52 protein-coding genes and 1 tRNA gene (2 of these 53 cut by a window edge) are annotated in these 56,665 nt (G+C 72.9%); 28 read left to right on the plus strand and 25 right to left on the minus strand.

Annotated elements, in window-relative coordinates; translation table 11 throughout:
- The 4 genes from OG753_RS39850 to OG753_RS39865 form a co-directional block, all read right to left on the minus strand.
- A protein-coding gene (locus tag OG753_RS39850; protein WP_405786646.1) for a polyprenyl synthetase family protein crosses the window boundary here: on the minus strand, positions 1–331 show its beginning. The gene continues 818 nt to the left of window position 1, outside the view; only the first 331 of its 1,149 coding nucleotides appear in the window; its start codon is at positions 329–331; its stop codon lies beyond the left edge, outside the window.
- A gap of 191 nt (positions 332–522) precedes the next feature.
- A complete protein-coding gene (locus OG753_RS39855; RefSeq protein ID WP_327260136.1) occupies positions 523–1,158 on the minus strand; it encodes a DUF6875 domain-containing protein in 636 nt (211 codons plus the stop codon).
- Positions 1,155–1,745: a hypothetical protein gene (locus OG753_RS39860; protein WP_401282520.1), complete on the minus strand. Its 591-nt coding sequence runs from the start codon at positions 1,743–1,745 to the stop codon at positions 1,155–1,157. Before OG753_RS39860 ends, OG753_RS39855 begins: the two co-directional genes overlap by 4 nt.
- A 93-nt stretch (positions 1,746–1,838) precedes the next feature.
- A complete protein-coding gene (locus tag OG753_RS39865) occupies positions 1,839–3,233 on the minus strand; it encodes a pyridoxal phosphate-dependent decarboxylase family protein (RefSeq protein ID WP_405786644.1) in 1,395 nt (464 codons plus the stop codon).
- A gap of 266 nt (positions 3,234–3,499) precedes the next feature.
- Here OG753_RS39865 and OG753_RS39870 point away from each other — a divergent pair, with 266 nt between their 5' ends.
- From OG753_RS39870 to OG753_RS39905, 8 genes are all read left to right on the plus strand, one after another.
- Positions 3,500–4,963 (plus strand): multicopper oxidase family protein, encoded by a 1,464-nt coding sequence (locus OG753_RS39870; RefSeq protein ID WP_405786643.1) that lies wholly within the window; start codon positions 3,500–3,502, stop codon positions 4,961–4,963.
- Between the two features lie 147 nt (positions 4,964–5,110).
- The gene (locus OG753_RS39875) at positions 5,111–7,306 is read left to right on the plus strand and encodes a condensation domain-containing protein (protein WP_405786642.1); all 2,196 of its coding nucleotides are present in this window, start codon (positions 5,111–5,113) and stop codon (positions 7,304–7,306) included.
- Between the two features lie 47 nt (positions 7,307–7,353).
- On the plus strand, positions 7,354–8,562 hold the full coding sequence (gene metK / locus OG753_RS39880) for a methionine adenosyltransferase (protein WP_327260132.1): 1,209 nt from the start codon (positions 7,354–7,356) through the stop codon (positions 8,560–8,562).
- A gap of 128 nt (positions 8,563–8,690) precedes the next feature.
- Entirely contained in the window at positions 8,691–9,671 is a 981-nt protein-coding gene (locus OG753_RS39885; protein WP_405786640.1) for a carbohydrate kinase family protein, read from the plus strand.
- Positions 9,668–13,162: a methionine synthase gene (gene metH, locus OG753_RS39890; RefSeq protein WP_405786638.1), complete on the plus strand. Its 3,495-nt coding sequence runs from the start codon at positions 9,668–9,670 to the stop codon at positions 13,160–13,162. Before OG753_RS39885 ends, metH begins: the two co-directional genes overlap by 4 nt.
- A 28-nt stretch (positions 13,163–13,190) precedes the next feature.
- Complete coding sequence (gene metF, locus OG753_RS39895; protein WP_327260129.1) at positions 13,191–14,153, plus strand: methylenetetrahydrofolate reductase [NAD(P)H]; 963 nt, start codon at positions 13,191–13,193, stop codon at positions 14,151–14,153.
- Between the two features lie 5 nt (positions 14,154–14,158).
- Positions 14,159–15,577 (plus strand): adenosylhomocysteinase, encoded by a 1,419-nt coding sequence (ahcY, locus tag OG753_RS39900; protein WP_405786636.1) that lies wholly within the window; start codon positions 14,159–14,161, stop codon positions 15,575–15,577.
- Positions 15,578–15,718: 141 nt separating this feature from the next.
- Positions 15,719–16,336, plus strand: a complete 618-nt coding sequence (locus OG753_RS39905) for a DUF1772 domain-containing protein (RefSeq protein WP_405786635.1) — start codon at positions 15,719–15,721, stop codon at positions 16,334–16,336.
- A gap of 58 nt (positions 16,337–16,394) precedes the next feature.
- Here the strand turns inward: OG753_RS39905 and OG753_RS39910 are convergent, their stop codons facing one another.
- The 9 genes from OG753_RS39910 to OG753_RS39950 form a co-directional block, all read right to left on the minus strand.
- A complete protein-coding gene (locus OG753_RS39910) occupies positions 16,395–16,892 on the minus strand; it encodes a DUF1772 domain-containing protein (RefSeq protein WP_327260126.1) in 498 nt (165 codons plus the stop codon).
- A gap of 169 nt (positions 16,893–17,061) precedes the next feature.
- Positions 17,062–17,673 carry an ABC transporter permease gene (locus OG753_RS39915; RefSeq protein WP_327260125.1) on the minus strand — a complete coding sequence of 204 codons (612 nt, stop codon included), beginning with the start codon at positions 17,671–17,673 and terminating at the stop codon, positions 17,062–17,064.
- Between the two features lie 84 nt (positions 17,674–17,757).
- Positions 17,758–19,122 carry a carotenoid oxygenase family protein gene (locus OG753_RS39920; protein ID WP_327260124.1) on the minus strand — a complete coding sequence of 455 codons (1,365 nt, stop codon included), beginning with the start codon at positions 19,120–19,122 and terminating at the stop codon, positions 17,758–17,760.
- Between the two features lie 33 nt (positions 19,123–19,155).
- Positions 19,156–19,596 carry an SRPBCC family protein gene (locus OG753_RS39925; RefSeq protein WP_327260123.1) on the minus strand — a complete coding sequence of 147 codons (441 nt, stop codon included), beginning with the start codon at positions 19,594–19,596 and terminating at the stop codon, positions 19,156–19,158.
- A gap of 85 nt (positions 19,597–19,681) precedes the next feature.
- Complete coding sequence (locus OG753_RS39930; RefSeq protein WP_405786633.1) at positions 19,682–21,205, minus strand: MFS transporter; 1,524 nt, start codon at positions 21,203–21,205, stop codon at positions 19,682–19,684.
- Positions 21,206–21,327: 122 nt separating this feature from the next.
- The gene (locus OG753_RS39935; protein ID WP_405786632.1) at positions 21,328–23,325 is read right to left on the minus strand and encodes an ATP-binding protein; all 1,998 of its coding nucleotides are present in this window, start codon (positions 23,323–23,325) and stop codon (positions 21,328–21,330) included.
- 41 nt (positions 23,326–23,366) lie between these two features.
- Positions 23,367–23,759, minus strand: coding sequence for a nuclear transport factor 2 family protein (locus tag OG753_RS39940; protein ID WP_327260120.1), 393 nt, complete (start codon positions 23,757–23,759; stop codon positions 23,367–23,369).
- Between the two features lie 123 nt (positions 23,760–23,882).
- Positions 23,883–25,103 carry a cytochrome P450, cyclodipeptide synthase-associated gene (locus OG753_RS39945; protein WP_405786631.1) on the minus strand — a complete coding sequence of 407 codons (1,221 nt, stop codon included), beginning with the start codon at positions 25,101–25,103 and terminating at the stop codon, positions 23,883–23,885.
- A gap of 313 nt (positions 25,104–25,416) precedes the next feature.
- Complete coding sequence (locus OG753_RS39950) at positions 25,417–26,001, minus strand: hypothetical protein (RefSeq protein ID WP_405786630.1); 585 nt, start codon at positions 25,999–26,001, stop codon at positions 25,417–25,419.
- A gap of 241 nt (positions 26,002–26,242) precedes the next feature.
- Here OG753_RS39950 and OG753_RS39955 point away from each other — a divergent pair, with 241 nt between their 5' ends.
- Both OG753_RS39955 and OG753_RS39960 read left to right on the plus strand, forming a co-directional pair.
- Positions 26,243–27,658, plus strand: coding sequence for an MFS transporter (locus tag OG753_RS39955; protein ID WP_327260117.1), 1,416 nt, complete (start codon positions 26,243–26,245; stop codon positions 27,656–27,658).
- A gap of 289 nt (positions 27,659–27,947) precedes the next feature.
- Entirely contained in the window at positions 27,948–28,493 is a 546-nt protein-coding gene (locus OG753_RS39960) for a hypothetical protein (RefSeq protein WP_405786629.1), read from the plus strand.
- Positions 28,494–28,544: 51 nt separating this feature from the next.
- Here OG753_RS39960 and OG753_RS39965 read toward each other — a convergent pair whose 3' ends face one another.
- Positions 28,545–28,949 carry a hypothetical protein gene (locus tag OG753_RS39965; RefSeq protein WP_405786628.1) on the minus strand — a complete coding sequence of 135 codons (405 nt, stop codon included), beginning with the start codon at positions 28,947–28,949 and terminating at the stop codon, positions 28,545–28,547.
- A 135-nt stretch (positions 28,950–29,084) separates the two neighbouring features.
- On the opposite strand from OG753_RS39965, the gene OG753_RS39970 reads away from it, so the two are divergent.
- Positions 29,085–29,687 carry a TIGR03086 family metal-binding protein gene (locus OG753_RS39970; protein WP_405786627.1) on the plus strand — a complete coding sequence of 201 codons (603 nt, stop codon included), beginning with the start codon at positions 29,085–29,087 and terminating at the stop codon, positions 29,685–29,687.
- Positions 29,688–29,739: 52 nt separating this feature from the next.
- On the opposite strand, the gene OG753_RS39975 is transcribed toward OG753_RS39970, so the two are convergent.
- On the minus strand, positions 29,740–30,186 hold the full coding sequence (locus OG753_RS39975; RefSeq protein WP_327260113.1) for a hypothetical protein: 447 nt from the start codon (positions 30,184–30,186) through the stop codon (positions 29,740–29,742).
- A gap of 549 nt (positions 30,187–30,735) precedes the next feature.
- Here OG753_RS39975 and OG753_RS39980 point away from each other — a divergent pair.
- The 3 genes from OG753_RS39980 to OG753_RS39990 all read left to right on the plus strand — a co-directional run bounded on the left by OG753_RS39980 (position 30,736) and on the right by OG753_RS39990 (position 33,165).
- On the plus strand, positions 30,736–31,191 hold the full coding sequence (locus OG753_RS39980; RefSeq protein ID WP_327260112.1) for a transglycosylase SLT domain-containing protein: 456 nt from the start codon (positions 30,736–30,738) through the stop codon (positions 31,189–31,191).
- Between the two features lie 576 nt (positions 31,192–31,767).
- Positions 31,768–32,316 (plus strand): nuclear transport factor 2 family protein, encoded by a 549-nt coding sequence (locus OG753_RS39985; RefSeq protein ID WP_405786626.1) that lies wholly within the window; start codon positions 31,768–31,770, stop codon positions 32,314–32,316.
- A 465-nt stretch (positions 32,317–32,781) separates the two neighbouring features.
- Positions 32,782–33,165: a toxin Doc gene (locus OG753_RS39990; protein ID WP_327260110.1), complete on the plus strand. Its 384-nt coding sequence runs from the start codon at positions 32,782–32,784 to the stop codon at positions 33,163–33,165.
- Here the strand turns inward: OG753_RS39990 and OG753_RS39995 are convergent.
- Positions 33,162–33,701 (minus strand): hypothetical protein, encoded by a 540-nt coding sequence (locus OG753_RS39995; protein WP_405786624.1) that lies wholly within the window; start codon positions 33,699–33,701, stop codon positions 33,162–33,164. The two genes, OG753_RS39990 and OG753_RS39995, sit on opposite strands and share 4 nt — an antisense overlap.
- A gap of 192 nt (positions 33,702–33,893) precedes the next feature.
- Between OG753_RS39995 and OG753_RS40000 the strand changes: the two genes are divergently transcribed.
- The 4 genes from OG753_RS40000 (at position 33,894) to OG753_RS40015 (ending at position 36,820) form a co-directional block, all read left to right on the plus strand.
- Entirely contained in the window at positions 33,894–34,823 is a 930-nt protein-coding gene (locus OG753_RS40000; protein WP_327260108.1) for a class I SAM-dependent methyltransferase, read from the plus strand.
- A complete protein-coding gene (locus OG753_RS40005) occupies positions 34,820–35,356 on the plus strand; it encodes a hypothetical protein (RefSeq protein WP_327260107.1) in 537 nt (178 codons plus the stop codon). Before OG753_RS40000 ends, OG753_RS40005 begins: the two co-directional genes overlap by 4 nt.
- A 142-nt stretch (positions 35,357–35,498) precedes the next feature.
- Entirely contained in the window at positions 35,499–36,293 is a 795-nt protein-coding gene (locus OG753_RS40010) for a HisA/HisF-related TIM barrel protein (protein ID WP_327260106.1), read from the plus strand.
- Positions 36,294–36,502: 209 nt separating this feature from the next.
- Entirely contained in the window at positions 36,503–36,820 is a 318-nt protein-coding gene (locus tag OG753_RS40015; protein ID WP_327260105.1) for a hypothetical protein, read from the plus strand.
- 139 nt (positions 36,821–36,959) lie between these two features.
- On the opposite strand, the gene OG753_RS40020 is transcribed toward OG753_RS40015, so the two are convergent.
- The 4 genes from OG753_RS40020 to OG753_RS40035 form a co-directional block, all read right to left on the minus strand.
- A complete protein-coding gene (locus tag OG753_RS40020) occupies positions 36,960–37,292 on the minus strand; it encodes a GYD domain-containing protein (RefSeq protein ID WP_327260104.1) in 333 nt (110 codons plus the stop codon).
- Between the two features lie 118 nt (positions 37,293–37,410).
- The gene (locus OG753_RS40025) at positions 37,411–37,776 is read right to left on the minus strand and encodes a hypothetical protein (RefSeq protein WP_327260102.1); all 366 of its coding nucleotides are present in this window, start codon (positions 37,774–37,776) and stop codon (positions 37,411–37,413) included.
- Positions 37,777–37,905: 129 nt separating this feature from the next.
- Entirely contained in the window at positions 37,906–38,391 is a 486-nt protein-coding gene (locus OG753_RS40030) for a hypothetical protein (protein ID WP_327260101.1), read from the minus strand.
- A 55-nt stretch (positions 38,392–38,446) separates the two neighbouring features.
- Entirely contained in the window at positions 38,447–39,436 is a 990-nt protein-coding gene (locus OG753_RS40035) for a GlxA family transcriptional regulator (protein ID WP_405786623.1), read from the minus strand.
- 72 nt (positions 39,437–39,508) lie between these two features.
- Between OG753_RS40035 and OG753_RS40040 the strand changes: the two genes are divergently transcribed.
- Positions 39,509–40,819, plus strand: a complete 1,311-nt coding sequence (locus tag OG753_RS40040) for an MFS transporter (protein ID WP_405786622.1) — start codon at positions 39,509–39,511, stop codon at positions 40,817–40,819.
- A 91-nt stretch (positions 40,820–40,910) separates the two neighbouring features.
- Positions 40,911–41,663 carry a DUF4328 domain-containing protein gene (locus tag OG753_RS40045; protein WP_405786621.1) on the plus strand — a complete coding sequence of 251 codons (753 nt, stop codon included), beginning with the start codon at positions 40,911–40,913 and terminating at the stop codon, positions 41,661–41,663.
- A 51-nt stretch (positions 41,664–41,714) separates the two neighbouring features.
- On the opposite strand, the gene OG753_RS40050 is transcribed toward OG753_RS40045, so the two are convergent.
- Positions 41,715–41,789, minus strand: a tRNA-Trp gene (locus OG753_RS40050).
- 225 nt (positions 41,790–42,014) lie between these two features.
- On the opposite strand from OG753_RS40050, the gene OG753_RS40055 reads away from it, so the two are divergent.
- The 4 genes from OG753_RS40055 to OG753_RS40070 all read left to right on the plus strand — a co-directional run bounded on the left by OG753_RS40055 (position 42,015) and on the right by OG753_RS40070 (position 47,307).
- Positions 42,015–43,418 carry an SWIM zinc finger family protein gene (locus tag OG753_RS40055; RefSeq protein ID WP_405786620.1) on the plus strand — a complete coding sequence of 468 codons (1,404 nt, stop codon included), beginning with the start codon at positions 42,015–42,017 and terminating at the stop codon, positions 43,416–43,418.
- On the plus strand, positions 43,415–46,081 hold the full coding sequence (locus tag OG753_RS40060; RefSeq protein WP_405786619.1) for a DUF6493 family protein: 2,667 nt from the start codon (positions 43,415–43,417) through the stop codon (positions 46,079–46,081). Before OG753_RS40055 ends, OG753_RS40060 begins: the two co-directional genes overlap by 4 nt.
- Before the next feature lie 59 nt (positions 46,082–46,140).
- Positions 46,141–46,767 (plus strand): maleylpyruvate isomerase family mycothiol-dependent enzyme, encoded by a 627-nt coding sequence (locus OG753_RS40065; RefSeq protein ID WP_327260095.1) that lies wholly within the window; start codon positions 46,141–46,143, stop codon positions 46,765–46,767.
- Between the two features lie 162 nt (positions 46,768–46,929).
- Positions 46,930–47,307, plus strand: a complete 378-nt coding sequence (locus OG753_RS40070) for a hypothetical protein (RefSeq protein WP_405786618.1) — start codon at positions 46,930–46,932, stop codon at positions 47,305–47,307.
- Between the two features lie 102 nt (positions 47,308–47,409).
- Here OG753_RS40070 and OG753_RS40075 read toward each other — a convergent pair whose 3' ends face one another.
- A complete protein-coding gene (locus OG753_RS40075; protein ID WP_327260093.1) occupies positions 47,410–48,378 on the minus strand; it encodes a transcriptional regulator in 969 nt (322 codons plus the stop codon).
- A gap of 63 nt (positions 48,379–48,441) precedes the next feature.
- Between OG753_RS40075 and OG753_RS40080 the strand changes: the two genes are divergently transcribed.
- Positions 48,442–49,587, plus strand: a complete 1,146-nt coding sequence (locus tag OG753_RS40080) for an epoxide hydrolase family protein (RefSeq protein WP_327260092.1) — start codon at positions 48,442–48,444, stop codon at positions 49,585–49,587.
- A 98-nt stretch (positions 49,588–49,685) separates the two neighbouring features.
- Here the strand turns inward: OG753_RS40080 and OG753_RS40085 are convergent, their stop codons facing one another.
- A complete protein-coding gene (locus OG753_RS40085; protein WP_405786617.1) occupies positions 49,686–50,657 on the minus strand; it encodes a phospholipase in 972 nt (323 codons plus the stop codon).
- Positions 50,658–51,031: 374 nt separating this feature from the next.
- Here OG753_RS40085 and OG753_RS40090 point away from each other — a divergent pair, with 374 nt between their 5' ends.
- On the plus strand, positions 51,032–52,765 hold the full coding sequence (locus tag OG753_RS40090) for a PKD domain-containing protein (RefSeq protein WP_327260090.1): 1,734 nt from the start codon (positions 51,032–51,034) through the stop codon (positions 52,763–52,765).
- Between the two features lie 75 nt (positions 52,766–52,840).
- Complete coding sequence (locus OG753_RS40095) at positions 52,841–53,167, plus strand: hypothetical protein (protein WP_327260089.1); 327 nt, start codon at positions 52,841–52,843, stop codon at positions 53,165–53,167.
- A gap of 25 nt (positions 53,168–53,192) precedes the next feature.
- Here the strand turns inward: OG753_RS40095 and OG753_RS40100 are convergent, their stop codons facing one another.
- Positions 53,193–54,230 carry a PP2C family protein-serine/threonine phosphatase gene (locus tag OG753_RS40100; RefSeq protein WP_327260088.1) on the minus strand — a complete coding sequence of 346 codons (1,038 nt, stop codon included), beginning with the start codon at positions 54,228–54,230 and terminating at the stop codon, positions 53,193–53,195.
- A gap of 1,156 nt (positions 54,231–55,386) precedes the next feature.
- Positions 55,387–55,728: a HopJ type III effector protein gene (locus OG753_RS40105; protein ID WP_405786616.1), complete on the minus strand. Its 342-nt coding sequence runs from the start codon at positions 55,726–55,728 to the stop codon at positions 55,387–55,389.
- Positions 55,729–56,212: 484 nt separating this feature from the next.
- Here OG753_RS40105 and OG753_RS40110 point away from each other — a divergent pair, with 484 nt between their 5' ends.
- Positions 56,213–56,665 carry the 5' portion of a hypothetical protein gene (locus OG753_RS40110; protein ID WP_327260086.1) on the plus strand. Its footprint extends 3 nt past the window's final position, so only the first 453 of its 456 coding nucleotides appear in the window; its start codon is at positions 56,213–56,215; its stop codon lies off the right edge, out of view.

Here is a 56,665-nt window from a genome sequence, read left to right on the forward strand (position 1 = left end):
ACGCCTCGTGGCCCGCCTCGTCGGGGAAGCCCCGGTAGTTGCGGTAGGCCCAGAACACCATCGAAGGGCGCAGCGGACCCCCGCCGCCCCCCGCCGGCCCGGCCGCCGGCGCCAGCGCCTCCTGCCCCACCCTGGACCCGACGGCGTCCGCGACCGGCCCGTACAGCGAACGCCGCAGCGCCGCCTCGTACACCGACACGGCCGCCCCCGGGCGCACCGGCGCCACCACCTTGGCCAGCGAGCCCAGGAACCCGTCCAGATCCCGCTCCAGCAGGGCCGCGTCACCCCGCACCACCGCCTCGACCCCCGGCGCGTCCACCGTCTGCGTCACATGCCCTCCGAACCTCAACCCACACCGAACCCGGGCCCGGCAGCTGCCGGCCCGGCAGGGGAAGCGTGATCGTTACCGGTGGGTGCGACAAGCCTCCATCCGGATACCGGGCAGCCCGGCAGCAGCTTTCGGACACGACGACGGCGGGCCGGGGGCACACAAGCCCCCGGCCCGCCGTCCACGTGCACACGTCAGGCGGCCACCACCCGGCTCACCAGCTGGTCGCGGATACGGGACGGCAGCGCCGGCGCGAAACGCTGGAGGTAGTGGTCCATGTGCGCGTCGTCGCTCACCAGGAACGGCAGATCGAAGACCAGCAGCTTGCGGACCGCCAGCAGGGGCAGCGGGGCACGCAGCGGGCGGAAGGCCTCGTTGTAGAGGCCCGGCTCCTCGCACACCGGGTGGAACTGGCCGATCATCAGCCCCTCCGCCACGAACTCGTCCTTCGCCTTGCGCTGCAGTTCGTCCAGCTCCACCGAGTCCGTCGGGTCGAACCCCGGCAGGACCAGGAGGATGGTCAGCAGCTCGCGGTCCTCCGGCGCCAGCGGCTGCGAGAGGACCGCGTGGCGGGTGCGCAGCGAGTCCACCGCCGACGCCAGGTCCTCGCAGCCGGCGGACGGCACCGCCAGGTGGAACAGCTCCTTGCGCAGCGAGGGCTGGGTGTACGGGCACACCGGGCCGGTACGGCCCAGTTCGGGGTGGCTGGAGACCAGGAACTCCCGGCTCCACGCGAGGACCCGCAGCAGCGGGCCGAGGTGCTCCGCCGGAGCCTCACCGCGGGCTATCTGGCCGGCGGTCCACGACTGGATCAGATCGTCGCCCCTCATCGGGGGTCCCTCCACATGGGTCGCAGTACGGGTCCGCCGTCGGGCAGGGCGATGTCGGCGCCCAGACGCTCGAAGCCGGCGCGCCGGCTCGTGGCCTCACCGCCCGGGGAGCTGGCCTCCACGTAGCAGGCGACGCCCTCGGCGTCCGCGCGGGCCACCACCCGGCCCAGCAGCCCGGACATCAGGCCGCCCTGCTGCCGGCCGGGCCGGACCGCCCCGAAGGAGACGTAGTAGTGCGGCGGGCCGTGCGGATGCCGTTCCTCCTGCAGGCCCGCGATGGTGCGCATCGCGTCCGCGTGCTCGCCCAGGGCGGCGGACAGCGCCGCCTCCAGGGCCTTCTCGTCCGGCTCCGCGCCGGGCGGCAGGAACAGCAGCACCGCGTCGCCGTCCGGGCCGGTGAGCACCCCGTCATGGGCGGCGGACAGTTCCACGAACACCCGGAAGAACCCGGGCAGCAGCTCGGCGCGCAGCCGCTCGCCGGGGATCATCCAGCGGGTCAGCGCGTCCTCCTGGAAGGAGGCGGCGAGGAGGGCGGAGAGGTCGGTGACGGTCGATGGGTTCAGCCGGTTCACAGGCAGGGCGGACAAGACAGGGCCTTCCGGTCGGTTGACAGAACACAGAACGCAGAACGGACAGGGACAAGAAACGGGGAACGGCGAACGGGGAACGACGGGAAGAGGTCAGGGCGTTGACCGGGCAGCCCCCGCGAGCTGCGCCACACGGGCGTGCAGGGCCGGCAGGTAGTGCTCGAACTCCGGCTTGATCAGGACACTGCGGATCACCCGCGCCGCCTCCGCGTCCCGCACCACGCGCGGGTGGCGCCGTACGAACGCGTCCGCGTCCGCACGCAGCACACTCAGGAACACCGGGTCCGACTCCGCCGTCATGCCCTCGCGCAACAGCCGCTCCGACGCCGCGTCGATCGAGGACAGCGAGCCCCCGGCGGCCGCCGGGAAGTACGTCACGATGTCGAGGTCCGGCCGCTGGTACAGCTCCAGCTCCCCGGACGCGGCCAGCAGGTCCGCCCACCGCAGCGCGGCCCGCCGGTTCGCGGCGAGGATCCGCCCGAAGCCGTCCGGGGTCAGCGGCAGCAACTGCAGCGTCAGCCACAGCGCGGCCGCCGCGGCCCCCGCCCGCGAGCACTCCAGACTGATCTCACCCAGGTGCAGGTCGGCGTCGGTGAAATAGGTGTACGGAGAGTCGTGCGCGAAGTGCCGCCCGGCCCGCGGATCGGGGAAGAGCACCGCCCCGCACCCGTACGGCTGCAACCCCTGCTTGTGCGGGTCCACCACCACCGAGTCGCACCCGGCGATCGCCCGCCAGGGCGCCGGGTCGACGCCACCCGTGCCCGCCCTGCCCAGGATCGCGTAGAACCCGCCGTACGCCGCGTCGACGTGCACCCGCGCCCCGTACCGGCGGGCCAGCGCCAGCACCTCGTGCACCGGGTCGACCGCCCCCAGCCCGGTCGTACCGGTGGTGACGACGACGGTGCCGATCCGCCCGCCGCGCAGCGCGCCCTCCAGCGCGCCGAGGTCGATCCGGCCGTGCGCATCGGCAGGGATGCGGTGGCCCTCCATCCCCAGCACGTGGCACATCCGCTCGTGCGTGTAATGGCACTCGGAGCTGTAGGCGACCCCCCGGTCCGGATGCAGCTGCCGGGCGACGTACAGCGCCTCCAGGTTGGCCATCGTGCCGCTGGTGGTGAGATGCCCGACGTGCGCGTCGAACCCGAACATGCCGGCCAGGTCGGCGACCGCCTCGCGTTCCATCTCGGTGGTCGCCGGCCCGCCCTCGGCGGCATGGTTGTTGGGGTTGAACAGCATGGCGGTGAGATAGCCGGTGACGGCCGCCGGATGCGGCGGCTTGACCATTTGTCCGGCGTAACGCGGGTGGAAGAACGGATAGTTGTGATCCATCCGCTTGGCGAGGCGGTCGAAGGCCTCGGTGAACGCCTCCGGGCCCACCCGGTGCGCGCCGTGGCTCTCGTACGGGCCGAACTGCCCGCCCCACCGCTCCGCCACCCCCAGCGCGCGCGGCAGCCAGTCGCGTAAGTCGTGCAGGTCGTGACGGTCCACGGGTGCCTCCCCCAGCGGCCGCCCCGATCGGCGGCACGGTCACGCGTACGCGGTCGTACGTACGCACGAGGAGCCTTGCCCAGGCCCCGCAAGGCCCGCGCAACGCCGGACCCCGCACACCATCCGCGCTCGAGCGGTGCGCAAGCCGGGTCTGGTGCACTCGCGGCGCGCCACCTGCGCCAGCAGCACCGCGCGCCGGCCGCCCGCAGCGCGAACGGCCCCCGCCCCGGCGGCCCGCGCACCCACCCTTCCCAGGAGGACAACCCATGGTCACCAGACGCAGCCTGCTCGGCGGAGCCGTAGCCGCGACCGGCGCCGGCCTGCTCACCGCCGGCGGGCTGACACCGCTCCTCGGCGCCGGGTCCGCGCAGGCCACCGCCACCCCCGGGACCAAGCCGGTCACCGTCCCGCCGCCCTTCACGGTGCGGATGCCGGCCCTGCCCGTGCTCTCACCGATATCCACGTCCGGCGGCCAGGACACCTACGCCGTCACCATCAAGGAAGCGGCCCGGGAGATCATCCCCGGGGTCCGGACCAAAGTCCTCACCTACGACGGCCACTTCCCCGGCCCCGTGCTGCGCGCCCGCAGCGGACGCAAAGTGGTGATCCGCCACCGCAACACCCTCACCATGCCGGTCGCGGTGCACCTGCACGGCGGCAACGTCTCCCCGGAGAACGACGGCGGCCCGATGGACACCTTCGGCCCGGGCACCTCCCGCACGTACACCTACCCCAACCAGCAGCCGGGCGCCGGCCTCTGGTTCCACGACCACGCCCACCACATGGAGTCGGAGCACGTCTTCCGCGGCCTGTCCGCCACCTACCTGCTCTCCGACGAGACCGAGCGCTCGCTGCCCCTGCCCGCCGGCCAGTACGAGGTCCCGATCGCCCTGCGCGACGCCCGCTTCGACGAGGCCGGACAGCTCGTCTACGTCATGGACGACGTCTTCGGCCGCACCACGATCCTCGCCAACGGCCGCCCCACCCCCTACTTCGAGGTCGCCGCCCGCAAATACCGCTTCCGGCTCCTCAACTCCTCCAACATGCGCTTCTTCCAGCTGCGCCTGTCCGACGGCGGCCAGATGATCCAGATCGGCAGCGACGGCGGACTGCTGGAACGCCCCTTCACCACCGACACCATCGGCCTGTCCCCGGCCGAACGGGCGGACGTGGTCATCGACTTCTCCCGCTACCCCATTGGAACGAAGATCGTCCTGGAGAACACCCTCGGCCCGGGCACCCCCGACCAGGTCGGCAAGGTACTGCGCTTCGACGTCGTACGGACGGCCCCCGACCCCAGCCGCGTACCGGACGTCCTGCGCACACTCGCACCCCTGCCGGCGGCGACCGTGCAGCGCACCGTCGTCCTCAGCATGGACGAGGACGGCCGGCAGGAGCCGCGGGCGTTCATGGACGGCCAGGTCTGGGACCACGACCGCATCGACCAGACCATCACGCACGGCACCTCGGAGATCTGGACCGTCACCAACGCCAACAAGCTCGTCCCGCACAACTTCCACATGCACCTGGTCCAGTTCCGGCTGCTGGAGCGCAACGGCGCCCCGGTCGGACCGGCCGAGGCCGGACTCAAGGACACGGTCCGCCTCTTCCCCGGCGAGACGGTCAAACTCCACGCCACCTTCGACACCTACAGGGGCACGTACGTCTACCACTGCCACCTGCTGGACCACTCGGCGATGGGCATGATGGCCAACTTCCGCATCCGGTAAGGACCCGGCAGGGGGACCCGCGCTCGATGCGCGCTCAAGGACGGGCCGAGGACCGGGCGGAAGAATCCTCGACAACAGACCATGTCCGGCCGTGTCCCCCACGAGTCCTCATGTGTCCGAAGCCGAAAGGGAAGAGGAGGGAAGCCGATGGCCGCCACCGTGGCCATGACCGTGGTCCTCAGACCCGGCCCTCCGACCTCCCTCGACCTCCACGGCAGGCTCACCCCTGCCGCGCTCACCGCCGCCCTCGCGTCGCTGCCGCCGTGCACACCGACACTGCACCGGCACACCGACCACCACCACACGCTCACCCTGCCCCCGCCACCGTTCCCCGCCGGACGGCTGTCCGACCTGCTGACCGGGGCCGCGGCGGGGGAGGGGCGGCCCGGCGCCGCCCGCGGACACCACGCCGCCGCACACCCCGCAGACGCCGGATGCGCCACAGACGCCGGTTGTGCCACGCATCCCACGGACGCCGGATGCGCCGCACACACCGGATGCGCCGCACACACCGGATGCGGCGCACACACCGGATGCGGCGACCAGGAACCGGAACGGCTGCCGCCCACCACACCCCTCCAACACGACGTACTGCTCGACGCGATGACCCACCCCGGCGCCGGCCTGCACGTGGAGCAGCTCCACTGGCGCTGGTACGGGCCGCTGGACACCCCGCGGTTCGCCGCCGCCTGGCAGACGCTGTACGACACCGAAGCGGTCCTGCGCACCGCACTGGCCAGGCCCGCCGCGCCCGGCGCCACCCCGCTCCTGGCCGTCCACCCGCACGCCGCCCCGCAACTGGAACGCCATCCCCGCGGCAGCGCCGACTGGCACGCCCTGCTCCTCAGCGAACGGATGCGCGAGTTCGACCTGTACCGGCCCGGCACAGCCCTGCGCATCGCACTGCTGGAGGAACCCGGCCCGGTGTTCCGGGTACTCCTGACCTACCACCAGGCCCTCCTCGACGGCTGGAGCGCACGCCTGCTCCAGCGCACCCTCTACCGGGCCTACCTCGCCGACGGACGGCCGGTCGGCAGCGAACGGCGCCCCGACATCCGTGACCACATGCGCTGGCTGGCCCGGCAGGACCCGGCACCGGCCCGCGCGTTCTGGGCCCGCACCGGCGCCCCGCCCGGCGCCGCCGGCCTGCCCGGGCACCGCACGGCCGGCCGCCCGCGGCTGCGCGGCCACGGACGGACCCGCCAACGCCTCACCCCGCACGAGGCACGGCACCTGCGGAACTGGGCGGCGGCCCACGGCGCGACGGAGAGCACCGCCCTGCACACCGCCTGGGCCCTCCAGCTCCACCGCGCCACCCCGCACGCGCCCGCGGTCACCTTCGCGGCGGCCGTCTCCGGCCGGGGCATCCCGCTCCCCGGCGCCGAACGCCTCCCCGGCCCACTGCGCGGCGCCCTCCCGCTGCACGTGCGCATCGACCCCGCCACCCCCCTGACCCGCCTGCTGAGCGCACTGGCCGGCCAGGCCCTGGAGGCCGCCTCCTACGAATGGGTCTCCCCGGGCCAGGCCGCCCAGTGGTCCCCGCCCACCCCCCACCGGCCCGACGCCGGCGCCCGCCGGATCCCCGACTCCCTCATCGCCTTCGAAGCACACGCGCCCACCGGCCCCGCCGACGACGACCCCGTCCACACCGAACTCGCCACCGAGGGCGTACGCGTCGGCGCCGCCGAGGCCATCGGCGCACACACCGCGCACCCCCTCACCCTCACCGCACACCACGACACCGACGGCGGGCTCGTCCTCACCTGCGTCTACGACCGGACCCGCATCACCGACTCCGACGCCGCCGAAACACTCGCCCAGACCACCCTGCTGCTGCGCGAACTGCCCGCCACCACCGGCGGGACCACCACCGTCGCCGAGGCCCTGACCCTGCTCGACGCCGGCCCCGTACCCCGCATCGCCCGCCCCGCCCCCGCCGCCCGCACCCTGCGGATCCTGCGCGCGGCCGCCCGTACCGGCGCCGGCACGATCTGCCTGGTCCCACCGCCCGACGCACCACCGGGCTGCTACGACGCGCTCGCCGCGGCCTACCCCGGCCCGCAGACGCTGACCACCGTGGCGCCGCCCGCCGACGCACGGACCGTCCTGGCCGCACTCCGCCCCGCCCTCGCCCGCGGCGAGCCGCTGCTGCTGGGCGGATTCTCCGGCGCCGGCTCCCTCGCCTGCGAAGTGGCCGAACGCATCGCCTCCCACGGCTGGCACCCGCCCCTCGTGGCGATCGGCGGCGCCCTGACCACCCAAGGCGACCCCGACCCGGTCCGCGCCCTCGCCAGGACCCTGGAGACGGCCGCAGCCGCAGCCACCACCACCGCCCGGCCCTGACCCTCCCCGCCCGACCCGACACCCCGTCCCACACCACCAGGAGTGACATGTCCCGTCGTCTGTTCACCTCGGAGTCCGTGACCGAGGGACACCCCGACAAGATCGCCGACCAGATCAGCGACACCATCCTCGACGCACTGCTCGCCCAGGACCCCGCCTCCCGCGTCGCCGTCGAGACACTGATCACCACCGGTCTTGTGCACATCGCGGGCGAGGTGACGACCCAGGCCTACGCGCCGATAGCGCAGCTCGTACGCGAGAAGATCCTCGAAATCGGCTACGACTCCTCCGTCAAGGGCTTCGACGGCGCCTCCTGCGGCGTGTCCGTCTCGATCGGCGCACAGTCCCCGGACATCGCCCAGGGCGTCGACACCGCCTACGAGAACCGGGTCGAGGGCGACGAGGACGAACTCGACAAGCAGGGCGCCGGCGACCAGGGCCTGATGTTCGGCTACGCCTGCGACGAGACCCCCGAGCTCATGCCACTGCCCATCCACCTCGCCCACCGGCTCTCCCGCCGCCTGTCCGAGGTCCGCAAGAACGGCACCCTCCCGTACCTGCGCCCCGACGGCAAGACCCAGGTCACCATCGAGTACGACGGCGACAAGGCCGTCCGCCTCGACACCGTCGTCGTCTCCTCCCAGCACGCCTCCGACATCGACCTCGAAGCACTGCTCGCCCCCGACATCAAGGCACACGTGGTCGAGCACGTCCTCGCACAGCTCGCGGACGACGGCATCAAACTGGAGACCGCCGGCTACCGCCTCCTGGTCAACCCCACCGGCCGCTTCGAGATCGGCGGCCCCATGGGCGACGCCGGCCTCACCGGCCGCAAGATCATCATCGACACCTACGGCGGCATGGCCCGCCACGGCGGCGGCGCCTTCTCCGGCAAGGACCCCTCCAAGGTCGACCGCTCCGCCGCGTACGCCATGCGCTGGGTCGCCAAGAACGTCGTCGCCGCCGGCCTCGCCTCACGCTGCGAGGTCCAGGTCGCCTACGCCATCGGCAAGGCCGAGCCCGTCGGCCTCTTCGTCGAAACCTTCGGCACCGAGAAGACCGACATCACCAGGATCGAGGACGCCATCGCCGAGGTCTTCGACCTCCGCCCGGCCGCCATCATCCGCGACCTCGACCTGCTGCGCCCCATCTACGCCCAGACCGCCGCCTACGGCCACTTCGGCCGCGAACTCCCCGACTTCACCTGGGAGCGCACCGACCGCGCCGAACTGCTGAAGGCCGCCGCCGGCGCCTGAGCACGCCCCGGACCCGTCCGGACCGGCGGCCGTCGCCCACCGACGGCCCCCGCCCCGGCCCGCCCGCCCCTGCCGTCCCGACCCACCACCCCGCCCCGCCGACAACAGACCAGCTCACAGGAGTCCACGTGCGTATCGCGGTGACCGGATCCATCGCCACAGATCACCTCATGGCCTTCCCGGGCCGGTTCGTCGACCAGCTGCTCCCCGACCAGCTGCACCACATCTCCCTGTCCTTCCTCGTCGACACCCTCGAGGTACGGCGCGGGGGAGTGGCCGCCAACATCGCCTACGGACTCGGCGGCCTGCGCATGACCCCCCTCCTCGCGGGCGCCGTGGGACCCGACTTCGCCGAGTACGAGGTCTGGCTCAAGGAACACGGAGTCGACACCGGCGCCGTGCACGTCTCCGCCGAGCACCAGACCGCCCGCTTCATGTGCATGACCGACCAGGACTCCAACCAGATCGCCTCCTTCTACGCCGGCGCGATGGCCGAGTCCGCCCGCATCGACCTGCACACCCTGCACGCCCACACCCCCCTCGACCTGATCCTCGTCTCGCCCAACGACCCCGGCGCGATGGTCCGCCACACCGAACAGGCCCGGGAGCTCGGCATCGCCTTCGCCGCCGACCCCTCCCAGCAACTCGCCCGCCTCACCGGCGACGAGGTGCGCAGCCTCGTCACCGGAGCACGCTGGCTCTTCACCAACGCGTACGAATCCGCGCTGCTGCGCGAACGCACCGGATGGACCCACGAGGACGTCCTCGACCGCGTCGGCACCTGGATCACCACCCTCGGCGCCCAGGGCGTCCGCATCGACACCAAGAACGCACCCACCCTCACCGTCCCCGCCGTCCCCGACGTCCACGCCGCGGACCCGACCGGCGTCGGAGACGCCTTCCGCTCCGGCTTCCTGGCCGCCGTCGGCTGGGGACTCCCGCAGGAGACCGCCGCCCAGCTCGGCTGCGCCATGTCCGCGCTGGTCCTGGCGGCCGTGGGCTCGCAGTCGTACGAGATCCAGCCCGACCGGCTCCTCGCCACCGTCCGCACGGTGTACGGGGAGCACGCGGCCGGGCTGCTGGAGCCGAAGCTGGGGCAGCTGATATGACGACGAACACGACGAACACGACGAACACGACGGATACCCAGACCCGGGCCGATGCCCTCAGAGAGGCGCTCGCGACCCGTGTGGTCGTCGCCGACGGGGCCATGGGGACGATGCTGCAGGCGCAGGACCCGACCATGGAGGACTTCCAGCAGCTGGAGGGCTGCAACGAGGTCCTGAACGTCACCCGCCCGGACATCGTGCGTTCGGTCCATGAGGCCTACTTCTCGGTGGGTGTGGACTGTGTGGAGACGAACACCTTCGGCACGAACTACGCGGCGCTCGCGGAGTACGACATCGCCGAACGCAACTTCGAGCTGTCCGAGGCCGGTGCCCGGATCGCCCGCGAGGTCGCGGACGAGTTCACGGCTTCCACCGGTCAGCAGCGCTGGGTGCTGGGTTCGATGGGCCCGGGCACCAAGCTCCCGACGCTGGGCCACATCACCTACGGGCAGATCCGTGACGCCTACCAGATCAACGCGGAGGGTCTGATCTCCGGCGGCGCGGACGCGCTGCTGGTGGAGACCACCCAGGACCTCCTGCAGACCAAGTCCTCGATCATCGGCGCGCACCGCGCCATGGCGGCCCTGGGCATCACCGTCCCGCTGATCTGCTCCGTCACCGTCGAGACCACCGGCACGATGCTGCTGGGTTCGGAGATCGGCGCGGCCCTGACCGCGCTGGAGCCGCTCGGCATCGACATGATCGGTCTGAACTGTGCGACCGGCCCCGCCGAGATGAGCGAGCACCTGCGCTACCTGGCGCGCAACGCGCGCATCCCGCTGTCCTGCATGCCGAACGCCGGCCTCCCCGTCCTCACCAAGGACGGCGCCCACTACCCGCTGTCCGCCCCCGAACTCGCCGACGCCCAGGAGACCTTCGTCCGCGACTACGGCCTCTCCCTGGTCGGCGGCTGCTGCGGCACCACCCCCGAACACCTGCGCCAGGTCGTCGAGCGGGTCCGCGGACTCACCCCGACCACCCGCGATCCCCAGCCGGAGCCGGGTGCGGCGTCGCTGTATCAGACGGTGCCGTTCCGGCAGGACACGTCGTACATGGCGATCGGTGAGCGGACGAACGCGAACGGGTCGAAGAAGTTCCGTGAGGCGATGCTGGAGGCCCGCTGGGACGACTGTGTGGAGATGGCCCGGGACCAGATCCGTGAGGGCGCCCACATGCTCGATCTGTGTGTGGATTATGTGGGCCGTGACGGTGTCGCGGACATGGCGGAGCTCGCCGGCCGTTTCGCGACCGCTTCGACCCTGCCGATCGTGCTGGACTCCACCGAGGTCCCGGTCATCCGGGCGGGTCTGGAGAAGCTCGGCGGCCGGGCGGTGATCAACTCGGTGAACTACGAGGACGGCGACGGTCCGGAGTCGCGGTTCGCGCTGGTCACCCGCCTCGCCCAGGAGCACGGGGCCGCTCTGATCGCGCTGACCATCGACGAGGAGGGCCAGGCCCGGACCGTCGAGCACAAGGTCGCCATCGCCGAGCGGCTCATCGAGGACCTGACCGCCAACTGGGGGATCCGCGAGTCGGACATCCTCATCGACACCCTGACCTTCACCATCTGCACCGGCCAGGAGGAGTCCCGCAAGGACGGCATCGCGACGATCGACGCGATCCGTGAGCTCAAGCGGCTTCACCCGGACGTCCAGACCACCCTCGGCCTCTCCAACATCTCCTTCGGCCTGAACCCGGCGGCGCGCGTGCTGCTGAACTCCGTGTTCCTCGACGAGTGCGTGAAGGCCGGTCTGGATTCGGCGATCGTCCACGCGAGCAAGATCCTGCCGATCGCCCGGTTCGACGAGGAGCAGGTCACCACCGCCCTCGACCTGATCTACGACCGGCGTGAGGGCGACTACGACCCGCTGCAGAAGCTGATGGCCCTCTTCGAGGGCGTCAACACCAAGTCGATGAAGGCCGGCCGCGCCGAGGAACTCCTCGCGCTGCCGCTGGACGAGCGCCTCCAGCGGCGGATCATCGACGGTGAGAAGAACGGCCTGGAGGCCGACCTCGACGAGGCCCTGCAGACCCGCCCCGCCCTCGACATCGTCAACGACACCCTCCTGGAGGGCATGAAGGTCGTCGGTGAGCTGTTCGGCTCCGGCCAGATGCAGCTTCCGTTCGTCCTGCAGTCGGCCGAGGTCATGAAGACGGCCGTGGCCTTTCTCGAGCCGCACATGGAGAAGACGGACGACGAGGGCAAGGGCACGATCGTGCTGGCGACCGTCCGCGGTGACGTCCACGACATCGGCAAGAACCTCGTCGACATCATCCTCACCAACAACGGCTACAACGTCGTCAACATCGGCATCAAGCAGCCGGTCTCCGCGATCCTCGAAGCCGCGCAGGAGCACAAGGCCGACGTCATCGGCATGTCGGGTCTCCTCGTGAAATCGACCGTGATCATGAAGGAGAACCTGGAGGAGCTCAACCAGCGCAAGCTGGCCGCCGACTACCCCGTCATCCTCGGCGGCGCCGCCCTCACCCGCGCCTACGTCGAACAGGACCTCCACGAAATCTACGAGGGCGAAGTCCGCTACGCCCGCGACGCCTTCGAGGGCCTGCGCCTCATGGACGCCCTCATGGGAGTCAAGCGCAACGTACCCGGAGCCCAACTCCCGCCCCTCAAACAACGCCGCGTACCCAAACGCGACACCCCCCTCCTCCAGACCACCGAACCGGCCGAAGCCGGCCGCTCCGACGTGGCCGCCGACAACCCGGTCCCCACCCCGCCGTTCTGGGGCACCCGCGTCGTCAAGGGCATTCCCCTCAAGGACTACGCCTCCTGGCTCGACGAGACTGCCCTCTTCAAGGGCCAGTGGGGCCTCAAGGACGCCGACACCATCGCCACCGACGGCCGGCCCCGGCTGCGCGGCTGGCTGGACAAACTGCACACCGACGGCCTCCTCGAAGCCGCCGTCGTACACGGCTACTTCCCCTGCGTCTCCAAGGGCGACGACCTCATCATCCTGGGCGAGAACGGCTCCGAGCGCACCCGCTTCACCTTCCCCCGCCAGCAGCGCGGCCGCCGCCTGTGCCTCGCCGACTTCTTCCGCCCCGAGGAGTCCGGCGAGACCGACGTCGTCGGCCTCCAGGTCGTCACTGTCGGCAACCGCATCGGCGAGGAGACCGCCCGGCTCTTCGCCGCCGACGCCTACCGCGAATACATGGAACTCCACGGCCTGTCCGTCCAGCTCGCCGAGGCCCTCGCCGAGTACTGGCACGCCCGCGTCCGCGCCGACCTCGGCATCGGCGGATCCGACCCGCAGTCCATGGCCGGCATGTTCCGCACCGAATACCAGGGCTGCCGCTACTCGCTGGGCTACCCCGCCTGCCCCGACCTGGAGGACCGCGCCAAGATCGCCGCCCTCCTGCAGCCCGAACGCATCGGCGTCCTCCTCTCCGAGGAGTTCCAGCTCCACCCCGAGCAGTCCACCGACGCCATCGTCATCCACCACCCCGAAGCCAACTACTTCAACGCACGCTGACCCCCCACAAGCCGGAAAGGAGTCCGACATGCCGGCTGCCCTGGCCGCCACCGCCGAACGCCCCCGCACGTCCCGCGCCCCCGCCCCCGCACCCCTCGGGGTCCGTGAACTACTGGCCCAGGGACGGCGGACCTTCTCCTTCGAGTTCTTCCCCCCGAAGACCGACGCCGGGGAACGCACCCTGTGGGCGGCCATTCGCCGCCTCGAAGCCCTCGCCCCCTCCTTCGTCTCCGTCACCTACGGCGCCGGCGGCTCCTCCCGCACCCGCACCGTCGAGGTCACCAAGCGCATCGCCGCCGAGACCACCCTGCGCCCGGTCGCCCACCTGACCGCCGTCGGACACTCGGTCGCCGAACTGCGCCACATCATCGGCCAGTACGCCGACGCCGGCATCCGCGACATCCTCGCCCTGCGCGGCGACCCGCCCGGCGACCCGAAAGGGCAGTGGACGCCCCACCCGGACGGCCTGACCCACGCCCACGAACTGGTCGAACTCATCCGCCGGCTCGGCGACTTCACCGTGGGCGTGGCGGCGTTCCCCGAGCGCCACCCCCGCTCACCCTCCTGGACCGAGGACATCCGCCACTTCGCCGCCAAATGCCACGCCGGCGCCGACTACGCCATCACCCAGATGTTCTTCCACGCCGAGGACTACCTGCGGCTGCGGGACCGGCTCCTCGCCGTCGGCTGCCTGACCCCGGTCATCCCCGAGATCATGCCGGCGACCGATTTCCGCCAGATCCGGCGCTTCGCCGAGCTCAGCGACGCCCGCTTCCCCGACGCCCTCGCCCAGCGCCTCGAAGCGGCGAAGGACGACCCCGCGGCCGGGCACCGCATCGGTGTCGAGTACGCGACCGCCATGTCCGAGCGCCTCCTCGCCGAGGGCGCACCCGGCCTGCACTACATCACCCTCAACAAGTCCACCGCGACTCTAGAGATCCATCAGAACCTGAACGTCAGCCACGACCCAGCCACCACCATCACGGAGTAGAACTCATGGACTTCAAGGTCGCAGACCTCTCTCTCGCCGCGTTCGGCCGCAAGGAGATCACCCTGGCCGAGCACGAGATGCCGGGCCTGATGTCGATCCGCGCCGAGTACGCCCAGGCGCAGCCGCTGGCCGGTGCCCGGATCACCGGCTCGCTGCACATGACCGTGCAGACGGCCGTGCTCATCGAGACCCTCGTCGCCCTCGGCGCCGACGTCCGCTGGGTGTCCTGCAACATCTACTCCACCCAGGACCACGCGGCCGCCGCCATCGCGGTGGGCCCGAACGGCACCCCGGATAACCCGCAGGGCATACCCGTCTTCGCCTGGAAGGGCGAGACGCTGGAGGAGTACTGGTGGTGCACGGAGCAGGCGCTGACCTGGCCCGGGCACGCCGGCCCCAACATGATCCTCGACGACGGCGGCGACGCCACCCTCCTCGTCCACAAGGGCGTCGAATACCAGAAGGCCGGCTCCGTCCCGGACCCGTCCACCGCCGACAATGAGGAAATGGCCCTGGTCCTCGGCCTGTTGGGCAAGACCGGCATCGACTGGGCGGCGCTGGCCGCCGGCGTCCGCGGTGTGACCGAGGAGACCACCACCGGTGTGCACCGTCTGTACGAGATGATGTCCGAGGGCAGCCTGCTGTTCCCGGCGATCAATGTGAACGACGCCGTGACGAAGTCGAAGTTCGACAACAAGTACGGATGCCGTCACTCGCTGATCGACGGCATCAACCGTGCCACCGACGTCCTCATCGGCGGCAAGGTCGCGGTCGTCTTCGGTTACGGCGACGTCGGCAAGGGCTGCGCCGAGTCCCTGCGCGGCCAGGGTGCGCGTGTCATCGTCACGGAGATCGACCCGATCTGCGCGCTGCAGGCCGCGATGGACGGATACCAGGTCGCCACCCTCGACGATGTCGTGGAGACGGCCGACATCTTCATCACGACCACGGGCAACAAGGACATCATCATGGCCGCGGACATGGCCAAGATGAAGCACCAGGCGATCGTGGGCAACATCGGCCACTTCGACAACGAGATCGACATGGCCGGTCTCGCGAAGATCGAGGGCATCGTCAAGGACGAGGTCAAGCCGCAGGTCCACACCTGGAAGTTCCCCGACGGCAAGGTCCTGATCGTGCTGTCCGAGGGCCGTCTGCTGAACCTGGGCAACGCGACCGGTCACCCGTCGTTCGTGATGTCGAACTCCTTCGCGGACCAGACCCTGGCCCAGATCGAGCTCTTCACCAAGCCGGAGGAGTACCCGACCGAGGTCTACGTGCTCCCCAAGCACCTGGACGAGAAGGTCGCGCGTCTGCACCTGGACGCCCTGGGCGTCCGCCTCACCACGCTCCGCCCGGAGCAGGCCGCCTACATCGGCGTCCAGGTCGAGGGCCCGTACAAGCCGGACCACTACCGCTACTGACCGAACGGATCACGCCACCGGCTCTCGAGCACCACTCGAGAGCCGGTGGAACCCCATGGCCGGGTATCCCGGGGAATGCCACGATCGGATGTCCGCGCCGAGGGCGAGCACCACTCCACCACCCGCAGATGAGGATGTCCCATGAACCCCAATCCGGCCGGTAGCCACCAGCAGTACCCCGCCGGCGGCCCGGCTCCCTACACGGCCCCGCCCGGCTCCTACGCCCAGCCCGGACCGCCCGCACCGGCGACCGCGGAGCGAGGCAAGGCGGCCACCGTCCTCCTCCTGCTCTCCACGGTCCTCGTCGGCCTGATGGCAGGCCTCTTCTTCGCCTTCGACGTCTCGGTGATGCCGGGACTGGCCGCCGGTGACGAGCGTACGTACGTCACCGCGATGCAGAACTTCAACGCGGCGATCGACGGCAACGGCCTCTTCGGCATGGCGTTCGTCCTCGCCCTGCTGGCCTCCGCGGCCTCGGCGATCGTCGAGTTCCGCAAGGGCCGCCGCACCGTCGCCATCTGGGTCGGTGCGGCCACCGTCGCCTACTTCGTCGTCCTGATGATCACCTTCTCGGTGAACATCCCGCTCAACAACGAACTCGCCGACGCCGGCGACGCCGCGAAGCTCGCGGACTTCTCGATCGTCGACAAGTTCAAGAGCACCTGGGTCGCCACCAACATCATCCGCACCCTGCTGTGCACGGTGGCCCTGACGGCCCTCTCGCGGGCCCTGGTCCTCTACGGCCGCGCCACCCGTTGACACCTGCCGCCACGCCATGGAGTCCCCCGCCGCCCGGCCGGGGGACTCCCTCATGCGGTCAGCCGGTCTGCCCGTGCAGGTACAGGGCCCAGGCCAGGAAGCCGACCGCAGCCGTGCACAGCAGCGTGCGCCAGACGTTGGCGCGGCTCCAGGGCCCCTCGAAGGCCCGCCGGACGGCAGCCGGGTCACCGATCCGGGCGACCGGGCCGGCCTTCTCCAGGGCGTTGTTCAAAGGGATGTTCACCTTGTTGGTCAGCCCCATCGACAGGATGTAGCAGACCAGCGCCGCGATCAGCGCCGGCAGCACGTCACGGCCGTCCGAGGGAATGTGCAGGGCCAGCGCCAGCGCGGTGAAGAGGAACGCACCGATGTAACCGAGGACGAACCAGCCGTTGAGAATGGCCTTGTTGATGTTCTGCATGACTTCGATGACCGTACGGTCGTCGCTGCGCTTCAGGCCCGGCATCACGGAGACGGAGAAGCCGTAGAACAGGCCGCTGACCAGCCCCATCGTGACCGTCGCGGCGATGAGCGAGGCCAGGCGTGCGGTCTCCATCGTGTGTCCCCCTGCTCGCCCGTCCACGGAGCTTCTGGGTCATCGATTCTTCGGGAACGGGTCATCGAATCGTCAAGTCATGGCGACTATACGGGCGATGGCGGCCCGCGTCGCAGGGGAATCGAGCGAGCCTCCAGCATGTCTCGAGCGGCGCGGACCGCCGCCCCCTTCAGCGCGCGTGCAGCCGGCGGTGTTCGAGGACCGCGGCCAGGGCGTAGGCGCCGCCGCCCGCGAGGGTGAGGACCCAGTAGAAGGCGGGGGCGGTGAACGCGAGGGCCGCGGTGGAGGCCAGGGCCAGCCAGACACCGAGGCTGTAGTGCAGCACGTTGCGGCGTACGGCGCCTTCGGCGAGGTAGACCAGGCCGACGACGAGCCCGGAGCCGGCCGGCCACAGCACGGACTGGAGATCCGGCTGGCCGAGCACGGAGGTCAGGCCGGTGATGGCCAGGAACAGGGCCGTGAAGGCCGTGATCCAGGCCGCGCCGAGCAGCTTGCCCGAGAGGACCTCCGGTGCGGAGGCCCCGTGCTGGGCCCGCAGCGCGGCCAGGGTGGCCATGGTGATGCCGGCGACGAGTCCGCCGCCGAGGAGCGTCATGGGCAGCCAGTCGGGCAGGCCGAGCAGGGGAGCGGGCCCCCGGGAGACCGCGGCCGTGCCGTGGCCGAGCAGGTAGGCCAGTCCGAAACTGACGTAGGCCGCACGGTTGTCGACCTCGCGAGGGCGGCCACGGCCGCCGGCCTCACGAACGGCGGCGGGCGGCAAGGCGGTGGTGGGGCTGGACATGGTGGCAGATCTCCATCCGGGACGGGCGGGGGTGGTGACGGTCTCGCCGGGGGCGCGGGCGATACCGCGCCCCGGGACGGCACGTCAGCCGTTGCCGTGGTCCAGCTCGCTGTCGGGGACCCAGGAGCCGTGGATTCCGGCCGTCACCCGGTGGGGCAGATGGACGGTGGCGACCCTGTCGAGGCCGGAGGCGTCCAGGACCAGCAGCTGGGAGGAGTCCTGCTTGAGGTCGGAGACCACGGTCAGCAGATAGCCGTCGTCCTCGCTCGTGGCATCGGCGGCGGGCACGAAGACGGCCTCGCTCGGCATCCGGGCATCGCCCACCTGGTGGATGCGGCGGGCACCGGTGGTGCGGTCGTACTTGACGACACCGTAGCCGCCGAAACCGTTCTCGTCGGGGAAGGCGATCGCGTACTGGTAGCGGTTCTCCACACCCAGGAAGTCCTCGTTGAGGGTCGGGAACTCCACCGGCAGATCGTCGATGATCTGCTCGCCGACGGTCCCCTCCGCCAGGTCGATCACCCAACGGCGGGTGTAGGAGCGGGAGCCGGGCTCACTGCCGCGCCCGGGCGCCCCGACCCACCAGTTCCAGGAGAGCCGGAAGCCCTCGCGGTCCACGGTGGGACCCTCCAGGACGATGCGGCCCAGGCCGTCCTCGTAGGCGTTGGAGACGTGCAGCATGTTGCCGGGCTCGATGGAGAACCAGCGGACGTGCCGGGCCCCGTCACCACCGCGCGGCATGACACCGATACGGGCGGGCTGGTGATCGCTCCAGCTGTAGGGGATACCGGAGTGCTCCGTGGCGTCGAAGGTGACATTGCCCTCGACGAACACCACATGACGGCGGGTGATCGCGAAATCGTGCTTGAGCGAGGCGGTCGCCCCCGGCACATCGGCACTGTCGGTGATCTCGCCCTTGGCGTCCGCGACGTAGTACGTCAGGAACGGCGGGAACGGCGAGGACCCGAAGAAGTGGAGCTCCCCGGTCACCGGGTCCTCCTTGGGGTGCGCGGTCATCGCACTGCGCAGCTTGCCGCCGAAGTCGTGGGCGCCGACCGTTTCCAGCTCCGGGGTGAGCTCGAAGGGGAAGTTCGCCTCGCACAGCGCCAGCAGGCGTCCGCCGTGCTCGATGATGTGCGTACCGGCGGTGCTGGCGCTCAGGTCCGGCCCGCGCTCGGTCATGTACGGGGCGCCGTCCAGGGCGGGAGTGTGCACCCAGCGGTTGCGGTACCACTCGGCGCGGCCCGCACGCAGGCGGATGCCGTGGACCATGCCGCTGCCCTTGAACCAGTGGCTGGGAGTGACACCGGGCTTGGGGTTGTGCCCGTTGCGCAGCAGCCGGCCGTTCAGCTCGGGGGGCAGGGAACCCTCGACGGTGAGGCCGGTGGCGGTGACCTCCTCGGTGAGGGGGGTGTAGTGGCCGGTCAGGTACGGCTTCGCAGTGGTCATGGCAGATATCTCCTCGATCGGTGTGAGAGGTGGTCAGGCAGCCTGTTCGGCACGGCTTTTGAGGTGGGAGAGCCAGCTCTCCAGGGAGTCGTGGAGGGCCTTGTGGAGGTCGTCGGCCGCGGCCTCGACCGGGGCGCCGCTCCAGGACTCCTCGGTGCGGACGGTGGTGCGCCCGCCGTCCTGCTCGAACGTCCACACGTGTACGCCGGTGATACCGGCGGCGGGACCGCCCCACACGATCCGCTCCCCGGGAACCAGCTCCCGCACGGTGGAGGTGATGTCCAGGCCGTGGGTGCGCCAGCTGAACGACCCGCCGGGCCGCAGCGGCCCCTCGGCCTCCACCCGGACCACGTCCGGGTTCCACAGCGGCCAGGCCGCAATGTCGGTGTGCAGCGCCCACACGCTCTCGAGCGGGGCGTCGATCACGGTGCTCAGGCGGACGATGACGGGAGCGCTCTCGTCGATGGTGACCATGGCTGTGCTTCTTCCTGTTCTGGACGACATGTACCGGTGGTGCCGGGCGTTCTGGGCGTGCCCGCCGGGGATTACGGGACAGCCCTCAGGGGGTGTTCTGCCGGACGGGGGAGAGCGGAGAGCCCTCCGGGCCGGGAGCCGGATCGGAAGCCGGCCCGGCGGGGGCGGGGGCGGCCGGGGTACGCGCCCCCGTGCGGCGGGTGAGGAGCAGCGCGAGGAGGGCCGTGACGGCCAGGACCGCGGCCGAGACGGTGAAGGCGGCCCGGTAGCCGGCCGTGAGCGCCTCCAGGGAGGGCCGGTCCGCGGACGCGCCGGCGGTGACGGAACCGGCCAGGGTGGCCAGGGCCGCGAGACCGATCGCCCCGCCGACCTGCCGGGTGGTGTTCACCAGCCCGCCGGCAAGACCCGCGTCCTGCCGCGGGACACCGTCCACGGCCAGCCCGGTGAGCTGGACGAAGGCGACGCTGAGCCCCAGGCCGACCAGGACGCTCGGGCCGAGGACGTCCACCGGGTAGGTGCCGTCGGCGCTCATCCGCGACAGCCACAGCAGCCCGGCCGCCTCCGTCAGCAGCGCCGCGGTCAGGGTCGCGGTGGCACCGAACCGCCGGGCCACGCGCGGGGCGAGGGCGGAGCCGAGCATATGGGCGCCGGCGAGGGGGAGTTGCCCCACTCCCGTGACCAGCGGGCCCGACCCGAGGACCTGCTGCTGGTACAGCGGCAGGAAGAAGAACAGGGCGATCCACACGGACCCCAGCAGGGCCATCAGCAGATTGCCCGCACCGACCCGGCCCGCGGTGAGCAGCCGCACCGGCACCAGCGCCTGCGGCCGGCCCCTCTCGATCACACAGAAGGCCGCCAGCAGCACGACGGCGCCACCGAGCGCGCCCAGCACCGGCGGATCGCCCCAGCCGGCCCCGCGCGCGGTGGTCAGACCCCACACCAGACAGGTCAGCGCCAGCGTCACGGTGACGGTGCCCAGCAGGTCGAACCGCCCGGCCGTCTCGCGTACGGCGTCCCGGGGCACCAGCACGGCCACCGCGGCCAGCACCAGCACCGCCCCGAACGCCACCGAATGGAAGATCCACGGCCAGCCCCACGCCTGGGTGAGCACACCGCCCAGCAGAACGCCGCCCGCGGCCCCCGCACCGGAGACCGCACCCCACACCCCCAGCGCCCTGCCACGCGCCGGCCCGGGCGGGAACCCGTCCATCGCCAGCGCGAGCGCGGCCGGGGCGATCGCGGCGGCGCCGGCCCCCTGCACCGCACGGGCACCGATCAGCACACCGGGGGAGGTGGCCAGCCCCGCCGCCACCGACGCCAGCACGAACAGCGCGAGCCCGGCCACCAGCACCCGGCGGCGGCCCAGGAGATCGGCGACCCGTCCGCCCGCCAGGAGCAGCGCCCCGAACGCCAGGCCGTAGGCGTTGACCACCCAGGTGGTCCCGCCGTCCGACAGGCCCGCCCCGTCACGGATCTGAGGGAGCGCCACATTGACGATCGAGGTGGCGAGCATGACGGTGAACTGGGCCGCGGCGAGCGCCGCGAGCACCGCTCCCGGCCCGGGGGGCCGGCGTGCTGACCGGCCCGTCTGCGTGAGTGCAACGTTCATGACGCACACACTCGGCGCGGACGCTGTCCACTATCCAGACCCGGCGGGCGCGGCCACTGTCCACTGCTGTCCGCGCCTGTCCACCCGGCGCCCCGCCGCAGCCCGCCCCGCGCCCGCCGCCGCTACCTCGGGTCGTGCAGCTCCCGCTGCCACAACGCCTCGCCGAGCAGGTCCAGACCCTGACGCAGGTGACGACGGTAGGTCCCGTACGGAAGACCCAGACGGCGCGCGGCGGCCTCCTGGGTGGGCGCACCGGAGAAGTAGCCCGCCGTCAGGGCCTCACGCGCCCGCACTCCGCGCGGATCACCCGCGAGATCGTCGACGGCCCCGCGCAGCAGGGCACGCAACTCCCCGACCGGTTCACCGAAGTCGGCGGCCAGACGGGTACGCATCAGAGCGCAGGCGGCGAACGCGTCCGTATCGCGCCAGTGCGCCAGCGCCTCGCGCACGGCCTGGTCGAACGCGGCCCGTGAGACGGGCGACGGCCCGGACGCGGACGGCGCCGGCCCGGCCGTGGCCGATATGAAACGCAGCAGCCATGCCTCCACCGGCAGCCGGCGCCAGTCCACACCGAACAGCCCGTAGGAGTACGCACCCACCCGCGGCCGCGCCCCGGTGTCGTCGAGCGTGCCCCTGACCCGCCCGGCCCAGGTCTCGGCGTCCTGGAACACCGCGAAACCGTAGGCACGGCCGCGGGCCCGCGCCGCCTCCGCATGGGCCCGGGAACTGCTCAGGTCGATGACGCGCGAGGGAACCTGGTACCGCTCGGGATAGACCGAGAAACGGCTGATGCCGATGTGCTCGCCCGCACCCACCGGCGCGGTGGCCTCGGTGTACCGCCAGGCGGCCGCGACGACGGGATCGGCCGCCACGTCCCGGGGGTCGGCCGGGGCCGGCAGGACCAGCCGGGCCGTGAACGCCACGATCCGGCCCGTGCTCACCAGCCGGTAGACGCTGAACGCCTGCGGCTGGCGCTGCGCCCAGTAGCGGACCAGCTCCGCGCCGGCCGCCCCCTCGGTCTCCTCGGCCATGCGCAGCACGACATCGATGTCATCCGGGTGCAGAGGACGGTCGTGCACCTCGTCCTCGCGGGACCAGCACCGCAGCCGGGCCAGCGTCTCGCCCTCCCGGAAGAGGTAGAAGAGATCGTCGGTGACGGTCCACACCCGCTCCTCGGGTGCCTCGCGCAGGAGGCGCAGGTACTCGTCCGCCAGGCGCCGGCGCATCGACTCGAAGGCGTTCGGCGCCCGCCAGCGCAGGTCGGCGGCGAGGGTCTCGCGCGCGGCGTCGTGCGGATGGAGCCCGCGGTGGGTCGACTCCATGAACGGCAGGTCCCGCAGCCAGGAGAAGAGCGGATGGACGTCCTCCTCGGGCAGCACCGCCGCGAGGAGTTCCTCCGACGTCGAACGGGCCTGCGCCGCCACCTCCAGGGCGCGGCGGTGGGCCGCCGTGGGCACCTCCCCGATCAGCCCCGCCAGCAGGGTGCGCAGCACATCCGCCGTCGGAGCCCAGATCTCCTGCCTGCCGCACCCCTCCGATCCCGCCGCGGCCGCCAGCGACAGCGCCAGCGGGTTGCCTCCGGCGAAGCGCAGCACCCGGTCGCGCAGTTCGGGCCGGATCTGCGCCGACACCAGCAGGCTCCGCGCCTGCTCCTCGGAGAACGGCTCCAGTTCGCTCACGTGCAGCAGCCGGGACCAGGCGGGGTCGGCGGTCCACTGCGGCTGCGGAGCACGCCGCCCGGCCAGCACCACCAGGGTGTCGTCCGCGGCTCGGGGCAGGAAGTGGTGCCACAGCCAGCTCTCCAGCCACTGGCAGTGCTCGAAGGAGTCCACGAACAGGACCGTGCCCGGAACATCCAGGAACGGACCGGCGGCGTGCTCGAAATCGGCCGGGTCCCGGCTGACGAACCGGCCGTCGAGTTCCACGAGCAGCCGGCCCGACGCACGGGCGTGGTCCGCCAGCCGCCGCAGCAGCGTCGACTTCCCGATGCCGCCCGGCCCGTACACGTAGAACGCGAACGGCGCCTGCGGATCACCGGCCAACGCCTCCCCGAACCGGCCGAGTTCCTCGTCCCGTCCCACGAAGGCCCGTACGCGCGCCCTGCTCAGTCTTTCCCCCACGGACACCATGGCGGCTCCCCTCTCCCTCGCTCCCGGCCCGGTCAGCCGACCAGTCCGATGTTGTTGTCCTCGGCGTCTCCGGTGATCAGCAGAGTGGTCTCCTCCACGCGCCGGAAGCGGCCGTCGGGTGCCATCCGGGCGAAGAGGTACACCTCGGTACGGGAGGTGTGGCCGTCGCGGTGGCCGAGGGTGACGGTGTGACGGTCGGCGTAGAGCAGCCCGTCGCGGAGCTCTTCGTGGACCTCGACGTGCCCGCTGCCGACCAGCGAGCGCAGGCGCGTCATGTGCCGGGCGAAGCCCGTCCTGTCGCTCCACACGCCGTTGGTGCGCTGGCGGTAGTCGGGGGCGAAGTGCCGGTCGATGGCTTCGGCGAGGTCCAGGCCCGGCTCGAACAGCAGATCGTGGATGGCCGTGGCGATATCGGTCGACGTCATGGTCGTCTTCTCCTGAAACAAAGTGGGGGACAGCGAAATCCGGGCTCACGCAGCCGCGGAAGGCAGGGCCCGGCACAGGCCCGGCGGGCGAGACGGCCGCAGGTCGCGGCCGGCGCCGCGCTCTCAGCCGACGGGGGTGAAGTCCAGCGACAGCGCGAGCGGCCCCCGCGTGTACAGGCCGGCTTCCCGGTAGCGGAAACCGGGGCTGTAGCGGACCTCGTCGAGCAGGGGCAGCAGCATCGCGGCGACCGTCTCGATCTCGGCACGCGCGAAGGCCGCGCCGACGCACTGGTGCAGTCCGGCGCCGAAGGACAGGTGCTGGGCGGCCGCGGTGAAGGAACGGGCGGCGCCCAGGTCCGGGCGGTGGATGTCGAAGACGTCCGGGTCACTGAAGGCGCCGGGATCCCGGTTGGCCGCGCCGATCATGCAGAAGACGGTCGCACCGGCCGGGACGGTGGCGCCGGCGAACACCGCGTCCTGCTCCGCCCGGCGGGGAATGAGCTGGACCGGCGGGCTGTATCGCAGGGTCTCCGCGATCGCGGCGGCCAGCAGCCGCGGGTCCCGGCGGACCTGCGCCAGCTGCTCGGGACGGTCGATCAGGTGCTTGAAGAGCAGGGCGAGCGTCTTGTCCGCCGGCTCGGCGGCGGCGACCAGGACGTTGATGATCAGCGCGGTGACGTCGCGGTCGCTCATGACGACACCGCCGAACTCGGCCGTGCACAGCCTCGATATCAGATCGTCGCCGGGACGGCTGCGCCGCTGCTCGATGACGGGCAGGAGATAGGTCTCCAACTCCTCGGCGCAGTCGATGCAGTGCCGGCGGCGCTCGGGGGTGAGGGCGAGGCTGGTGACGAACTCGGCGACCCCGCCGTGCCAGGCGGCCACCTGCTGCCAGTCCCCTTTGTCGAGCCCCAGGACGTCGAGCGCGACGTGCACGGCGAACGGCTTGCCGAAGTCGTTGACCAGGTCCATCCGCCCCCGGGCGAGGAAAGGGGCCATGAGCTCGGCGGCGTTGGCGTGGACGGCGCGTATCTGTCTCTCCAGGGCCCGTCCGGTGAACGCCCGTACGACGATCTTCCGTTTCGCGGTGTGCTCGGCGCCGGTCATCTGGGCGAGGACCGGCCCGCGCATCACCGGCTCGGCACGCACCTGCAACATCTCGGTGCTGAAGGCCTCATGGTCGGTCAGCACCCGCTTCACGTCCTCGTGGCGGGAGAGGAAGTAGCTGTCGATCGCCGGCTCGTAGTGCACCGGAGCCCGCTCCCTCAGCCGTGCGAAGTAGCGGTGGGGGGCGGCGGCGAAGTCCTTGGACAGGACACTGAAACGGGCAGGGACCGCGGGCATGGTGAAGACCTCTCGAACAATGCAGTGGGGGAAGGAGAGCCGGGCCGGCAGGAGTCAGGAGCCGCCACGGGCCCCGGACATCGCGGCCGGACACGGCCACGGCCGGGACCGCACCCGGATGCACATCTGTGTTGTCACTCCTGTCGGCTGTCCGCCGTCCACGACGGGTTCCCGTGACCTGCGTCACGACCACGCCGCAGCGGGCACGCCCACGGCCGCGGTCCGGCCTGCAAGACGCGCGAACGACGGTACGGGTTGCGCCGGTTGGAAAGGCTGCGCACCGGCCGGCAGGACACCCTGGAGCCGGAACTCCTCAGCCGGCGGCGCCCGACCGGGCCCGGGCCCGGTCACGGAGCCACGCGACCGCTCCCACCAGCACCGCCACCCCCAGCCCGTACAGGGGCAGCCACAGGGTCGTCGTGGCCGCCAGGCACTCGGCGACCGCCTTGCGCGCCTGGTCCTGCTGCGCGAACGCCAGCGCCGCAGCGTCATTGCCGGCCAGGTTCCCCAGCGCCGCCTCCGCCTCAAGGGCCGCGTACCGCCCCGCCAGCGCACAGTCGCCGCGCGTGCCCGGCATCGGGAACAGCCAGGCCCGGCGCTGCAGCAGGGGAGCGAGCGCGACCGCCACGCACAGGCCGACGACCAGCGCGTACGCGACCAGGCCGCGCATGTACGGCGAACGGATCTCCGGAGTCCACTGCGCCCGCCGCTGGAAGGCGGACATCACCGCGAGGAGCGTCACCCCGATGAACGTGGCGAACCACTGCCACGAACCCTGGGCGAGCGCGAACGTCAGCACCGCGGCGAGCCCGATGCCGATGACCCCGGGAGCGGGAGCGGCATCACCCGGTGCGGCGGACGCCGGCCTCGGGGTCACTCGGGGGCTGGGATCACTCACGGGCCTCTCCAACAGAGGGGGGACAACAGCATGCGCCCGCAACACCCCGCCGCCCCGGCCGCCGTGCCGCACGGGCCCCGCGCCCCGCCCGGATGGCCCCCGCCCGGCCGGGCCTGCGCATTTCACCCGCCGGGGCCCCAGCCGCACTGCGTCCCCCGTCAGGCCGCCCCACAATGGGATGACGGCCTGCGTGCGGCCATTCAGCGGTGTCCCGACTGCCCCGGCCGAGAGGAACGCCCCCATGCGCGCTGAGTCCTCGCCGGCCGCGCGGAGGACGGGGGCCTTCGTCGCGGTCGCCGTCGCCCTGTTCTGCATCCAGCTCGACTTCTTCGCCCTCAACCTCGCCCTTCCCGGCATCGCGGCGGAGCTCGGCATCACGGACTCGGCCGCGCAGTGGACCCTGTCCGCCTACATGCTCGCCATCGGCTGCTTCTTCATCGTCGGCGGCCGGGTGGGGGACGTCTTCGGACGGCGGGGCACCCTGCTGGCCGGGCTCGCCCTGTTCACGGCCGGTTCCGTGGGCTGCGCGCTGGCTCCCGGCCTCGGTCTGCTGGTGGTGGCCCGGATCGCGCAGGGCGTGGGCGCGGCGTTCGTCTTCCCGGTGTCCGTGTCCGTGATCACCAACACCTTTCCCGAGGAGACCCGGGCCAAGGCCCTGGGCGCCGTCTTCGGCGTCGCCAACATCGGGACCGCGCTCGGGCCCTTCGTGGGCGGAGGGTTCACCGAAGGGCCAGGCTGGCGCTGGATCTTCTGGCTGATGGTCCCGCTGAGCCTGATCTCGCTGCTCGCCGCCCTCGCCTGCGTACCTAACTCGCGCGACACCTCGGCGCCCCGCGAGCTCGACCTCCTCGGCTGCGCCCTGATCGTGTGCTCGCTGGCGGCACTGACCCTGGCCGTGGAGCGCGGGGACGCCTGGGGCTGGGGGAGTGCCCGTACTCTCGGCTGCTTCGCCGCGGCCGTGACGGCCGGCGGGCTGTTCCTGGTGCGCGAGCGCCTCGCCCGGCACCCGCTGGTCGATCTGCGGCTGTTCCGCAACGTCCCGTACGTCCTGGTGACCGGGATGGGCTCGCTCTCGAACATGGGCTACGGCGTCACCGTCTTCCTCGCCACGCTCTACCTCCAAGGCGTCCGCGGCCTCTCGCCGCTCCTGGCGGGCACGGTGTTCCTGGCCCCGGCCCTGCTGGTGGCGGTCAGCGGGCCGCTCGGGGCGCGGCTGGCCCGGTACATGCGGCCGACCGCGGTGATGGCGCTCGCCGGGGCCGTCGCGGGCACCGGGATGTACGCGCTGGCCCAGGCCGATGCCTGGTGGCTGTACGTGCCGGTGTTCGCATGGTGCGGCCTGGGCCTGGGACTGGGCTGGACCTTCTCCAGCGTGGCGACCCAGCAGGTCGTCGCACCGGCCCGGGCGGGGGAGGCGTCGGGCGTGCTGCTGACGTTCCTGGTCACGCTGGGCGCGATCGCCCTCGCCGGGACCGCGGCGGCGATCTCCGCGATGACGCCGCAGCGGCCGCCCGAGGAGGCCTACGACGCGATCCTTCGGCTGGGCGGGATGGTCATCGTCGCGACGGCGGTGATCGTCATGGCCGTACGCCACCGGCTCGTGGTGCTGGGCAGGGTCCCGCCCCTGTCGATGCGGGAGGCGGACCGCCGGCCCTGACACTCCCGCCCTGACGCCGCGGGCGCGGACGGGGCCCGGACACACACGGGCCCGGGAAGCCCGGACAGCAGGACAGCAGGAGAGCAGGAGAGCAGGAGAGCAGGAACGGAGAACAGGAAACCCCTTCCGGCCTGCGGACCGTGTGGCCGCGATGCCCCGAAGCCACACGTGGCGCCAATAATGGCTCGCCATGGCGCCATGTGTGAGCCATAATGGCGTCATGGGGTGGCGCGCCCCGGCCGCAGGCCACGGGGCGCGTTGCGCGGGGCGGGCGATCAGGGGGCGGATCATGGACACAGCACGGAGCCGGCAGCGGGCGGAGCCCGGCCCCCTCACGGCCTTCACCCGCTTCGTGCTCTGCGGCGGCGGAGTGGGACTCGCCTCCAGCTTCGCCGTGACGGCCCTCGCCTCCTGCATACCCTGGGCCCTGGCCAACGCCCTGATCACCGCGGCCTCCACGCTCCTCGCCACCGAGCTGCACGCCCGCTTCACCTTCGGCGCGGGCGGGCGCGCGACCTGGCACCAGCACGCGCAGTCGGCCGGCTCCGCCGCGGCGGCGTACGCGGTGACCTGCCTGGCGATGCTCCTCCTGCACCAGCTGGTGGCGGCTCCCGGCGCTCCCCTCGAACAGGCCGTCTACCTCTGCGCCGGCGCACTCGCCGGTGTCGCACGGTTCGCGGTGCTGCGCCTCGTCGTCTTCACCCGGAACCGCTCGCAGGCCACGGCCACGGCCACGGCCGCCGCCGCAGCCGTCCCGACCGCGCGGCCGGTGTGCGCGACCGTGGCCCGTGACTCGGCCCCGGCCCGCCCGGCCGATCTCTGCCCCGCCGCCTGACCCCGCCGCCCGACCCGCCGGCGAGCCCGGGGCGGGAGACCGCGGGCCCGGTCAGGACATTTCGTCCGGGTCGCAGGTCGCGCGGCGCAGACCGATCGTGCGCAGCGCCCGCATCAGCCCCTCCTCGTCGCCCGCGCGCACCAGGTGGACCGCCCCGTCGACGGTGACGACGTCGAGATCGACGGGAGTCGCGTCGGCCCTCGTGCGGAGCACCACCCCGCTCGGCGGGTCCAGGGCGCGCACCCCCCGGAAGACGCCGAACGAGGCCGGGTCGTCCCGGAAGCTGCCGGACAGGGTGAGCACGGTGATGTCGGGGAGCAGGACCCGGGCGTGCGCCAGCGCGACGTCCGGCGTGCGGGCATGGGAGATGACCTGGAAGTGGGGATTGCGCTGGATCCGCGACCGCAGCACCTCCAGCTCCACGCCTTCCGGTATGCCGACCACCAGGACCGTCATCACAGTGCCCCATCCTCCGCCGCGCCGGCGTGCCCGTCGAGCGGGACGCGCCCGGCACATCCCGCGCCGCGTCGCGATGAGTACGGGCCCCGCCGCCGGTCTACCCTTCAGACCCACTCTCAGGAGGAGCGGCAGATGACCGGTACGACCGCTTTCGATCTCGGACCGCAGGCGCGGATCGTGGCCCGTCTCGCGGCAGCCGTCCCGGACGCCCGGCTCACCGACCGGACGCCCTGCCCCGCCTACACGGTCGGTGACCTGCTGGGCCACCTCGCGGGTCTCGCGGTCGCCTTCCGCGACGCCGCCCGCAAGGACCTGGGCCCCACGACGGACACGGACCCCACCTCGGCCACGCCCTCCCTGCCCGCCCGCTGGCGCGAGGAACTGCCCGGGGTCCTCGGCGAACTCGCCGAGGCCTGGGAAGACCCGGCCGCCTGGACCGGCATGACCCGCGCCGGCGGCGTGGACCTGCCCGGCGGGATCGCGGGTGCGGTGGCGGCCGACGAGCTGGTGCTGCACGGATGGGACCTGGCCCGGGCCACCGGCCAGGAGTACGCGCCCGATCACGCCGCGCTCCGCTCCTCGCACGCGTTCCTGCTGGCGGCCGCCGAGGAGGGGGACCGCGGCGACGGCATCTTCGGACCCGTCGTGCCCGTACCGGACGACGCCCCGCTGCTGGACCGGACGCTCGCACTGAGCGGCCGCGACCCGGGCTGGACGCCGCCCGCATCCCCGTGACGCGGGCGGCGTGCCCCGGCCCGCCGCCCGGGGGCACGCGAACGCCGGGCTCTCAGGTCTGGCACTGCTTCGTGGCCGCGGGGGACCAGCCGCTCCAGGCGGCGCCGTCGGCCCGGGCGTGTACCCGGATCTCGACCTTCACGGGACCGCACACCCGGGTCGTGCTTCCCACCTCGAGGGGGCCGATCGACTCACCGGCCCGGACATGGGTGCGGCCGCTGCCCACTTTCTCCCAGTGGCCACCGTCGACGACGCGGAAGAACGCCTCGTAGGAGACGTTCAGCCCCTTCGCTCCCGTGTTCCGTGCCCTGATGTGCGCCGTGATCTCCCGCGTGGGGAACCTGCCGGCGGATCCCCGCTGGGCGCTGATGCAGCCGTTGACGGCCACCCGGCCGGTCGACGTCCCCCCGCCGCACGCGACCGCCGCGGCGTGAGCGGGGGCCGGGACGGCCAGCATGGTCAGCGCAGCCGCGCCCAGGACCGTTCCGGTGCGCCTCAAGAAATGCAATGTCCCCATCCTTGTTCTCCGTGCCGTTCTTCCTGGAAGCGACCATGGCCCGCCATGAGGCGCGACGGGCAGGGTTTCCCGGAACCTTCGCCCGGATGGACGCGCGCGCGGGCCGGAGGGTGGCCGCACGCGGCGGGCGGCCACCCGCCCGCCACCGGCCTCAGAGCCCCCCCACGGAGGAGAGACAGCCTCCACTCCACCCATTTCCTTCGATAACTAGGCAATTCGGGCATCGAGATGGCTCCCTCAAAGGGGTACAGCCGGTGACAATCGGTGAGATTCGGGCGTCCCGCTGGTGACCCGCCCCATAGGGCCCACGTCACATACGAACCGGGATAGTAGCCACCGCAGGCCCGATGCCGCGCCTCCCGGGCCCCCGAAGGCCCGTCGGCCCCCGACTGCGAAGGTCCCTAGTAAGCGGGGTCGTTGCCAGGCCGTCGGGGCGTCTGTAGAACTGGATGAGTCGCAAGGCGGCAGGGGTACTTCAGGTACTTCACCCGCCGCCGACGAACCCCTCTCCTTTGCGTGAGTGGCTCACGCATGTCTTCGGCATGCGTGCGACCGCCCTTGTCCCCGTCGGAAGGTCCATCCGTGTCCAACGCCATCATCCGCCGCATCGCCACCTCCAAGAAGGCCCTCGCGGGCACCGTCGTCGCCCTCGGTGTCGCCGGTTCCATGCTTGCCACGGTTCCCGCCCAGGCGGCCCCGATGAGCGCCAAGGCGATCGCGCAGCAGATGATCAAGGACCCGGCCCAGTTCGCCGCCTTCGACAAGATCATCTCGCACGAGAGCGGCTGGAACCACACCGCGACCAACGCCTCCTCCGGCGCGTACGGCCTGGCCCAGGCCCTGCCGGCCTCGAAGATGGCCTCGGCCGGCGCGGACTGGAAGACCAACCCCGCCACCCAGATCAAGTGGGGCCTGGACTACATGAACGACCGCTACGGCAGCCCCGTCGGCGCCTGGAACTTCTGGCAGAACAACCACTGGTACTAAGCCGCCAGCGGACAGCACGCATACGCACGAGCGCCCGGCCGGGACCACCCGGCCGGGCGCTCGTGCGTGTACGCGGCCGCCGCGCCCGCCCGGCCGACGCTCCAGCAGGGCATCACGGACCCGTCCGGCACGAATGCGGGATCCGTACCGGCCGCGCCGGCCGGGACCACGACCGGCCCGGCCGCGGGGACGGCCCCGTGACCACGGCGGACAGCCGCCCGGCGCGGACACGCGCACACCGCGAGGGCACCGGATGCGGCCCAGCCTCGGCGGGCACCGCCATCGGCACCACCGCACCACCCCTGCCGGACGAACGGCATGCGCCCCCGCGGCAGTTGCGGGTGGACACCGGTGGGCAGTGCTGGACAGTCACAGGCCCCTGCCGGGCCTGGAGAGTGGACACCGCCCCGCGTGAGTCTGTGCGCCATGAACGTTGCACGTACTCGGACGGACGAGGCAGCGCCCATGCCCGCGGCCCGGAACGGCTCCCTGCCCGCCCCGTGGCCGAAGGCCCCGCCCCACCTGCCCGGCGCCGTCGCCGGCAGGGCCGCATCCGCCCCTGAAGGAGCATCAACCATGACCTCCCGCACCCTCCGTGCCATGACGGTGCTGACCGCTGCCGCAGCCCTCTGCGGCGCCGCCCCCACCGCCTACGCCGCACACACCACCCCTGCCACCGCCACCGCCGCCGCGTCCTCCGCACAGGCCGCCGACCGGCGCGTCCCGCGGATCGTCACCGCTTGGGCCCGCGCCTGGAACGGCAGCGAACCCCGGGCGCTCGGCGCCCTGTTCACCGCCGACGGCACCTACACCGACGAAGCCGTGGCGGCCACCTTCCGCGGCCGTAAGGAGATCTCGGGGTGGAAGGCCCGCGCCGACTCCCTGATCGACAACGTCCACGTCACCATCCGCACCACCCGCAGCGACGGCAACCGCATCACCGTCCGGTCCGTCTACTCCGGCCACCTCAAGGGCGCCCCCAAGCCCTTCGCCGTACCGATGACCACGGTGATCGACCTCGACAGGCACCACTGCCGGATCGTCTCCAACAAGGACCACTACAGCCTGGCCGCGGTCCTCGCCCAGTCCGGCCTGCCCGCCGACTGGACCCCGCCCACCACCTGACACACCCCCGGGCCGGCCGGGGGCGGCTACCGCACCGCGGCCACCTCCGGCCGGCCCCCCCCAGCGCCCCCGCCCGCTCAGCCGAGCCGATAGTCGAACCCCGGCGCGGGCGCCGCGGAGCACCCCCTGGACCGGGCCGCGAGCGGCGAACAGCCCCTGCACACGGCGGACGTCGACCTCGCCGGACCGCCGGCGGACCGGAAGACGCACCTGCCCCTCGTCCGGGACAGGGCGGCGCCACTGCCCGGCCCGCCGGCCACCGCGCCGGGCACCACCCGCTCCCCGGATCACGGGCCGGGCGGCCGGGCGCGGGTATTCGTAAAGGTATGCACGGATGCATACTTGGGGCATGGCGGATGCGATGAAGGCCGACTCCCGGGCGCGGGACCGTTCCACGGCCGCCCCCGGCGGACCGCTGCCCCCGTCCCGGTCCCTGTCCCCGGGTGCGAGCGGGGCGGCCTGACCTTGGAACTGCGCATCGACATCCGGTGGCTGCTGGACCGTCAGGAAGAACTCCTGGGCGGCAAGAACCTGGGAGTCCTGGACTACTCGGGTCTGGTGGCCGCCGTCGCCCGGCACCGGGTCAACACCCCGTCGTGGGGGACGGACGAGCCCGACGCGTACTGGCGGGCGGCCGCGCTGCTGGAGCAGATCGTGCTCACCCGCCCACTGCCGGCCAGGAACGAGTACTTCGGCTACGGCGTCGCCGTCGCCTACATCAAAGCCTCCGGCCAGGACGTCGACACCGCCTTCGGGCCCTGGCGCGACCTGATCACCGACATCCGCGCCCTGCGCCTGACCGTCCACGACGTCGCCGACCGCCTCCGCTCCCTGCACCCGAACCCCTAACCCTCCCCGAGCAGCGCGTCGACAGGGTCCTGGGGGAGCGGGACCGGCGCCGCCAGGGCCGCGTCGTAGGCCGGGCGCGCGAACACATAGGGCCCCATGGGCAGTTCGCCCCACTGCGGCCGGTGGACCTGGTGGAAGCCGGACCAGGTGACCTCCGTGGCCGTCGCACGGACCGTGGCGGACAGGGGCCAGCAGGCGTCGATCCCGCAGCGGCAGCCCAGGAGGTACAGGGCGCCGGGGTCGCCGTCGAGGAGCTCCGGCTGCGCCCCGCCCAGGAAGTGGGCCCGGGCCAGGGCGCCGTCGGCGTCGTCGAAGTACAGCGGGGCGTGCTGGCGCAGCAGGAACTCCTCGCGCTCCTGCGGGGTGTCGTCGTCCTCCTCCTCGAGCTCCCGGCCCCACAGCGCGCGCGTCGCCTCCGCCACGAGGACGCGCAGGTCGGTGCCGTCGACCCGGATGCCCCAGGCGGTCAGGTGCGGGTAGTCGGGGCAGGGGTGGTGCAGGAACTCGACTTGGTGCGGGGCGCTCGGCAGACTCATGCGCCCCATCCTGCGGCGCCCGCCCGACCGGCTCCACCCATATACCGCCACGACGGGCAGGGCACCGGCACCGCGCGGGCCCGGCACCGCGTGGACCGGGCCGCGCGCCGAACGGGCACGGCCGGACCGGGCCGGGGTGAGGCGGAACGGGCCGGGGTGGGGGCGGAACGGCAGCGGTTAGGGTTCACGATCGTGCCGCACCTCGAGATATCCGACCTGATCACCGCCACGGACCCGCGCACCGGAGCGCGCCTGCCCGTGCGCAGGGCCGAGGTGGTGCACCGCCTCCGCGAGGCCGGCGACCGGCACGCCGCCCGCATCGTCGCCCGGCTGCCCGCCGACCGGCACGACGTGCTCGACCCCCACGCCGTGGACCGCCTCATGATCGGCGTGCACACCGAACTGCAGCGGCTCAGCGAGGAACTGCGCCTCGGGAAGCGGCTCGTCCACATCCTCGGCCCGGTCTTCGAAGCCGTCCGCGCGACAGCCACCGGCCGGCTGCGCCTGGTCGACGTCGGTTCCGGCCTCGGATACGCCGTGCGCTGGCTCGCCGCCCACCACTCGCTCGGCCCGGACGTCGAACTCGTCGGCGTGGACCTGGACGCCGCCCTCGTCGGCGAGGCCGCCCGGCTGGCCCGCGCCGAGGGCCTGGACTGCCGCTTCGTCCACGGCAACGCCTTCGACCTGCCGGAGGCCGCCACCGTGTACGTGTCCACCGGTGTGCTGCACCATTTCCGCGGCCCCGACCTCGCCGGGTTCTTCCGGGCCCAGGCCGCCTCGCCCGCCCTCGCCTTCTGCCACTTCGACATCGCCGCCACCCGGCTCGCGCCCATCGGGGCCTGGGTGTTCCACCGGTCACGGATGCGCCACCCGCTCGGCCGCCACGACGGTGTCGCCTCGGCCCGCCGGGCACACACCGACGAGACCCTGCTGCAGGCGGCGGCCGCGCCGGGGATGCGGCCGCTGCTCTACGAACCCCGGGGCCTGGCCAACCCGTTCTGCACCACCCTGCGCCCCGTCATCGGGATCCGGCCCGAGCTGGAGGCACCGCTGCGCCGGGCCATGGGCCGCTCCGCACGCCGCCTCGTGGGCCCCGAACACCTCGCCGGAGCGGCGCGGTGACCCCGCAGGACGCGGCACCGGCCCTGGCCGTGACCCTCACCGCGCTCGGCCTGGTCGACTCGGCCTTCAGCGGCTTCCGCGCCCACGCCGGGCGGGACGCCAGGATCCGCAAGCACCGCGCCGTCGTACGGGCGACCCTGCGCGGCCTGGCCGTCGGAGCCGGCCTGCTGCTCGCCCCCGTGCTCACGGCCGGCGCCGTCCTGCTGGCCGCCGCCGACCGCGACCGGACGTACGCGGCACTCGCCGAGGGCGCCATCGGATTCCTCGTCCCCCTCGCCTGCTACACCACGGCCGTCCTGCTGTCGCTCGCCGCGTACCTCGTGCTGCCGTTCCGCGCCAGCACCCTGGCCCTGGTGGCCGGCCTCGGCCCCCTGACCCTGCTGCGCCCGCTCGTCCTGGCCGCCGCCTGCGCCGGAACCCTCGCCTCCGGCGGCGGCGCGCCCGCACTCCTGGTCGGCGCGGCCGCGGGCGCTGCCGTCCTGTGCGTCGAACCGCTCGTGCACCGCCGCTGGTACGCCGCCCCGCAACGATGACCCGCCCCCGCGCGGACGGGCGGGCCACCGGCCGGGCCGCGGTGGCGGGTTCGCGCCGTATACGCCCGGCCCGCGTGCTCCTACGGTGCGGGCGGAGCAGGCGGGGGTTCCCGGCTGGACGTACGAGAGGGACGGTGGTGGGATGTCGCGCCTTTCGAAGGACGCGGTCGCAGTACAGCAGGCCGGTACCGGTACCGGGTTCGAGTTGTTCCCCTCGGTGCACGTGGCCGGCGGCCGGGTGGTGCACCTGGTCGGGGACGGCCAGGTGCCGGAACCCGACCGCAGCGATCCGGTCGCGGCCGCGCTGGCCTTCCAGGACCAGGGAGCCACCTGGCTGCACCTGGTGATGGCCGAAGAGGACGACGGGGGCTTCGACCTCCCGCAGGCCCGCCGCATCATCGAGGCCCTCACCATCGACGTCCAGCTCATGTGCCGGTCCGGCGTCCACGACACGGCCACCCTCGAACGGGTCCTCGCCACCGGATGCGCCCGCCTCAACCTCGGCCGCAGCGCGCTGACCGACCTCCCCTGGTGCGCCGAGGCCATCGCCCGGCACGGCAGGCGGATCGGCGTCAGCCTGCCCGTCCACCTGACCGGTCACGGCCCGCGCCTGGCCGGGCCGGGCCGGGGCACGGACGCCGGCGACCTGTGGAAGGCGCTCACCGTTCTCGACGAGGCCGGCTGCACCCGCTACGTGGTCACCGACGTCAGCCGGGAGGGCAGCCTCTCCACCCCCAACCTCGAACTCGTCGCCGAGGTGTGCCGCCGCACCACCGGCGGCGTACTGGCCGCCGGAGGCATCGCCACCCTCGACGATCTGCGCACGGTCGCCGCGCTGGCCCCGCACGGAGTCGACGGCGCCCTCATCGGCCGCGCCCTGTACTCGGGGGCCTTCACCCTCGCCCAGGCACTCGCCTGCGTGGCCACCGGCCCCTAGCTAGGGGGTGTCCTGCCGATCACGCAGGGCTCGGCCTGATCGACCAGATACCCCCCAGCGGACCCCGGGCGCGGTCCGGCCGGACCCGCGCCCGGGAGGCTGCGCCGTACGGATGGACTCGGGCCGTACGGCGGCGGGTACGGGGTCTCGGCGCGCGAAGCGGCCTACCTTCGCACTGCTCCCACACCCCTCCACGAAAGGCAGTACCCGTGCGATCGATCCGTTGCGCCCTGACCGCTCTCGCCGCCGGTGGCATCATCCTGGCGGGCGCGTCCGCGGCCTCCGCCGACGACGCCTTCACCGTCTACGCACCGGTGACCAACACGTACTCGATCGTCTTCGGTGACTTGAGCCAGGTGGCCGGCGACGACGTCTTCAACGCCGGCCGCGACAACACGGTCGGCTCCCACAACGGCGCGGCCCCGGCCGGGGACATCGGCATGGCGAGCCTGCCCGGAACCCAGATCATGAGCAACGAGGCCCTGATGCGGGCTGCCGGCCAGTGGACCGGCAACATCGGCAATTAGCCCCCGCTACCGGACACGGATGCAGGCAGGAAGGGGCCGCCGCCCCGGACGGGGCGGCGGCCCCTTCCCGTGCCCCGCCGTCCGGCGGCCCGGACCCATCAGCTCCCGTCAGGGGAGGCCGCTCGCCCCGGGGCCCCGGTCACCCCGGCTCGCCGGGGGGCCGGTAGCCGATCTGCCCGGCGCTGCGCAGGGCGTCCAGGGTCTCCTCGACGGTGAGGAGCACGGTCGTCTCGAACGAACTGAGCGCACCGCCTCCGCTGATCGCCAGCGAGACGGCGGCCATCGAGACGTTGTCGGGGGCCTCCCACAGGTTGTAGCCGTCGTGGGTGCCGAAGGCGTACCAGAAGCCGTGGAGCTTCCCGCCGACCGACTCGATGTAGGACCGGGCGGCCTCCGCCCGGTCCTCCGGATGACCGATCAGCCGCGCCCAGGTCTGGGGCGTGTAGCTGAACCTCGATAGATAGAGCGGCATCGTGTCCCTCTCTCGTTTGGTCGAGAGGTGCCCGCGGCGGGCCGCACAGGAGCGGGGGAGCCCCCGGAGTCCCCCGAACAGCTGGGCACGACAACCGCCACGGCCCACAACCGACGGCCTAACGGCCGCCGCGGTGCTCCCTGAGGTGCAGCGCGAGTCCGGCGGCGGCCGCCGCGGCCACGACGCCGGCCGCCATGAAGCCGTTGCGCGAGCGCCAGGACAACACCGACCAGCGGGACTGCGCCGACAGCACCGAGCCCGTGCTCAGCCAGGAAGCGGCGGACAGCATGGACAGCGAGGACCCGATGGACGCGGCGCAGAGCGCGCTGCCCACGGATCCGACGGACAGCACCGACCCCACCGAGCCGATCGACAGGACCGACCCCACGGAGCCGATCGACAACACCGAGTCCTTCGACCAGAGGGAGAGGGCGGACCCCTTCCCCCGGTACCACGAGCCCGCCAACGCATCAGGTTCGGTCACGGGCCCATCCTGACAGGGACCGGGGGAGCCCGCCGGTATCGGCGCCGGGCAACCCGCACGACTACCGGTCGCGCCAGTCCGCCAGTCCGCCAGTCCGCGAGCCCGCGAGCCCGTGCGCCCGTGCGCCGGTCAGGCCGCGGCCGCAACCACGTGCGCGTTGTCGACGTACAGGCACAGCGCGCCGTCCTGCGGGCACCTCAGGCCGACCGAGATGCTCCGTACCGCTCCGTCCTGCGCGAACGAGAGCGCGACCGCGACCTGGAACACGCCGTCCCCTGCGGGGCATTCGGGCAGGTCCGACGGCTCGAAGCCCGGCCCCGGCGAGGCGGGCGGCAGCGGGACCCCGGACGGCGCGAGCGTCCACGGGTACGCCGCCGGGTACACGTCCCCGTCCGTGATGCCGACCGGTATGCAGCAACCCACGCAGAAACACTCGCCCTTGGCGACCTCGAACCCGTCCGCCCCGCTGCCGCACAGCTCGCACGAGACGACCAGCACCTCGACACGCCCGCCCGGCTCCGCACGGGCGGCATCGCGCACCATGCGCACGACCTCCTCGGGCCCGGCGCAGGGCCGCCCCGCAGCTCCGGACGTCCACACGGCTTCATGATCCATGGTGGGGATCCTCGCACGCGGGCCCGGCCGGACCGCCGCCGCGCCACCCGGCCCGCTACCCGGCCCGCTCCGCGCGAAAGGCACGCCGGTAGGCGGCCGGTGTGGTGCGCACGGCCTCGTGGAAGCGCCGGCGCAGATTGACCGCCGAGGACAGACCGACCCTGCGCGCGATGGTCTCCACGGGCAGGTCCGTCTCCTCCAGCAGCGCCCGGGCCGCGGCGATCCTGCGGTCCAGCAGCCAGCGTCCGGGACTGATGCCCAGCTGCTCGGTGAAGCGCCGGGTCAGCGTGCGGGCCGAGACCTGCGAGCGGACCGCCATCTCGGCGACACTGACCGGCTGGTCGAGCCGCCCGCCCAGCCACTCCAGCAGCGGGGCCAGCGAGTCGGTCACCGGTCCGGAGGTGGGCAGTTCGGCGTACTGCAGCTGGCAGCCCTCGCGGTGCGGCGGCATCACCATCCGCCGGGCGATCCGCATCGCGTACGCGGCGCCCTGGTCGACACCCACCAGGTGCAGGCACAGATCCACGCCGGCCGCGGACCCGGCGCTGGTGGAGACGTCGCCGTGGTCGACGTAGAGCACCGCGGGGTCCACCCGTACCTGCGGGAACCGGGCGGCCAGTCCGGCGGCCTGCGCCCAGTGGGTGGTGGCCCGCCGGCCGTCCAGCAGTCCGGCGGCGGCGAGCACGAAGGCGCCCGAGCAGATGCCGACGATCCGGGCGCCGCGCCGGTGGGCCCGGCGGACCGCCGCGACCACCGCCCCCGGCACCTCGGTGCCGGCCGGCTGCTGCCAGCCGGGCACCAGCACCGTGTCCGCACCCTCCAACGCGTCCAGGCCCGCGGTGACCAGCATGTCGTAGCCGGACCGGGTGCGCACCGGGCCGGGGTGCTCGGTGCAGACCCCGAACGCGTAGCGGGCGGGGATCTCCGGGCCGTGGTCGCCGAACACCTCGGCCGCACAGGCCAGCGGGAACGACGACTGCGGGGGCTGAAGCAGGGCCACGACCCTGTGCAGCGCCGGGGACGTGGGCAGCGAACGCGGCGTCATGGCGGGAAAGTACCCCATCATGTCGTTCAGGACACTGGGGACGGGGGATTGGTCCAGTCCAATATCGGTGGTGTGACCGCCACTCAGACCCCGACCGGCCGCCGGCCCGATCCACTGGCCACCCGGCCCCCGTTGTGGGACCGCCGCTTCACCCTCTACTTCACCGCCCGCGCGGTCTCGCTCCTCGGCGACGCGATGATGCCGGTCGCCGCCGCACTCGCCGTCGGCGCCCTGTACGGGATCTCCGGCGTCGGCCTCGTCCTCGGTACCTGGACCGGGACGTTCGTCCTCCTCGTCCTCTTCGGCGGGGTCCTCGCCGACCGGTTCGGCGCCCGCCGGATGATGGTCTGCGCGGACCTCGTACGGGTACTCACCCAGGGGATCCTGGCCGCTGCCTTCTTCGCCGGGACCCCGCCGTTCTGGCTGCTGGTGACCATGGCGGCACTGGCCGGTGCGGCCGTCGCCATGTTCCTGCCGGGCGCGAACGGGATGGTCCCGCTGGTCGCCCGCGAGCCGCAACGGGCCAACGCCACCCTCAAGGTGGCCGACGCGCTCGCCCACCTGCTCGGCCCCGCCCTGGCTGGCCTGCTGATCACCCTGACCAGCGCCGGCACCGTGTACGCGATCGACGCCGGCACCTTCCTGCTCAGCGGCCTGTGCCTGACCCTCATCCGCCTCACCCCCGCCGAGCCCGCCGAGCCCACCGTCGACGCGCCCGCGCCCGCCGCGGCCGACGCCGACTCCCGCGCCCGCACCACCGGTTCGCTCCGCCGCGACCTGCGCCAGGGCTGGCAGGCATTCCGCGCCCGCACCTGGATGTGGGCGGTCATCCTCATCTGGATGGGCTACGGCGTGCTGGTCTTCGGCCCCCTGGTACCGCTCGGCTCGGCACTGATCGGCGCCCGCCTCGGCCCGGACGCCTACGGCCTCGCGGTCTCCTGCCTCGGCGCCGGAACGGTGCTCGGCGGCCTGCTGGCACTGCCCCTGCGCCCCGCCCGCCCGCTGGCCGCCGGCACCGTGGCCATGGCGCTCTACACCGCACTGCCGCTCTGCATCGCGCTGGACGCCGGCCTGCCGGCGCTGCTGGCGGGCCACGTACTCGGCGGCGGCGCCATGGCGTTCTGGTCGGTGATGTGGGCGACCAGCGTCCAGACCCACACCCCGCCCGCCCTCCTCAACCGGGTCACCGCGTACGAGCTCGCCGGATCGGTCTCCGGGATCGCGCTGGGCCAGATACTGGCGGGACCGGCCACCGCACTGGCCTCCCCGGGCCGGCTGCTGCTGGTGTCGGCGGGCGCCTGCCTGGCGGGCAGCGCCGCACTGTGCGCGATCCCCGCGATCCGCACCCTCCGCCGCACCACCGGCCCGGAACAACGGGTGTGACGGGGGCGGACCTGCTGACGTAGGTTCCTCCTCGGCCCGCCCCGTCCGGCGCGCGCCTCTTCATGTTCCGCACCCGTGGGGGTTCCTCAGCATGCCCGCAACTCCGGCCACTCCACCGGCCCCGCCCCCGGCACAGGGCCCGTACGCCGTGCCCGACGCGAGGGGCGGACGGCTGCGCGCGCCCGTGGGCCTGGCCACCGCGCTGACCGTGCTCTTCGCGCTGGTCATCGCCTCCGACGCCTGCACCCTGTACGCCGACTGGAACCTCCACTCGCTCATGGAACGGATGCTGGCCGATTCCGCCGCGGTGAGCGACGCCGAGCTGGACCGCGGCACCAGGCTGACCGGCCTCGCCGGCACGGTCCACGGCAATGCCGTGATCGTGACGGGCATCGTCTTCATCATCTGGTTCCACCGGGTGCGCACGAACGCCGAGGCCTTCGCCCCGGGTGCGGACAAACTCAAGACGGGCTGGGCCATCGGCGCCTGGTTCATCCCGTTCGCCAACCTCTGGCTCCCGTACCGGATCGCCGTCACCACCTGGGGGTCGAGCACGCCCTCCGCAGCCGACGGAGGCTACCGCCGCTTCCCGTTGACCCTGGTCAACCTCTGGTGGGGCCTCTTCGTGCTGTCCAAGCTCCTGGGGTGGTACGGCGGCCGGGCCTACAGCAGTGCCGAGAGCGCCGAGGCCGTGCGCGACGCAGCCCTGACGATGCTGGCCGGTGACGCCTTCGACCTCGTGGCCGCCGTCCTCGCCGTACTGTTCGTCCGCAGACTGACGGCCATGCAGCACGCCAGGGCCGCACAGGGACCCGCCGCCGCAGCGGTCCAGGGAGGACTCTGACACCGGCCGGATCATCCGCAGGAGGAACGCCGGCCACCGCACGGCAAGAGGCGGAGCCGACCGGATTCGAACCGGCGTCCTCGCGGTTTTGGAGACCGCGCGCGTCGACCTCTGCGCTACGGCTCCGCCCGCCCGGGATGGTAACGGCGCAGCTCCGCAGGCGACAGCGGAGAACTCCTCCAGGATCCTTTCCGTGCAGGACCACGCTCCGCACACGGCACGCACGCCACCCGGCGGCACCGACACCCCGGCGGCCGCGCCCGGTTCGCGGCCCGCCCGCGCCAAGGAAGTTCACCGCGTCAGCCACGCGGGCGCACGGCGTTGTCAGTGGCTCCGCCTAGCTTCTGCGACATGACGCGGACCGCACACACCTTCGCCTACGCACGCCCCTCCTCCCTGACCGCCGCAGACGCGGGCCAGGCCCTCAACCTGGAGACGGCGTCAGGCCTGACCCCGACCGGCACCGATGCCCACCCCCAGTTCTTCGCCGGGTTCCTGAGCGCACCTCAGGCGGCCGCACGGGCCCTGCTCGCCGTCGCGGACGTGGCCGCGGCCCGCTACTACCAGCGCACCCTGCGCGCCTCCCTCGACCCGGTGGTCACCGGCAACGGCGACCGGCTGCGCTTCGAGTCGTTCTCCGGCTGCTGCGGGGTGTACGCCCGGCTCGACGTGCTGCCCGACGGCCTGCGCGGCGCCGACACGGGCCACGGCACGACCAACGTCGACGTCAACAACCCGCTGCGCGAGGCACTGTCCCGGCTCAGCGGTGACGACCCGCTGCACCTGCGCGTCGGCCCCGACGCCATGGCGGTGACCACCCTGGACGGACCTCTCGTCGAGAAGAAGGTCCCGCTCCCCGAGCGCTGGCTGCGCGGCTTCGCCGAATCCCAGGCCGTCACCACCGGCTTCGACCTGCGGGCCGAACTCGGCGCCGCCGAAACGGCCCGCTTCCTGCGCTCCCTGCCGCGCACCGCGACGGGCGGCGGGGCCGCCGGCGGCGCCCTGTGGGTGGTTCCCGCGGGCCGCACACTGCGCCCCACGACCCGGCCGGTGCCCGGCGCGGTCTGCCTGCCCGGCCCCGAACGGCTCGCCGCCTTCCAGCGGGTGCTGCGCCACGCGACCGGCCTGCGCGTGTACGGCCCCGCACCGGACGGCGCGGGCCCCACCGCCTCCGCGTGGGAAGTGGGCCTGCCCGGGATGCGCCTCACCCTGACCCTGTCACCGGAGGCCGGCCGCGGGTTCTCCGGTGAGGGCGGTGTCCTGGAGGCCCTCGCCACCGACGCGGCCGCCGAGGACGCCGAACTGATCTCGGTCCTGCTCGCCTGGGAACCCCGTATCGATCCGGCCGACCTCGCCGGCCAGTCGGGGCTGCCCGTGGACCGCGTACGGGCGGCCCTCACCCGCCTGGGCACCGCCGGCCGGGTCGGCTACGACGTCGCCGAAGCCGCGTACTTCCACCGCGAACTGCCCTACGACGCCCGGCGCGCCGAGCGCCACAACCCGCGGCTGGTCGCCGCCCGCGCCCTGCTGGCGGCGGGCGCGGTCACCCTGGAGCACCCCGGCACCGCCGTGGTGGCTTCCGGCGAACGCCGCTACCAGGTCCGCGAGTCGGGTGGCGCACTCAGCTGCACCTGTCAGTGGTGGGCCGACTACCGGGGCCGCCGCGGCCCCTGCAAGCACGCACTCGCCACCCGCATGGCCCTGCGGGCCGCCCACCCCACCACCACCCCCGCCCCGTCCGGAGCCGCACGATGACCGCCACCGCCACCGCCACGCCCGCCCCCGCGGCCACCACCGCCGATGTCCTCGCAGCCGTACGGGCGGGCCGCACCGCCCGACTGCCCGCACTCCTCCAGCCGCTGGAGCCCGCCGAACGCAGGGTCCTGCTCACCGAACTGAAGGAGCTGCGCCGCGAACTGCGCGCCTCGCGCTGGGAACGCTGGCGGGAACGGGACCTGATGAGCCCGGCCCTGGCGGTCGCCGGAGCCGCCTGCACCACCGGGGCGGCGGCCGCGGCCGCCTGGATCGGCGCCGCCGACCTGCGCCGCTGGAGGCCGCAGCCGCCCACCGCCGCCCTGCTCGACGTACTCTCCGGCCACGACCCGCAGTGGCTCGGCAAGCTCGCCCACCGGCTGGCCGACCGGCCCACCACCGCCGAGCAGGACTACCCGCTGATCAGCGCACTCGTCCGGCTCGCCGGCTGCGAGACACCCACCACCGACGGCTGCGTCGAAGGCTGGGCCGCGGCCGTGGGAGCCACCGGCTCACCGCTCGTGGACGCCCTGCGCCGCGACCCCCACATCACCGCATTCGCCCCACGGCTGTTCGAGACCGCCGAACCGGTCCGGGCCCTCGAACGGCGCTGGGAGACGGCCGACCACAACCAATGGCCCGGCGCACTGGCCGTCCTGGCCGACGAGGGGTGCCTGGACCGCGCCGCCCTCCTGGACGGGTGCACCGCGAGACTGCTGCGCGGCGGCAAGCCCGCCCACCTGAAGCCCTACCAGGCGATCCTGGAAGCGCTCCGTCCGACCGCCGAGGAGGAACGGGAGCGGGCCGCCGACTGGATCGCGATGGCCGCCGACGCCCCCTCCGCCGTCGCCGGGACCGCCCAGCAGACCCTGGCCCGGGTCGCGGCGGCCGGCCACCTGACCCCCCGCATGCTCGCCGAAATGTCGGGCGCCGTCCTGTTCCGCACCGAGAAGAAGCTGGTCCGCGCACAACTCGTACTCATCGGCAGGGAACTCACCCGCGACCCGTCCGCCGCCCCCGAGCTGCTGCCGGAGCTCGGCGAGGCCTTCGGGCACCCGGACACCGACATCCAGGAACGGGCCCTGAAACTGGCCGCCGCGCATCTCACCGACGATCCCGTACTGCGCGACGAACTCGCCGACCGGGCACAGCTGCTGAGCCCGCTCCACCGGGCCCGCGCCGTGGAACTCCTCGGAGCCGCCGCCGCTCCCGCCGCAGCCACCGCCCCCTACGAGGAAATCCTGCCGCCGGTCCCCGTCCCCGCACCGCTCGCCCCGTCCCCCCGGACGGTCGCCGAGACCGTGGAACTCCTCGCCGCCGTCGTCAACTCCCGTACCGCGGGCGTCGAGGAGTTCGAGCGCGCCCTCGACGCACTGGTGCGGCACTCCCACCGCGACCGTGCGGCCCTCGCCCAAGCCCTGCGTCCCGCCCTGGCGGGCCGCTGGTGGCTCGACCCCGAACAGTCCCGCCACTACACCCAGGAACTCCCCGGCCTCGAACACGTCGCCGCCGCCATCATGGACATGCCGCCGACGGCCGAGGCACAGCCGGCGCTCGCGTCCTGGCGCGCCGACTGCCACCACACCGGCCTCCACAGCGCCCTCCACGCCCGTGTGAGCGAGGCCGCGCACCGCATCATGACCCGGCCCCTGCCCTTCCTGCTCGCCACGCCCACCGTGGAGACCGGCTCCCTCGACGCCCGGGTACTGGTCGCCCGCCTGGCCGAGTACGGCCGCCTCGGCGAGGACCCCGCCCCGGCCGACTTCGCCCAGGCCCTGCTGCGGGTCCGCCGGGACCCGGCCGTCGCCCCACAGGCCGCCGCCCTCGGCACGCCCGAGGGCGACCGCCTCGCCGCCTGGCTCGGCGCCGCCGGACAGCCGGTGCCCGTCACCCGCCGCACCGCGCCCACGGTGCAGTACCGGTGGGGCGGCCGGACACCCGCACGCCTCGTGATGGACACCGCACAACGCACCACCGTGGTACGCGAGTTCCCGCCCCCCTTCCACGAACTGGCGCGCGCCCGCACCGCGGACGACCGCTGCTGGGACGGCGGCGGGGACACCGCCCTGCTGCTCTCGGTGCTCCCCGAGGACCGGGAGACCCTCGCCGCCTGGGGCCTGCCGGCCGTCATCGCCGACGCCGTCCACGAAGGGCGCGCAGGCTCCGCACAGCTGCCCCTGCTCGCCGCGGCCGGCGGGCCCGCCGGCCCGGCCCTGCACCTGGCGGTCGCCACCGGACTCGGCGCCCGGCACCCCGAGGACCGGCTGCGGGCCGTGGACGCGCTCCTCACCCTCGCCGCCCGCGGCGACCTGGACGCCGTACGCCTCGGCGGTGACCTGGCCGACCTGATCGGCCTGGGCACGGTCAAGCCCAACCGGCTCGCCGACTCGCTGCGCACCGCCGCCGCGACGGGCGCCTACGCGACCACCTGGGCCGTACTGTCCGCCGCACTGCCCGCCCTGCTGACCGGCACCGCCGATCCGCGCGGCGCCGGAGACCTCCTGGCGACGGCCGCCGAATGCGCGGAGCAGTGCGCAGCGACGTCCCCCCAGCCGGCCGGGCTCGCCGACACCGCGGCCCGCGGCGGCAGGTCCCGCCTGGTCACCCAGGCCGCCCGGCTGCGCGACGCCCTCCACCGCAACGCGCAGACGCCGGCCGCGCACTGACGGATGTCCGGGCCGCCGGGCCCTGCCCGGCGGACACTGTGAGCGACGAAGGGAAAACCATGGTGGAAGACGTCTGGCGGATGGTGCACGCCGAACGGGCGGCCCTGATCGAGGACCTGGAGCGCCTGGGTCCCGAGCAGTGGCGGCAGCCGTCGCTCTGTGAGGGGTGGACCGTGCACGACGTGGTCGCCCATCTGGTCGACACGGCCCGCACGACGCGCCTGGGCTTCGTGACCGGACTGGTCCGGGCGCGCTTCGACTTCGACCGGCAGAACGCCCGCGGCGTCGAACACGCACGCGGGGCCACGCCGCACGAGACCCTGCAGCGGCTGCGCGAGGCGGCCCCGCGCACGTCGACCCCACCGGCGCCCCTGGACAGCCGCCTCGTCGAGGAGATCGTGCACGGTGAGGACATCCGACGGCCCCTGGGGCTCACCCGCCGCTACCCGCAGGAGGCCGTCGTCAGGGCACTCAGGCTGCAGACACGGACCCCCGCGTCGTTCGGCGGGGCCAAGGAGCTGGTGACGCGCGTCCGTCTGACGGCCAAGGACGCCGACCTGGCGATCGGTTCCGGACCGGAGGCCAGAGGACCCGCGCTCTCCCTCCTGATGGCGGTGGCGGGCCGCCGGGTGGCCCTGGACGACCTCACCGGCCCGGGCGTCGCGGCGCTCGCCGAAGGGGGCTGAGGCGACCGGCCGGCTGGGGCGACCGGCCGGCCACGGGGAACGGCGCCGCGGGGGGACCGGCGGCCCGGGAGCGGCGGCCCGGGGAACGGGGCCCGGGAAGTGGCGGCCCGGCGAGAAGGAAATCCCTGGGACCGTCCCGCCGGGCCGCGTACGCTCCGCCGTATGCCCCGCTCCTCGAACAAGCCCCGCCGGCTCGTCGCCGACGGGCGGACCTACATGTGGACGGTCCGCCACGGCCACCACGTGCCGGAGAACGGTGGCTGCCGCAAAACCCTCACCCTGCACGCTCAGCCGCCGGGCACCGGCGGCCTGCTGCGTTTCGTCTTCGACGAGGGTCCCACCCGGTACGTCTCGGGGTTCACCACGGGATCGGGCGAGGTGGGAGAGGTCGGCGTCGGCGCCCTGAACCTGCACGAACCGGGCACCGTACGGGTCCTGCTCGACGCGGCGCTGGCCCGCGGGTGGCAACCGGGGGAGCGGCGCGAAACGAAGGCCGACGGCTGGTCCTTCCTCGGGACGGCCGTCGCCGCACGCGGCTGAGCCCGTTCCCGCCCGCCCGGAGCCGGAGGCCGCAACGCCGCACCCGACGCCCGGCCCCGCACCCGACGCCCGGCCCCGCACCCGGCGCCCGGCTCGGCCGCCTCAGCGGAGCGGCGGCGTCGAGCGGGCACAGCGCTCCGCGAGCAGGCGCAGATGGGTGACCAGTTCCTCCGGCCCGGTGACGTCGAAGTCGCAGTCGAGCATGCCCAGATGGACGGCGAGGGTCTGCACCGTGTCGGCACCGGTCATCAGGACACAGCTGTCGGCGTCGATCGCCTCGACCGTGCCGACCGCGGGGTTGATCCGCTCCAGCACCACCGCCGCCGGAGCGTGCACGGTCACCCGCGCCCGGTAGCGCCACGCGGCGCCCGACACCCGCCGGGAGACGTACGCCGCGAGGTCGCCGTCGGGCGCCTCGCGCGGGGCGAAGCGCGGCCCGGCCGGGGTACGGGGCCGGATCCGGTCGGCCCTGAAGGTCCGCCAGTCCTCGCGCTCGACGTCCCATGCCACCAGGTACCAGCGCCGTCCCCAGTTCACCGCCCGGTACGGCTCCACGATGCGGCGGGTGGACGCCCCGGCGTGGTCCAGGTAGTCGAAGCGCAGCCGTTCCCGGTCGCGGCAGGCGGACACCAGGACGGTCAGCACCTCCGCGGAGACGGCAGGCGCCGGACGGTCGGCGGGCACGGCCACCGTGTACGCCCGCAAGGCCCGCACACGCCTGCGCAGACGCGAGGGCAGCACCTGCTCGAGCTTGGCCAGCGCCCGCAGCGAGGTCTCCTCGGTGCCGGGGACAGTGCCCTGCGCAGCGGTGTGCAGGGCGATCGTCACCGCGACGGCCTCCTCGTCGTCGAGGAGCAGCGGGGGCATCACCGCCCCGGCGCCCAGCCGGTAGCCGCCGGTCGTGCCGCGCGTGGCGTCCACGGGATAACCGAGCTCACGCAGCCGGTCGATGTCGTTGCGGACCGTCCGCCCGCTCACCCCCAAGCGCTCGGCCAGCTCGGACCCCGGCCAGGACCGAGCGGTTTGCAGCAGGGACAGCAGACGCAGCAGACGCGCGGAAGTATCAAGCATGAAGCCCAGCCTGAAGTGTCATTAGGAAGGCACCGTGCCTATATCGAGAATATCGTTCTACCCATGGAGACCAGCAGCAACACCGACGCCCGGATCCGCCCCTACCGCATCGACATCCCGCAGGCCGAGCTCGACGACCTGCGCGACCGGCTGGGGCGCACCCGCTGGGGCAGCGAGATCCCCGGCGCCGGCTGGAGCCGGGGCGTGCCGGGCGACTACCTCAAGGCCCTGGCCGCGTACTGGGCCGACGGCTTCGACTGGCGCAAGGCGGAGGCGGAGCTCAACGAGTTCCCCCAGTTCACCACCGAGATCGACGGCCAGAACATCCACTTCCTCCACGTCCGTTCGCAGAACCCGGCGGCCGTCCCGCTGCTCCTGCTGCACGACTGGCCCTGCTCGTTCGTCCAGTTCGTCGACGTCATCCGGCCGCTGGCGCAGGACTTCCACGTCGTCGTGACCTCCACGCCGGGCACCGGCTTCTCCGGCCCGCTCGGCGAGGCCGGCTGGAACACCGGCCGCATCGCCGCCGCGTTCGTCGAGCTGATGAGCCGGCTCGGACACGACTCGTACGGCGTCCAGGGAACGGGCGGCGGAGCCTGGATCGCCGCCGAGATGGGGCGCCGGGCCCCCGACCGGGTCATCGGCATCCACGTCAACGGCCTGATCACCTTCCCCTCCGGGGACCCCGCCGAATGCGAGGGGCTGACCGCCTCCGAGCAGGAACGCCTCGCCCGGCTGGAGGAGTTCCAGCAGGACCGGATGGGCTTCAACGCCATCCAGTCCACCCGCCCGCAGACCCTCGCCTACGGCCTGCACGACTCGCCGGTCGGCCAGCTCGCCTGGATCGCCGAGAAGTTCAAGGAATGGACGGACCCCGCCGCCGAACTCCCCGAGGACGCGGTGGGCCGCGACCGCCTGCTGACCAACATCAGCGTCTACTGGTTCAGCGGCACGGCCGGCTCCTCGGCGAACCTCTACTACGAAGCGGGCCACGACGCGAGCGCCTGGGCACCGAAGCCGCGCGGCACCGTCCCCACCGGCGTCGCCGTCGTCCTGAACACCGATGTCGCCATCCGCCGGTTCGCTGAGCGGGACCACCGCATCACCCACTGGAGCGAGCTGGAACACGGGGGCAACTTCCTCGCACTGGAACAGCCGCAGGCGTACCTCACCGACGTCCGCGCCTTCTTCGCCACCCTCACCGGCTGACCGCCCCCGCGGGGACCCGCCCCCGCGGGCGCCGGGCGCGACCGCGACACCGTGCACCGGATACGGGCCCGGCCGGTGCACGGCATCGTCGTGCTGCCCTAGCCGAACAGGCGGTCACCGGCGGTCGCCATCCGATGGGTACCGCCGTGGCGGTTCACCCAGTCGCGGACGAGGCCGATGGAATGGGCGCACTGCCAGCCGCCGTTGTAGTCACGCACCCCGGTGAAGGCCCCGTAGCCCGCGATGATGCCGTCCACCCGCCCGTCGCCCAGCAGCTTGTCGACGTACCACGGATCGTTGTACGTGGTCGTCCAGGCCAGGGTGGCCGCGAGGGCCCCGCTGTCACGGTCCGCGGCGCCCTTCTTCAGCTCCGCGCACGTGTAGTACGTGGGTTCCGTGCAGTTGCCGAACCCCTTGGTGATGTCGCTGTCGCCGTAGTCCATCACCCGGCGGCCGGCCGGGAACCCCGGACCGGACCGGTTGAAGGCACCCTGGACCCGGTCGCGGGTCCCGGTCGTCGTGATCCCCTCCAGACCGCCGAGCCTGCCCTCCAGACTCCTCCACCCCCGGCCGCCGACGTCCGGGTCGCTGCCGCCGTGGTACTCGTAGAACCCGTAGAGCACCGGGATCCCGGCGGCCGTCAGCCGCTGCGCCTTGTCACGCAGTCCCGCGACGCTGCATCCGCGGTTCTCCCGCTCCCCGCAGTAGTTCGGGTCCTTGATGTCCAGCCAGACCAGCGCCAGCCGGCGTCCTGCATTCGCGTGGGCGAGAATGCGGTCGATCATGCTGTCGAAGCTGGGGCCCAGCCGGTTGTCACCGGCCGATGAACAGTCGTGCCAGGCCCGCCATTCGTTCGGGTTCCACCAGGCGCAGACGTCCATCTCGATGCTGTTGGCCCCGTGCGCGAGCGCGGCGTCCACACCGCCCAGGGTGTCGACGCGGTGCGCGATGGCATAGACCGGGTGACGCTGATCGGCTGCTGCCGCCGGGGCCGCGCCGAGAGCGGTGGCGCCGATGACGGCGCACAGGGCCGCGATCAGCGCCAGGAGCATCCGTGGGCAAGCGGTCAAGGAAACACCCCGTCATGTCGGTGTCCGAATCGGGCGATCGGCATCATTCATCGCATGCCGCATGCGATGAATGCATCATGAACGAAACCCGGTGAAGGGCGCCCCCGGGCGGCCCGCGAGTGGCGAGAAACCGCTTCCGCGGCGACGGGGCGGCCGCCACGGCCGCCGGTGCCGGCCGGCGCCTGCCGGCCGGGCGTGCCCGGCCCGTTCCGGCGGCTTCCTGTCGATCACAAACCGCACAGCCGGTAAAGCCTTGGCCCCTATGGAGTGAATCCCGACAGAACCCCGCGACCCTTGGCCGGAACCTTCCATACGGTGGCCCCTCTTCGCTCATCACCACAACTGGGGGGCCGGTGCGCAACCACCGACTCGTAATGACCGCTGCCCTCGTGGCCGCCGGTCTCGGCATCATCCCGGGCACCGCGCAGGCGGCGGATCCCGTACCCGCCGCGGCCGGTGTGGCCGAGGCGATAGCCGAGGCATCCACCTCCAAGGGCTTCCACAGCCCGGCCGACCGTACGATCCGTACCGCCCTGCCCGCCGCCACCGCCGCGGGCAACGGCAAGGCGAACGCCAAAACCGCCGCGCCACAGACCGCACAGGCCGCACAAGCCCCGCAGACGGCGCAGGCCGCACAGGACGGGCCGGCCGCACTGGACGCGGGAGCCAACCCGACCCTCGCGGTCGACGTCAGCGGCACCAGCTACACCGCACACGGCATCGAGCTCACCACTCTGATCACCAGCGCCGACTTCGCACTCGGCGTCGTCATCGACTGGGGCGACGGGAAGACCGACACGCTCACCGCCCAGGGCACCGCCGAGCTGCACCACTCCCACACGTACGACAAGTCCGGCGAGTACCAGGTCAAGGTGACGGTGACCGACACCGCCAACGCCGTCCAGGCCGTCAACGGAGGCGCCTTCCTCACCCCCGGCTCCGACTTCACCCCGCACACCCCGACCCGGCTCCTCGACACCCGCTACGGCACCGGCACCGGCGCACCCGCGGCCAAGGTCCCCGGACAGGGCTCCGCCCGGGTCAAGGTGGCCGGCAACGCCTCCGTCCCGGCGGGCGTCACCGCCGTCGCCCTCAACGTCACGGTCACCGAGACCGTCGACAGCGGCTACGTGACCGCATGGCCCGGCACCGGCTACGACCGCCCGGGCACCTCCAACCTGAACTACACGGCCGGCCGGTCCGTCCCGAACCTGGTGATCGTGCCGGTCGGCGAGGACGGGTACGTGGAGCTCTACAACGGCGGCGGACAGCCGGTCGACCTGATCGCCGACGTCACCGGCTACTTCACCCGGGCCCAGGCCGCCGGCTACACCTCGATGGCGCCCGCCCGGTTCGTGGACACCCGTAAGGGCCTCGGCACCGGCACCGCCCCGGGCAAACTCGCCGCACGCAGCGCGTTCACGACCCGGATCAGCGGCCTGAACGGGGTGCCCGAGGGCATCACGGCCGTGGCGCTGAACGTCACGGTGACCGAACCCCAGGGGACGGGCCACCTGACCGCCTACGGCGACGGGCCGGTCCCGACGGCATCGAACCTGAACTTCGTGACCGGCCAGACGGTCGCCAACGCCGTGATCGTGCCGGTGGCCGCGGACGGGACGATCAAGGTCTTCAACGGGGCCTGGATGCCGGCCCACGTGGTCGTCGACGTCGTCGGCTACTACAGCAAGGACAGCAAGGCCGCCTTCCTGCCCTTCACCCCGTTCCGCACCCTCGACACCCGCGAAGAGGCCTACGGCTGGCCCGGCGGCCGGTTCCGGGCCCGCGAGTACATCACGCAGGGGTTCACACCCGAGGCCGCGACGGGTGTCGAGGCGTACGTACTGAACACCACCGTCACCGAGACCGGCGGAGACGGGTTCCTCTCGGTGGAGCCGAGCCCCTACCCGCTGCCGGCGCCCGGCGAGAGCGCCGCACCCGCCGCACCGCGCCCCGGCACCTCCACCCTGAACTGGACGGCCGGCGCGATCGTCCCGAACCTGGTGCAGGCCGGCGACGGCGACCACGGCGTCATCACCTTCTGGAACCAGGGCTACCAGGACGCCGACCTGGTGCTCGACGTCTTCGGCGTCTACCAGTCGAAGTGATGCCCGGGGGGCGGCCCGCCCGAGCGCGCCGCCCCCTGCAAGCCCCCACCGGCCCGGCCGTCGTTGAATGGCGGCATGGTCAGACGCAAGAAGGTGAAGAGGAAGCGCCCCGTCTTCGGCATTCCGAAGGGGATCGTCCTGCTGGCGACGCCGGAGGGCTGGCGCACCAGCATCCTCACCGTGGAAGGCGGAATGCTCTGCGGCCGCCTGGACGTGCCCACCGGCACCGGACCGCAGGAAGCACGGGCCGCGGCGGCGGTGATGGTGAGGGAACTCGCGCGCCACTTCCACGACACCGAGACCGAGGTGAAATGGGATCCGCCCCGGGAGCCCTGGTCATGGACCGCCCGGATCACCCCCACCGCCGGGAACGCACCTGCTTCGCCGGACACCGAAGACTGAACCGAACGGCAGACCCGGGCAGGGCTCAGGGCCTGCACAGCCGTACGGCGAGGGCGGCGATGTCGTCGTCGAGACCTCCTCTGCTGTAGTCGAGAAGGTCGCGGTGAAGGGCCGTGAGCAGCTCACGGGGCGGTGTCGGGGGCTGTCGGCGCATCCAGGCCGCCAACGGGAAGAACTCGCCGTCGCGGGCGCGGGTCTCGGCGATCCCGTCGGTATAGAGAAGCAGCAGGTCATCGGGGGCGAAATCGAAGGTGTCGACGTTGTAGTGGTCGCCGATCAGCTCCGCGAGACTCAGCAGCGCCGAAGGATTGGTGGGCTCCAGGAAACGGACCTTCCCGCCGTTCAGGAGCAGCGGCGGGGGATGCCCGCAATTGAGGATGCCGATACGTCTCCCCTCGTGCGGGATCTCGACGAGAAGGGCGGTGGCGAACCGCTCCATCGGCCCCTCGGGTGGAAAGGCGGCGTTGTAGCGGGTGCTGCTGGCATCCAGCCGGCGCGCGACGTTGACCATGTCCTTCTCGCTGTAGGCGGCCTCCCGGAAGGCATTGACGATCGCCGCGGCCGCCCCCACCGCCGGCAGGCCCTTGCCCCGCACGTCACCGATGAGCAGCCGCACCCCGAAGGGCGTGTCGACCACCTCGTAGAAGTCCCCGCCGATGCGTGCCTCGGCCGCGGCCGCCAGGTACAGCGCCTCGATCTCGATACTGCCGAAGCGGCGGGGCATGGGGCTGAGCACCACCTGCTGCGCCGCGTCGGCGACGAGCCGGACCTGGAAGAGGGTGCGCTCCCGCTGGAGCCGGACGTGGCTTCCGTACGCGGCCGCCACGGTGACCGCGATGATCCCCGAGGCCGTCCACCACGTCCCCAGATCGGGGAAGACGAAGCCGAGGCCGATCATCAGAAGGAGGCAGACCGTCCCGAGCAGAACGGTGGGAAGCACCGGCCACATGGCGGCGGCGAGGGCCGGCGCTGCGGGCAGGAGACGGCTGAAGGCCATTTCCGGAGGAGTGGCGTAGGCCAGGCTGGCGATGACGACGGTCAGGATGACCGGCGACAGCCGCACAAGTCTTCCCGGGCCGGGGCGCCGGCGGAGCCGCGGCCGTCCAGACTCGATCACACTTCACAGAATATCTACGTAATGAGGGCATAGCGCTCTGACGATCAGAGCCGGCCGCCTGCCCCGGATCGCGGGGCCGCCCGGCCGCCGGCCGTCGCATCGAGCCCTGCAGGCAGGCCGACCAGGCAAAACGCCTGACATCCGCCCCCCCGGCCCCCGGGCGGAGCCCCGGGGTTTCCGCAGACCGGAAACCCCGAAGCCCGCCCCGGAACCGGGCCCCGGCGCGAGAACCCGGACGGGGCTCCGGCCCCACCGCGGAAATCCGACCCGCGGCCAGCCCCACGACGTCCACGCACACCCGGTCCGCTGCGTACCGGCCCGGAGAACGTCCGTACCGGCCCGGAGAACGACGACGCCGGGCCCGACCGCCCCAGGCAGCCGCCCACGGCCCGCAGGCCGCCCCGCACAGCCCCCGCGGCGCTCCGCGGCCGCGAGCGGGCCGGCGAGGGGGCCGGCGAGGCGGCGACAGGCCTGGGTTCAGCGACGAGGCCCGAGCGTCGGCAGCCCACCGGAGACCGTCCGCACACTGCGGCCCGTGCTCTTCCTGTCCGCGGCCCGTCTCGCGGCAGGCAACGCACCGGCCATGCTCCGCAGCCGGCCCGCGGCTCCTGTGTCGCCGGCGCTTTCACACGCGGCAGCAGCACACCGCATGGCGGCCTGTGTCTGCCGCACCAGAAGGTCCCGGTGCGTCTCGAGGAAGCCGGTGACGCGCACAGCACCGGGAGCTCCGCGAACACACAGATGCAGCCGCTCCGGCCGGCCCGGCGGGGCGGGGGCGACGTAGAGGCGGGCAGTGCTCTCACCCGTGGCGATCGCACCGATCGCCGCAAGCGTCTTCTCGTCGCCGGGCATGAGGACACGCTCGTACCGACCGGGACTGCAGGGAGTCAGCGACGCTTCCGCCACCTGCCGGCCGCTCCATCGCACGCGCATCCCGACGCCCGGCTCCAGAGGAATTCCGCGGCGGGGACGACAGCCGAGAGGAGTTCGCGGGCCGCGCCGCGGATCGGCACGTATGTCAGGCGCAGGCGCAGGCGCAGGCGGTCGGCGGCGGGCGCGCGGGGAAGGCCGGGACCGCCCCGTTGCCGGTGCCGTCGTTGTTTCAGCTCCTCCGGGTCAACGGCTGCCCGGCGAAGCGCACCCCTGCCAGGCCATGGGCCATGAGGTTGCGGATGTTGCTGTGATCGGTGTCGTTCGGCGTTGCCAGCACGCTGCGGTAGTGCTCGCCGAACGCCTGCAGTGCTTCCTGGTCGCTCAGTCCTTCCAGCAGGGCCAGTGCCAGCGTCTTGCAGGAACCCTCGTTCTCACCTGCCGCGTTTTCCTGTTCACCGTTGCGGAATGCCTGCGGCTGGTATTCGAAATGCGCGGTGACGAACGCCAAGGTGTCGGCGAACTCGTGTTCACCTGACGCCAGGCTTGCCCGCAGCGAGTTCAGATCGGTCATGTCGGACTCCTTGGGTTGAACAGACGCTCCGATTGCCGTCCGTGACCGGGGGACGATACCCCCCTTCAGCCAGCCGGCAGGAATCCCGCCACATACCGGAACGCGCGGCATCTCCGCAGGTCACGATGTGTGCGTCGGTGTGCCCCGCCGAGAGCCGGTTTCGGTCCGGGCACGCACCGTCCAGGCGTACCGGGGCGCCCCGCACGCGCGGCCGGGGTCGGACTCTCGAGGGCCCCCGCTCCTCTCCGGAGCGTCCCGTTGGCCGTCAACTGCGGAGCGGGCAGGCCGCACGGAGCTCTCACGTACGCCGGTCGATGGTCACCGAAGTGCCGGAACTAGCCTGTGTCTGCGCCGGAACATGCCGCTCCGGTATATCGCGCGAGGTGGGGGACGTATGGGCAGGACCGTGGGCTGGGGCCGTGGCGCAAAGTGGGCTGCGGCCGCGGCACTTGTGACCGCAGCCGTTGCCGGAGGGGTCGCCCTCATGGCGGCCCCGGCCGAGGAGTACCCCGCCGGCGACGGCTGGATCCGGGAACCGGCGTCGTCGAAGACCGCGCTCCGCGCCGCACGCGACCCCTCGCGGGCCGCGGTCTCGGCGGAACTCGCCGCCGCGGCCGCGGCCGCCGGGATCCCTGCAGGCCCGGTCCCTACCTCGGACGGGGGCGGGACGGCCGACTGCATCGCGGACTGGACTGGCGACGGCCCCGCGGACGAGGCCCGACTGGCCGCCCTGGAGACCGCCTTGGAGGCACGCGGCTGGCAGGTCATGGCCCGCCGGGAGGGTCCCGTCCCGGGAGTGGCCCTGAGCAGCGGCCCCTGGCGGCTGGAGCTGCACAACGGAGGCCTCCTGAACACCGCCACCCTGGTCGCCAGGCGCATCACCGAGTCCTGCGACGAAGCATTCCGTCGCGAGGAGGAGACCCGGGGGCCACGAGGC

Origin of the sequence: Streptomyces sp. NBC_00029 (assembly GCF_045160505.1) — a bacterium.
Classification (GTDB): domain Bacteria; phylum Actinomycetota; class Actinomycetes; order Streptomycetales; family Streptomycetaceae; genus Streptomyces.

What these genes read in the sequence shown, in the direction of transcription:
- OG753_RS39855 (WP_327260136.1), bottom strand. Translation starts at nt 1,158, where the DNA reads ATGAGGGGCGACGATCTGATCCAGTCGTGGACCGCCGGCCAGATAGCC.
- OG753_RS39870 (WP_405786643.1), top strand. Translation starts at nt 3,500, where the DNA reads ATGGTCACCAGACGCAGCCTGCTCGGCGGAGCCGTAGCCGCGACCGGC.
- OG753_RS39875 (WP_405786642.1), top strand. Translation starts at nt 5,111, where the DNA reads ATGGCCGCCACCGTGGCCATGACCGTGGTCCTCAGACCCGGCCCTCCG.
- metK (WP_327260132.1), top strand. Translation starts at nt 7,354, where the DNA reads ATGTCCCGTCGTCTGTTCACCTCGGAGTCCGTGACCGAGGGACACCCC.
- metH (WP_405786638.1), top strand. Translation starts at nt 9,668, where the DNA reads ATGACGACGAACACGACGAACACGACGAACACGACGGATACCCAGACC.
- metF (WP_327260129.1), top strand. Translation starts at nt 13,191, where the DNA reads ATGCCGGCTGCCCTGGCCGCCACCGCCGAACGCCCCCGCACGTCCCGC.
- ahcY (WP_405786636.1), top strand. Translation starts at nt 14,159, where the DNA reads ATGGACTTCAAGGTCGCAGACCTCTCTCTCGCCGCGTTCGGCCGCAAG.
- OG753_RS39905 (WP_405786635.1), top strand. Translation starts at nt 15,719, where the DNA reads ATGAACCCCAATCCGGCCGGTAGCCACCAGCAGTACCCCGCCGGCGGC.
- OG753_RS39910 (WP_327260126.1), bottom strand. Translation starts at nt 16,892, where the DNA reads ATGGAGACCGCACGCCTGGCCTCGCTCATCGCCGCGACGGTCACGATG.
- OG753_RS39915 (WP_327260125.1), bottom strand. Translation starts at nt 17,673, where the DNA reads ATGTCCAGCCCCACCACCGCCTTGCCGCCCGCCGCCGTTCGTGAGGCC.
- OG753_RS39920 (WP_327260124.1), bottom strand. Translation starts at nt 19,122, where the DNA reads ATGACCACTGCGAAGCCGTACCTGACCGGCCACTACACCCCCCTCACC.
- OG753_RS39925 (WP_327260123.1), bottom strand. Translation starts at nt 19,596, where the DNA reads ATGGTCACCATCGACGAGAGCGCTCCCGTCATCGTCCGCCTGAGCACC.
- OG753_RS39930 (WP_405786633.1), bottom strand. Translation starts at nt 21,205, where the DNA reads ATGAACGTTGCACTCACGCAGACGGGCCGGTCAGCACGCCGGCCCCCC.
- OG753_RS39940 (WP_327260120.1), bottom strand. Translation starts at nt 23,759, where the DNA reads ATGACGTCGACCGATATCGCCACGGCCATCCACGATCTGCTGTTCGAG.
- OG753_RS39945 (WP_405786631.1), bottom strand. Translation starts at nt 25,103, where the DNA reads ATGCCCGCGGTCCCTGCCCGTTTCAGTGTCCTGTCCAAGGACTTCGCC.
- OG753_RS39955 (WP_327260117.1), top strand. Translation starts at nt 26,243, where the DNA reads ATGCGCGCTGAGTCCTCGCCGGCCGCGCGGAGGACGGGGGCCTTCGTC.
- OG753_RS39960 (WP_405786629.1), top strand. Translation starts at nt 27,948, where the DNA reads ATGGACACAGCACGGAGCCGGCAGCGGGCGGAGCCCGGCCCCCTCACG.
- OG753_RS39965 (WP_405786628.1), bottom strand. Translation starts at nt 28,949, where the DNA reads ATGACGGTCCTGGTGGTCGGCATACCGGAAGGCGTGGAGCTGGAGGTG.
- OG753_RS39970 (WP_405786627.1), top strand. Translation starts at nt 29,085, where the DNA reads ATGACCGGTACGACCGCTTTCGATCTCGGACCGCAGGCGCGGATCGTG.
- OG753_RS39980 (WP_327260112.1), top strand. Translation starts at nt 30,736, where the DNA reads ATGTCTTCGGCATGCGTGCGACCGCCCTTGTCCCCGTCGGAAGGTCCA.
- OG753_RS39985 (WP_405786626.1), top strand. Translation starts at nt 31,768, where the DNA reads ATGACCTCCCGCACCCTCCGTGCCATGACGGTGCTGACCGCTGCCGCA.
- OG753_RS39995 (WP_405786624.1), bottom strand. Translation starts at nt 33,701, where the DNA reads ATGAGTCTGCCGAGCGCCCCGCACCAAGTCGAGTTCCTGCACCACCCC.
- OG753_RS40010 (WP_327260106.1), top strand. Translation starts at nt 35,499, where the DNA reads ATGTCGCGCCTTTCGAAGGACGCGGTCGCAGTACAGCAGGCCGGTACC.
- OG753_RS40020 (WP_327260104.1), bottom strand. Translation starts at nt 37,292, where the DNA reads ATGCCGCTCTATCTATCGAGGTTCAGCTACACGCCCCAGACCTGGGCG.
- OG753_RS40030 (WP_327260101.1), bottom strand. Translation starts at nt 38,391, where the DNA reads ATGGATCATGAAGCCGTGTGGACGTCCGGAGCTGCGGGGCGGCCCTGC.
- OG753_RS40035 (WP_405786623.1), bottom strand. Translation starts at nt 39,436, where the DNA reads ATGACGCCGCGTTCGCTGCCCACGTCCCCGGCGCTGCACAGGGTCGTG.
- OG753_RS40045 (WP_405786621.1), top strand. Translation starts at nt 40,911, where the DNA reads ATGCCCGCAACTCCGGCCACTCCACCGGCCCCGCCCCCGGCACAGGGC.
- OG753_RS40055 (WP_405786620.1), top strand. Translation starts at nt 42,015, where the DNA reads ATGACGCGGACCGCACACACCTTCGCCTACGCACGCCCCTCCTCCCTG.
- OG753_RS40060 (WP_405786619.1), top strand. Translation starts at nt 43,415, where the DNA reads ATGACCGCCACCGCCACCGCCACGCCCGCCCCCGCGGCCACCACCGCC.
- OG753_RS40065 (WP_327260095.1), top strand. Translation starts at nt 46,141, where the DNA reads ATGGTGGAAGACGTCTGGCGGATGGTGCACGCCGAACGGGCGGCCCTG.
- OG753_RS40070 (WP_405786618.1), top strand. Translation starts at nt 46,930, where the DNA reads ATGCCCCGCTCCTCGAACAAGCCCCGCCGGCTCGTCGCCGACGGGCGG.
- OG753_RS40075 (WP_327260093.1), bottom strand. Translation starts at nt 48,378, where the DNA reads ATGCTTGATACTTCCGCGCGTCTGCTGCGTCTGCTGTCCCTGCTGCAA.
- OG753_RS40080 (WP_327260092.1), top strand. Translation starts at nt 48,442, where the DNA reads ATGGAGACCAGCAGCAACACCGACGCCCGGATCCGCCCCTACCGCATC.
- OG753_RS40090 (WP_327260090.1), top strand. Translation starts at nt 51,032, where the DNA reads ATGACCGCTGCCCTCGTGGCCGCCGGTCTCGGCATCATCCCGGGCACC.
- OG753_RS40095 (WP_327260089.1), top strand. Translation starts at nt 52,841, where the DNA reads ATGGTCAGACGCAAGAAGGTGAAGAGGAAGCGCCCCGTCTTCGGCATT.
- OG753_RS40105 (WP_405786616.1), bottom strand. Translation starts at nt 55,728, where the DNA reads ATGACCGATCTGAACTCGCTGCGGGCAAGCCTGGCGTCAGGTGAACAC.